This is a genomic window from Paenibacillus sp. JGP012 (assembly GCF_014203995.1).
GTDB classification, from domain to species: domain Bacteria; phylum Bacillota; class Bacilli; order Paenibacillales; family Paenibacillaceae; genus Paenibacillus; species Paenibacillus silvae.
The window spans coordinates 139809-197479 of sequence record NZ_JACHKG010000004.1; the positions used below are offsets into that span (position 1 = coordinate 139809).

The following is a 57671-nucleotide window of genomic DNA, read 5'->3' on the forward strand; positions in this document are numbered from 1 at the left end:
TCCCGACCAGGTTGCAGAGAGAATGAGAGAGTACGAGGCATTGGGCATTGAAACCTTCATTATGTCGGGGTACCCGCATCTGGAAGAAGCCTACCGCACTGCCGAGCTGTTGTTTCCGAAGCTGAATTATGCACAATACGGGAACAACGGCGAACGGTCATTTATCAGTCCTTTTGGTGAGATGATTGCCAATAATACTCTTCCTGATCATGTGGTAAAAGCGCCTGCGGCTTCCAAATGATGCCGTCTGCTTTTTACGATATCTCTATTGAAAACATCATATTCTGGCCGATTAGACGAACTAAAGGCACCTCACATGTATAGGTTGAAGGTGTCTTTTTTGTTGCATTCCGCTCCAGTAGAGAGGGCCTTGGCCCTTGACTATAATTCATTCCATTGAAGAGGTGATTGAACATGTCTATGCAATTTGCGTATTGGGTTCCTAATGTAAGTGGGGGTCTGGTTATCTCGAACATCCCGCAAAAAACAGGCTGGTCATTTGAGGATAACGCAAGGTATGCCAGAATCGCAGAAGAAGCAGGCTTTGATTATGCTTTATTGCAAACCAGATTTATGGCCAGCTATGGGGCTGAAAATCAACTGGAAGCCATTGCTCTTGCCTCCGCACTCGCGGTGGTTACAGATCGCTTGAAACTGATAGCGGCCATATTGCCAGGATTATGGCATCCCGGTCCAGTAGCGAAAGCGATCACGACGATTGATCATATCAGCCAAGGACGGGTTGCCGTAAATATTGTCAGCGGCTGGTTCAAGGGTGAATTTCATGGATTCGGGGAACCGTGGCTGGACCATAACGAGCGTTATCGGCGCTCCGAAGAGTTCATCCGTGTGCTGAAGGAGCTGTGGACGCAAGACCAAGCCAATCACCAGGGTGACTTTTACCGTATTCATGAAGCGCCACACAAACCCAAACCGGTTGTACTTCCCCCCGTATTTCAGGGAGGAAATTCGGCGGCTGCACGCGACATGGCTGCACGAGTCTCGGATTGGTATTTCATGAACGGGAATAACATCGATGGTTTCCGTACCCAGATCGAAGATGTGACCGAGCGGGCTGCGTCCTATAACCGCAAGCTGAGATTCGGAGTCAATGCATTTGCCATCGTGCGGGATACGGAAGAAGAAGCAGTGGAGGTACTGCGTCAGATTATTCGATATGCTGACCCCGAGGCCGTGGAGGGCTTTCGCAGTCAGGTCCAATTTGCAGGCAAAGCGTCCCCTGAACAGGAGGGAATGTGGGCGAATTCCAATTTTGATGATCTGGTGCAATATAATGACGGGTTCAAAACAGGCTTGATTGGTACCCCCGAACAGGTGGCAGACCGCATCATTGCGTTGAAAAAGATCGGAGTAGACCTCGTTCTTATCGGCTTTCTTCATTACGATGAGGATATTCAGGCTTTCGGTGAGAAGGTCATCCCGCTGGTTAAAGAGAAGGAGGCTGCGCTGAGCCGGGTTACGGCTACCTGAGCAGGCCAGCGATTTTAATAGACGGAATGGAATGGATTGGATTGGCACATCTGTATCCGTGTTATTGAGGGATGAATTTCTATTTTAATTAGAGGAGAGATGACGCAATGAGTATTGAATCAAACACGATTCACACCCTGCCTGACTATGAGCAATTGAGAGCTGAAATTCGGGGCATTGTCGAGGAAGTCATTAAACCACGTGCAGAGCTGATCGACCGTGAGGGGCGCTTCCCGCGTGAGAATCTGTCCGTGCTTGCCGAGACCGGGTGGAATGGCGTACTGATTCCCGAGCGCTTTGATGGACGCGGACTGGATCATGTCGCCTTTGCGATTGCAGCAGAAGAAATTGCCAAGGGATGCCCTTCGACTTCACTGGTGTATGTCATGCATGTCGGAGCTGTTCAGACGATAGCCCTCTACGGAAATGAAGATCAGAAGGAGCGCTGGCTAAAGCCGGTACGCAATGGGGCCATTGGTACGTATTCTACTAGCGAGCGCGCTTCGGGAGGTCACTGGTGGTTTAATTTCAGCGAGGCTTCCCGAGACGGGGAGGATTACATTTTGAATGCCGAAAAGTCGTTCACGACAAGCTCGGGACAAGCTGATTTTTATGTTACCCAGACCCGCACGCCAGGAGCACAGACGCCGACAGATGTGAGCTTTTTCCTTGTCGATGGACAACTGGAAGGCATTACTTCGGGGGTATGGGATGCACTCGGTGTTCGGGGGAACCATAGTGGCCCGATCACGTACAAAGGCGTCCGGATTGCAGCTCAGGATAAGCTCGGTACGGAGGGACAGGGGCGCGAAATTCTGGAAAGTGGTGTATCTCCCGTATACCTGATCGGCCTGGGGTCCACCTGGCTTGGAGTTGCCGAGGCAGCAATTGAGGCTGCATCCGAATATGTGAAGGGCATGGTTCATCGCGACTTTAACAAGCGTTTGGCTGACTACCAGATCATCCGCCAGCAGTTGGCTGAAGTGAAGGTGTTGATCTCCAGTCTGAAGCCGTGGCAGTTGTCTCTTGCGAAGCAGCTGGACGAACTTCAGGCACAGGGTAGACCGCAAGTCGAGCTGTTCCTGCCCCTGGTTGAATTCAAAATTCATGCTGCGGAAGTTGCTAACAAAGCGACCAAAGCAGCGCTGGATGTTACCGGAGGTTATGGTTATAAAAAAGGCGTGTTTGAACGCCTCTTCCGTGACGCGCGTGCAGGCATCGCCATGGGTCCCTCCAACAACATTGCCAGAGAGTGGATTGGCAAGTCGCTTGTCGGTCTGCCGCTGGAGCTGTGGTACGAGGGAGGGGATTGATTACCTCAAGAAACTGAAAAAAGGTTAGGTAACTGCAAGCTGCGGTCTGTATCAAACAGGCGGCAGCTTGTTTACATTCATTGATCTCGATAATAATTGTAGTCATACACGAATCGAAATCCGCTTCATGATAAAAATAATCAAAAAGAATGATAGGTATTCAGGGCTGATTATTATATATTAGATGGTATATTATTTTGCATCACAGAGAGCATGCGCAGAAAGAGAGTGGTGGTGTACCATGCAGCAAGAAACGTTAACAAGGGGTCTGAAAAACAGACATGTACAGCTGATGGCAATTGGAGGGGCGATCGGAACGGGTTTGTTTCTCGGTGCGGGCAAAACAATCCAGCTAACCGGTCCATCCATTCTTCTGGCGTACATCATTACAGGCATTGTATTATTCCTGATCATGAGGGCGCTTGGAGAGCTGCTGCTGAGCAATTTGCAGTATCATTCCTTTGTCGATTTTGTTCGTGATTACCTGGGAAATATGGCGGCGTTTATCACAGGCTGGACCTACTGGTTCTGCTGGATTTCCATTGCGATGGCAGATATTACGGCAGTGGGCTTATATACACAGTTCTGGTTTCCCGATATCCCTCAATGGATGCCGGGATTAATTGCACTGGTCATTTTACTTGTAATGAATCTGGCGACGGTCAAGCTGTTCGGGGAGATGGAATTCTGGTTTGCTCTCATTAAAGTGCTCGCTATTCTGGCATTGATCGTAGTGGGGCTGTATATGATTTTCACCGGATTTACAACCAATCAGGGCTCGGCAAGCGTTACTAACCTGTGGAGTCACGGGGGCTGGTTTCCGAATGGAATTCACGGCTTCATCATCTCGTTCCAAATGGTTGTTTTTGCTTTTGTGGGGATGGAGCTTGTAGGGCTTACCGCGGGAGAAACGGAAAATCCGGACAAGGTCATTCCTAAAGCCATTAATCAGATACCGATTCGTGTGCTGCTTTTCTATGTAGGAGCTTTGCTCATTATCATGAGTATCTACCCCTGGAATGCAATCGTGCCAACGGAAAGCCCGTTTGTACAGGTATTTGCAGCGGTAGGTATTGCGGCAGCAGCCGGAGTGGTTAATTTTGTCGTGCTGACATCGGCGGCATCGGCCTGTAACAGTGCGATTTTTAGTACAAGCCGGATGATCTATTCCATGGCCAAGGATCAAAATGCACCTGAATCCTTTGCACGTGTTAATCAGAGAAAGGTTCCAGCCAATGCACTTTTTTTCTCCACGATTGTCATTTTTATCGCGATTGTGCTGAATTATGTGATGCCGGAAGGTGTATTTACACTGATCACAAGTGTGTCTACCGTATGTTTCATTTTTGTCTGGGGCATCATGGTCATCTGCCATATGCGTTACAAACGCACTCGCCCTGATTTGGCGCGACAAAGTCGTTTCAGACTGCCGTTATATCCGTTTTCCAATTTGTTGATTCTGGCCTTTCTGGTCTTTGTCATTATTGTTTTGGCGCTTGCAGAGGATACGCGTGTGGCATTGTTTGTTACACCTGTGTGGTTCCTGATCGTTTCGGTCATTTATATGTTGAAAAAAAGAGTGAAGCAGTAACAGAAATCCTGTGTACGTGATATAAAGCAAAAAGCGAAAGAGCAATCTCGAATGAGGCTGCTCTTTCGCTTATTTTTGAGCCGGGCTCACGGTATAAACGCAGTTTCTTCCCCCGGCAAGAATGTATTCTCCCCGCTCAATCTGAACGTCCTCTCCCAGAACCGTTTTGAATAAATGCAGCTCGTTTTTGCATAACCCTGTGCATACAGCGGCCGCGGCACAGATGGGACAATGCTTTTCAATGAACAGGAGACTTCCGTCATCCTGCTCCTTTACTTCCGCCATGTAACCCTCCATCGTGCGAATTTCGGCAAGCTTCTCCAATTTAGATTTGATATCCGATGCGCCTTCAAGATGCCGGGCATACTGCACCTGCATTTTCTGATTGCGAACAGCGAGCAGCTGATCCAGCCCGGTCTCTCCAAAAGCTTCTTTCATGGATTGGATCAGGCTGACGGACAATTCGGAATAACCGCTGGGGAAAAAGCGATCGGCCGCAGGGGTCAATATCCATAATTTCGTTGGACGTCCCATCGGGCGGGCTTCTTCTATATGAGTAACAAAGCCTTCTTCCTTCAAGCCATTGAGGTGCTGACGAATCGCCATTCCCGACAGTGAAAATTGAGAGGAAAGGGACACCACATCCATTCCGCCTTGCTGCTTCAGTGCATCAATAATGGCTCTTCGGGTGCGAGTTGAGACATCCTTTTTAGCCTGGTTTCCGCTCATGATGTTGCCTCCTTTGAAGCAAGAAACGATGATTCATTCCCTACATTTTAAATAAAAATGTTGACAAAGTCAAAGAGGGACGTTAGTTTATACATTGTAAACAAAAATGTTTAATAAGTATCCGATCCATACGATAAACGATACGTGTATACATACTCTTTGCTGTACCAACGTAAACGTATTTAGTTTTAATAACAGGGAGGGAACGGCACGCCAGAGGGGGTCCGATGATTGCCTAACGAGAACAGAGAAAAACTTTTTACAGCTTACCACCTGATTGGAACGAAGTGGACGATCCATATTTTATTTGTGCTTTCTCAGGGACCGAGGAAATTTAGTGAGCTTGCCAGAGGCATACCCTTGATTTCGGAGATGGCTCTCACCAGGCGATTACAGGATCTTCAACAGAATGGTTTGGTTCAGAAGACATGTTTTGCAGATCGCAAACCAATTCTCTATGAACTTACACCCAGAGGAGCTGCACTTGCGAACTTTATCCCTTGTCTGGTGGAATGGGCATTGCTCCATTAAAGGTGCGTATTTATAGCGAATTCAAGATCTGGACAGTATCTTTAATATAGGGGGAGTTAAAAATGAACATTGAGGTTAGCACCAGAGCATCTCATCAAATTAAACAAATTTTATCGGGCGCCAATAATCAGTCTTCTTTTCTGCGAATAGGTGTAAGTGAAGGCGGTTGCAGCGGTTTATCCTATACGCTTGTTGTGGAAGATCAGCAGACAGAAGAAGATATCGTACTGCATAAAGATAATTTCAACATATTGGTTTACCCAGCCAGTGTCCCGTACGTTGATGGTTTGAAGATCGACTATGAAGAAAGCGGCATGACAGGAGGGTTCACGATGGACAATCCCAATGCCAAAGCGTCGTGTGGATGCGGAGCCAGCTTCAGAATAGCTCGAGATCGCGGCAAGGTTCAGCCGTGTGATTAAACAGAGAAAAGAGAGCTGTCCCATAGTAAAGTTTGTCGAGTAGGGACAGCTCTTTGCCTGATGATATGTTAATCTAATCAAGCCATTCCAGCATGATATCAACGACTTCTTTATAACGCTGGCCCACAAGCAGGCCTGTATGCGTTGTATCCCGGAGTCCGGCATACTTTGCTCCAAGCTGATCTGCAGTTAACTGGCCTCTTCGATCCTCGTCCTCGGACGACACAGCTTTGATTACGAGAGAGGCACAGGTGATTCGTTTCCCGTCAATGGATATGCCTTGTGCCCCGCAGAGGGCAGAGAAGGTACAGAAAGCTTTTGCAGATTCCATCTGCAGGTACCGACGTTGAAAAGCGATATCTTCCGTGGATTCGTCAATCGTTGCAAGCTCCTCACGTAAAGGTGCTGGCATAATCATTCCCGGTTGAATTCGGTCCGCTGCAGGATAGGGCAGGGCGTCATGGACTTCTTTGCTTATACTGGTGTCAATGATAATTAATCCTGCCAATTCAGCAGTTTCTGCGATCTTTTGGCTGAGTATGCCACCCATGCTAAAACCGATAAGGACAGGAGGTTCATGCATCAGGGACAACACCTCACGAATATCCTCCAGGTAATCCTCTACCGTAATACGACTCAAATCCAGCACCCTGCTTTTGTAATGACTTCTTAGATTCATCGCGTAACAATCCCATCCCTGCTCCACAAAATGAGGGATATATTTGCTCCACATCCAGCTGCCCGTGTATGCCCCGTGAACAAATAACAGAGGCGCACGCGTAGTTCCTGTGGTAGAGTCAGATGCCGTACTTCCTTTATATACTTCCATGTAAAGGTCATGGTTTCCAATCCGGTGCACCTCATGTTCAGGCAAGTATTGTGTGTAATCAGTCATCTAAAATGCTCCTTTTCAATTTAGTTTGATATCAAACTATTGTTGTAAAAAAACTTAAAGTCAAACAAATTAAGCAGTATCCGTATCGGCTGTATGACCTTACTTTTTTAAAAGTTGTCGTGAATTTTGATTAAAATGGAAAGCAGCTTCTGTTTTTCCTCGTCTGTAATTCCTGCATAGAAGGTATCCAGCATTCGCTGTGATATATCCTCAAAGACTGGTTTTAACGCTTCTCCCTTGGCAGTTAATGTTACATACACGATACGAGAGTCTGCTGCATCTCGATCTTTAGCAACATATCCGGTTCGCACCAGTTTATCTACAAGCGCAGTTATCGTGGATTTGTCCTTGCGAATTTTTTGGGCAATCTCGGCCATGGTCAACCGCTGATGGTTGTAAAGGGCATAGATGATATCCCCATGGGATGTAGCCAGATCGTGGATGCCCTGTGCCGCCATTTCGGTCAAAATAAAACGACTGGTTTTCTCTTTAATTTTGGAAATAAGTGAAACAGCATCTCTTGTTTTCATACACCTAATATAGTTTGATATCAAACTAATGTCAAGCATAGACCCGGGAACAGGGGAAGAAGTCTTCCTTGTTCCCGGGTCCGTCCATGCATGGATGTAATTCACTTGTGCAGTAAAGTTAAGTTACCAGACTATTGGATCGGATTAGCCTTCATTTCTTTTTCCATTTTTTCAATACCGTCGATAATTTGATATCCGTATCCCCAGAACTGACTGAAATCGGTCACGTAGATTTGTTTGTTCTGAATAGCCTTCATGCTTTGCAGCGCAGGGTTGGCATACAGATTCTGAATCAGCTTGTTGATATCGGGTGATCCGCTGTAAGCCGAGAGCAGCAGGTAATCCGGATTGGCTGTAATCAACTGTTCTACGCTAACCTCGCCTTGTACGCCATCAAATGCATTTTTCAGCTTCAACAGGCTGAGTGCATCAAGCTGATACGTATCGTTCTGCATGCTGCTTACGGTAATGCTGTCCTCTGTAGCGGGTACAATATACGCAAAGCTATGCTCCGGCTGATCAGCGACACTGGCTTTGATTGCCTCTGCCCGTGCTTTCAGGCTGTCGATAAATTGTGTGGCTTTATCTTGCACGTCAAAAATCTTACCTAGCTGTGTAATGTCACTGTAAAGACTCTCCAGCGTTCCCTTGTGATTGGTCGTTTGCATGAAGGTACGGATGTTCATCTCATTTAGTCCGTCTACGCTTCCCACGCCCCAGTCGGCGTCAGCAAACAGATCACCTCGTCCAAAGACCAGATCCGGGCTGGCCCCAACAACAAGCTCTTTACCCACATAATTCTCGGACAACACTGGAATTTTGGCGAATTCGTCAGCTACATCGGGTGTTACCGCGCCATAAAGTGCAGCAACACCGACAATTCTATCAGTCAAGCCCAGCTTGATCAGCATTTCGGCAGCTGATTGAGTATTGGCAACAACACGCTCAGGTGCCTTATCAAATACCTGTGCTTTGGGTTTCCATTCTCCGCCTTCACCAGACATAGCGAAGTTTTCTATGGTAAGCGGATAGGTCGTTTGATTGACCGTTCCCGCAGGTGCAGCGGCTTCGGTTGTCCCCGTTTGGGAAGCCGGATCTTCGGCTGTGGCTGGTGTAGACGTCTTGGATGAACACGCCGACAACAGCACTAATAACAGAGTTAACGCAGCAAAGAAAGTGGATCTGGACGAGCATTTCAACATGGTAATAACCCCTTTTTGTTTGTGTTATAATTGACAAAGATAATCATTCTCAATTATAATCCGAGAAAATACTTTGTAAATAGCTAATTTAAGTTTCGCACAATTTTACTAGAATTTATGGGGGAAGAAATGGCACAGACGATTCAGGCTGGGACACAGCAATTGGGGAAAAAAGAATCCCTGATTCACAGCAAAACAGGCTTTACACTACTTATTGCAGCATTAATCGTGATTGTACTGATTTCGGCAGGCATTGCGGTCTCTATTGGACAAGTTCGTATTCCGCTCGGAGAGTCCTACCGTATTCTTTTAGCCAAAATAACGGGAATGGAGTGGGGGGGGAAGCCGCTGGCAGCAGGCTCCTTCACGGATATTATCTGGCAGATTCGTTTCCCGCGTGTATTGATGGCGATGTTTATCGGTGCGGGTCTCGCCTTATGTGGTACGGTTATGCAGGCAGCTGTCCAGAATCCACTGGCGGACCCTTACATCCTTGGTATTTCTTCAGGAGCCTCGCTCGGAGCAACCTTTGCCATTCTCATCGGGTTTGGTGCGATTAGCTGGCTAGGACAGACGGGAGTTGCCTTTTGGGCGTTTGCCGGAGCAATGGGTGCTTCTTTGCTTGTTCTGACACTGGCCGGTATTCGGGGAAAAATGACGTCAGTCAAGCTGGTGCTTGCCGGTATGGTTATTAATGCACTGTGCAGTGCATTTTCCAACTTCATTATCTATTTTGCGAATAATGCCGAGGGCATCAAAACAGTCACCTTCTGGACGATGGGCAGTCTTGCCGCTTCCGGGTGGAACAAGCTGCCGCTAATAGGCATCGTCGTGCTCACGGCCATATTGTTTTTCCTGCTGCAATCCCGTGTGTTAAACACGATGCTGCTCGGCGATGAAGCCGCCGTCACCTTGGGCATTAACCTGAGTGTCTATCGCAGACTGTATATGATCTTAACGGCACTCGTGACTGGTGTGATGGTTGCTAGCTGCGGCATGATCGGTTTTGTGGGGTTAATTATCCCGCATATCGTGAGGGGGCTCGTCGGCTCGGATCATCGTAAAGTGATGCCTGTTTCGGTATTGTTTGGTGCGATATTTCTGATCTGGACAGACGTCATTGCGAGATCGCTAATCTCCAGCGTTGAACTACCTATCGGCATTATTACGGCGATGATTGGTGCACCGATGTTTATGTATATGCTTGTCAAAAAAGGCTATGGCTTTGGAGGAAAATAACATGCAATTAACGGTCGATAATATATGCTTTTCCGTGCAGGATACGGATATCGTGCGTGATATTTCACTTCAGGTGAGAGAGAAACAATTCGTCGGCTTAATTGGACCGAACGGCTGCGGCAAATCGACGTTGCTCAAAAGCATTTATAAAGTTATTAAACCGAAGCACGGCAGCGTTATGCTGGGAGACACCGATATTCTGAAATCGAGTCCCAAAGTCACGGCCAGGCAACTGGGAGTTGTAGGTCAGTTTAACGAGTTAAGCTTTGATTTTACCGTGCGTGAGATGGTTATGATGGGGCGTACGCCGCACAAAAAACTGCTGGAGGCTGATAATGCAAAGGACGAACAGATTGTGGAGACGGCGCTGGAAAAAGTGCAGCTGACCGGTCATGCTGGCCGTAATTATACGTCTCTGTCCGGCGGGGAGAAGCAGCGTGTCATTCTGGCTCGTGTACTTGCTCAGCAACCGGAATTTCTGATTCTGGACGAGCCGACCAATCATCTGGATATCAAGTACCAGCTGCAAATATTGAATATTGTTCGCGGACTGGATATCGGCATTCTGGCTGCGCTGCATGATCTTGAACTTGCGGCAGCCTACTGTGATTATCTCTATGTGGTGAAGCGTGGGCAAGTTGTTGTTCATGGTACTCCCGCCGATATTTTGACTCGTGAGATCATTGGAGAGGTATTTGAGGTGGAATGTGAGATTTACCAAAATCCGGTCACCGGAGGCTTGGGAATTGCCTATTTGAGCACACGATAACCCGGAAGCTGGAGGTTTATAACATCTATTCCAGCCTGGAATCCACTTGATGTGAATGCTTCCCGCTGCTGACCTCTTCAAAAATATTAGCCGAATCTTTAATCTGCTTTTCTTCGGGCCGTTGTTGTTCAGGAAGAGGCATCCCGCTACTGGATTGCGCCAAGCCATAGCTTTGCAATAATTGCTCCAGATCTTTTACAGTGACTGGGCGCGCTTCCGGTTTCAGAACATAGCCAAGCTGACCATTCGGTTCAATGGTTGCCGTTTCCAGGTCGTTTACATTTCTGATTCCAGCCTGTCTTAGATGCATCTCGAGCTGATCTATCGTATACCGCATTCGTTTCAGATTCGGAATAATAACTTCCCCGTTCTCTACAACGACTTTGGAGCTGCCGCTCATCAAACGTTCGAACAGGTTGGATTTCATCTGTAACTGCTCCACAACGAGCAAAGTTACAATAAATACGGCTGCGGAGCCAATCGCTTTGCCCAGTTCATGATTGGCAATCGGCTGTACCATGGTTGTACCGATCGAGATCATAATAACGGTTGTTGCCACACTCATCTGTGAGATGGATTTACGCCCTGCAATGCGCAGCAGAATCATGCCAACGAGAACAAGCAAGACAGATTTCCAGACCCAATCCATGCAAAGACATCCTTTCTTTTCTTAGGGCGTGTCTTGAAACCTACTGAAGTGCATCTTTTACCGCCTTTTCGCCCCCTGCTGCGTCACTTTCCCTTGACGTGCCCCGGCACGCCTGCGGAAAACTTCCTGGCTTGGAACGAAAATTCAGTAAAATCTGCTTCCTTCAGAGTTTTCAGACACGCCCTAAATGAACGCTGATTATTAGACTGTTCCGGGAGGGATTGGATTATACGATGTGGGGCCATCCTGATCCGTAAACGTTCTAACACTTAACCCGTAACAAACTTTCATTTTATCTGCTCCATCGTTTACAATAGGGTATTGATGCAGTAAACAAAGGAGCGGTTACGCATGGCAAAACAGAAATATTACGTGGTATGGGAAGGCAAGAAACCGGGCGTATACAGCACTTGGGCGGAATGTAAGGCTCAGACGGATCAATATGCCGGAGCCAAATATAAATCATATGAATCCAGGGAAGCCGCTGAAGCGGCGTATCGCGCCGGATGGAAGGGCAACTGGGGATCGAGCGCAGGCGGAGCTGGCAGTGCCTCCAAGCTCAAGTCCAAGTCGGGCAGCAGCAGAAGTGCAGGGATGGAGACATCGGAGGAAGTGGATTATGACAGCATTTCGGTCGATGTAGGAACCCGGGGCAACCCGGGGCCGGTCGAGTACAAAGGGGTCGATACACGCACAGGCGAAGTGCTTTTTTCCGTTGGGCCGATCTCGAAAGGCACGAATAATCTGGGTGAATTTCTGGCTATTGTGCATGCACTCGCTTATCTTCAGAAACAAGGTAGCAGCAAAACGGTGTATACAGACTCGGTGAATGCGATGAAATGGTTAAAACAGAAGAAGGTTGCTACCACGCTGCCACGGGACAACTCAACAGAAGAGATCTGGCTAATGATTGATCGGGCGGAGCAATGGCTTCGCACGCATACGTATTCGAACAAAGTGTTAAAGTGGCAGACGAAACAGTGGGGCGAGATCAAGGCGGATTACGGCCGGAAATGATGCTTTTCAAACGGAATCCCAAAAAGCTGGTGCTTGTCTATTAGAATCGATATTTACAATTTCCAATTTCCATTCTATAATCATCAGCATATGATAAGTCACACATATGGAGGAGCCTGTCATTCATTTACGGGCCCTCCTTATCTTTTTGGATCGGGGATGTCCCGGTTTGGTCACTTGAAACAGGTGAGCCGAGTATACATTGCAGGAGGCAGACATGAGTTCCATTTATAGAAGTGAAGAAGGAAAGAGCAGTATTCTGGAGGAGTACGAGGTTTATTTGAGTGAGCTGGGTGAAGGGATTACAAGGGAGTATGTGGAGACACGTTTTGGCAGAACGCATGTATTGCTGACCGGGCCAGAAGATGGCAAGCCATTATTTATTCTTCAGGGCGGCAATTGTGTGAATCCGATGACCCTGTCCTGGTTCTCCTCCTTATTTCAATCCTACCGGATTATTGCGCCTGATACGATTGGTCATCCGGGCTATAGCGAGGAAACGAGCATTTCGGCACGTTTTGACAGCCTGGCTTTATGGGTTTCCGATCTGCTCGACCACTACGAGATTGAAAAAAGTGCGTTTATCGGTCCTTCTTTTGGCGGCGGCATTATTCTCAGACTGGCTACGTATATTCCGGAGCGTATTGCATGCTCGGTGCTGGTGGCTCCGGCGGGTCTTGCGGTGAATTCCAGAATGAAAACCGTTCATGACATTACACTTCCACTCGTGAAATATCGGATAACTTCTTCGCCGGCTTCTTTGCAAAAAATAACGGATAACCTGTCATGCCATTGTATGAAGGAAGCAGACAAAAATCTGATCGGCAAAATATTCAAGCATGTCAGTCTGGAGCAGGATTTGCCTAAACTGGCGGAGCGGGAAGAGCTTGAAAATTATAATTCGCCTACATTGCTTCTGGTTGGAGAGAAGGATGTCTTTTTCCCAGGTGATAAGTGTATTGACCGTGCCCGGCAGATTATTCCGAATGTGCAGGCGGTCAAATATGATACGGGACATTTCCCTTCTCAGGACGTGCTGCAGGAGATGAACGCGGAGATTCAGCAGTTTTTGAACAAACATTATTAAGTAACAACAGCAGAAGCATTGGGACAGCAGAATAAGACAGTTAGAGGGAACGTAAGCAACTGAAACGTGGGGCAATTCGTCTTTTAACAAATTAAATTAACGAAATTGCCCCTTCTGTCGATACTATTTATAGAAGAGAGCGTATATATCTTCGAATAGCCAATGGAAGCTTGGACAAAACCGCACGTTTTGTAAAAAATGTTTCAAACGACGTGATTGGGTTTATATAGATGGTTGGCGATGAATTGCCATCCGTCGGACTCATCCATACTGAGTTACGAACAATTTGCAGTTATGCGGCAAGTCTTCCAATCGACAAGGTTGAAAAGAGGTTTGTTATGAAAAAGGATAAGTGGAATATGGCCTTGCAGCGCAATGTCATTTTAAACGATACATATCAGGTTAGACAGGTTCTGACCAGCAGTGAGCTGGCGATTGTGTATGCAGGGCGGAATCGGCATACAGGCGCCAAAGTGGCAATCAAGGAGTTTTTCCCCCATCGATTGGCTGCACGTCAGACGGATAAACGTACGGTTTTTTGTGCAACGCGTGGATATGGAGGGCAATTTCAGGAGCTGCTGTCAGCATTTCTGCAGGAAGGAGAGCTGCTGTCTTCGCTTAAACACCCACACATCATTGCTTACGTGGATCACTTTGAGGCCAATGATACCGGATATCTGGTTACCGAATATTGTACGGGCACGACCCTGACCGATTATTTGAATGAGCGCGACCATGCACTGGAGCCGGATTTTATTACCGATACGCTGCTGCCGCTCGTGGATACACTCGATTATATACATAAACAAGGCATTCTTCATCGGGATGTCAAACCTTCCAACATCATGGTAATGGAGGATGGCACGCCAAAATTGCTTGATTTTGGTTCAGCTGTGCGCTGGCCGATGCCGTCCGGGGCAAAGCCGGCTATATTTACCTCAAAGGGATATTCACCACTTGAATTCTATTCGGAGAAATCCGAGCAGGGACCGATGTCTGACATCTACAGCTTGTCCGCGCTGCTTCATTACTGGACATGCGGGCAGCCGCCAATGGATGTAAAGCAGCGTTTATTCAGTGATGAGCTGCCCTCGGTACGCAAGCATAATGAATATGTGAATCCATGGCTGGCAAGGGTTATTAACTGGGGGCTAATGGTTCGTTCAGAGAAACGCTGTACCTCCCTGACCTGGGTGAGAACATCCCTGCGAGTTCAGGCTTTGGTGTGGAAGGTTCGCAAGCCAGGCAAGATGGAATGGAAGTTTGAGGATAACGAGCATACTCAGATATTCGAGCCAGAGCCGAAGAAGCAGCACGAAACGGCCTGAGCCTCTAAGAAAAGCATTACGAACCAGATCGACTCTATATCGAGAAGATTTGGTTTTTTACTATATTCATTTTATTATAATTTTTGGTATGGGCTGCTGACCCAAACGTTGGCGATGAAATCAAACAGGAGATGAGACTATGAAAGAACTTGGGAAAAAGGGAGATAAGAAAGAACTTGGGAAAGAGGAAGATAAGAAAGAGTTCAGGACTGATGAGCTTGAAAATGACGCTATTTTGGCTGCGGCGGCGAGTGAACTGGAGCAGATGGTGAATCAGGTCTGCGAACGGATTGGCACACCGCTTCATGAGACGACCGAACTGCAGCGTCAGGTGCTTGCTGCTTTTGGTTTTGGCGCAGTATACAGCATCACTCATCGGGATCGGTTGACTGAACCGCAGGCACATGCGCTGAGCATTCGAATGCTGATCAAACCGTTTAACTACAGTGAACAGCAGGCCGTTGATTTTGTGGATGATCTGATCCGTGTCGCATCGAATGAAGAGACTCATCCGGTGATGAACACCATTATCCATCGCGGGATTAACGGGCATGTTCAATTTGTACAGGAGGATCACGAAGCACTGGGTCGCAATATCCAGGAGATACTGGACGCAGTTCAGCAATAAAGTGGGGAGGTGAAGCAGGTCATGGACTATATGAAATTAAGCAAAGAGCTTTCTTACGCTTTGCGACATGCCCCATGGGAATACGAGCTTGAGCTGCACGAAGAAGGATGGGTTGATATTTCACAATTGCTCATCGCTCTGCACGAAAGTCCGCAGTGGCATGACGTTACGGAGAAAGACCTGGAACAAATGATTGCAGATTCGGAGAAAAAGCGGCATGAGATCCATGCAGGCCGAATTCGTGCGCTTTATGGTCACTCCACTCCGCAGAAAATAATCAAATCGGCTGCTCATCCTCCGGAGTTGTTGTACCACGGTACACCTGTACGTGCCGTGTCCTCTATTATGGAGCATGGTTTACAGCCACGGCAGCGACAATATGTACATCTGTCTGCAGATATTGAAACGGCACATAAGGTCGGACAGAGGCGTGACGGTCAGCCAGCTATTCTGCGAGTGAAGGCCGGGCTGGCCGCACGTGAGGGTATCCTCTTTTACCATGGCAATGAGAATATTTGGCTGGCTGATGTTATTCCCGCACATTATATTGAGCAGGAACAAGCTGATAGCTAGATGAAATCATAGTGCAGATGTTGTTCAAAGTGAAAGTTTCACTCAACATAAGCAAGCAAAAAGGGTTGTTCCCCGTCAACTTATGACGTATGGAACAACCCTTTTTTGAATGCCGATGCCTTGGGATCGGGGCTGCAAGCAGCACGAAGCATGTCTGATTTATTTGCCCAGAACCGCTTTAAACCCTTCGCTTAACGGTTGAGCCGGACGGCCAAGCAAAGTTTCCAGTGCATCACTTTCAACAGCGAGCGCACCTTGGCGGATGGCAGCTTGCATTTCAACCAGCATGGATACAACAAAGTCTGGCAGTCCCGCACCTTTCATAATGTCTGCATAAGCAGCATCGTCTACATTTTGTACATGAACTTCCTGTCCCAGCACTTCACCTGCAATCGCAGCAAGCTCAGCTTGTGTACGCAGCTTGCCAGATAATTCATAGACCTTGTTCTCATGTCCTTCACCTGCAAGTACAGCAGCAGCGGCTTCCGCATAATCACGGCGGGTAGCCCAGCCAACCTGACTGTCATTGGTTGCATGTACCCAAGGCGCACCATGTATTACGGCCTGCGCACTGCCAGCCTCGTTTTCAAGGTACCAGTTGTTGCGCAGGAATGTATAAGGGATGCCAGATTCGCGAATAGCCTGTTCTGTCTTGCGGTGTACCTCGGCCAGGGAGAGCGGGTTATGTTCTGCATTGACGACACTGGTATAAGCAATGAAACCAACGCCTGCTTGTTTTGCAGCATGAACGGCATTCTGGTGCTGACGAATCCGTGTCTCGTTATCTCCATCTGTGGAGATGAGCAGCAGACGGTCTACGCCAGCGAAGGCTTTTGCTAACGTTTCAGGCTGATCGAAATCACCATGACGAACGTCTACACCCTGGGAGCGCAGGGCTTCTGCTTTTTCGGGTGAACGTACACTTACCGCCAGATCTGCGGTGGCATTCGTTCTCAGCAGCGCTTCAACAACGAGTGAACCAAGATGACCTGTTGCACCTGTAACTAACATTTTCATTTTATTTTCCTCCTATAATGTCGTTTGAACATCTACTTCGTGAGCCGTCTAACTATCCTGAAAAATGATATGTACAGCTCTAAGAAAGCAGCTGTGGATGTGTGAATGTTTATCTATGTAACTATAATAGTTACAAAATAATGTGTTGTCAATTTTTATTATAGCTAAAGACGACTAAAGGAGTCCGAATATAGGGAGAAACGAATCAACCAGTGGTTATTAAATTTTTTTAAGTATGCAATAAATGAGTTGTGGTCCTTTAGGAGTGTTAAAAAAGAAACATTTTTTGAGTTATTGTTTGTAAAAATGGTAAATTCGAACCAAAAATTTCAAGTTATAAGGACCTAAATGCAATTATTAGATTGCGTATAAGGGAAGATAATTGTAAAAAACTTCGACAAATTAGAAAAATATGTACGAATTGACAAATGTAAAAGCGATTATATAATGTGGATATCTACAAATTAGTGTATTTAGTTACAAATGATTCCAAAAAAACTAAGTGGCAGGAGTGAAACAGCAATGTGGTTTTTGGTTCTATGGTTGTTTGGGCTTATTTCAGGGGCAGTTCATCTCTGGATGCTAGGGTTTCCTGGTGAAATGAGCGAGATTAGCAGGGTGTTGTTGCTTCATCAGTTTGTCGTTACCTTTGGACTTGTAGGTATCATTGGTTATGTGGTTAACATTGCAAGGGCAGATCAAACAGCCAAAATGTTAGGTTGGCCAGGCGGACCATTCCAGGTCAAATACGGATTTTCACAAGTTGGTCTTGGTGTTATGGGTATAATGGCCATCTGGTTTCAAGGAAATTTCTGGGTTGGTGTTTTGGTTACGATGTACATATACGGTTTAAGTGGTCTTTGGTCACATACTTATGTCATGATTAAAAATCGCAAGGCAGATGGAGACAGTATTGGTAATCTGATTATGGACGTTGTCTACCAGGCTTTTATTACGGTTCTCTCTATATTGGCCGGCGGCATTTGGGTCATGAGCTAGACCGTAACTGGATTTATGTCAGCACAGCTTGAATCTCAATTAATGAATGAGGTGTGGTCGTGATGGTACGTAAAACCGTGGAACTCTCCGAAACGCAGAAAGGGATCTATTTCGATTGTCAAGTGAATGATCCTTCTTCGTATAACATCTCAGCATCGATACAGATAGAAGGGCTTCAGCTTGAAACCTTTCGTCGCTCCATTACAATGCTGATGTATGAACAAGTCGTGCTGCGTACGCATATTCAGATACATCAGGATCGACCTGTTCTATCCATTCAGGATGATATGGAATACGCACTGATCTTGCGGGATCTGCGCGATGTGCATCAGGCTGAGAAGCACCAACAGATGAAGACCTCCATAGAGGCGTTTATTCAATCTCCATTTGTACTGGAGCAGGGCCCGCTATTTCGAATGATGCTGATACATATGGATGAGGACGAGCATATTCTCACCATGTGTATACACCATTTAATCTGTGATGGATTGTCACTTGAACTTTTGAAAAATAAACTTTTCTATTGGTACAATTGCATGCTTCAGGACCTGCCGGTTGATGTAAAACAGGATGAGGGCTTCATCTCCTACATCGCTGCGGAGAATACAAAGCTGCAAGAGAACAAGTATAACCGGGAACGTGATTTCTGGTTAGCCAAAATGCAAGGAGCTGAGCCGCTGGCTTTGCCGCATGATTACCCCGCTGGCAGTTCACAAGCCGGAGTAGGGCATGAGCTTCGTTTTGACATACCTGAAGCGTTAATGTCGGATATCACCCGGATGTCCAGAGATCATGAGGTCACTGTATTTATGTATTTCATGGGGGCCTTCAGTGTTCTCCTTAACAAATATGCAGGTAAACCGGATATCACCTTTGCGTCCCCGTATTCACATCGTCCCGGCTTCGATCTGGAGGAGACGATTGGATGTTTTGTACATATGCTGCCGATGCGGTTCCATATTGATGCTGAATCATCGTTTCTATCTCTGCTTGAGCAAGTAACAGCGACCTGGATGGACACCTACAAACATATTGGATATCCCAATAACCTGATTGTGAGAGACAGCATGATGCAGGTACAGCCGGGTTCTCCATCGGTGTTTGATGTTTCGTTTGTCTACGATTCGTATGAGGAGGATCTGCCGGGAACCAGTCTCGTGGAGCAAGATATCGTGACATTTCCGGGTGATCTGATGGTTGTCCTGAATAGTACATCCAAGGGCACACAATTGAAATTGCAATATAAACCGAGCTTGTTCCGTGCTGAGTCCGTGGAGCGCATGGGACAGCGTTTCCTGCACCTGATGCAGCAGCTCGTAACCAAAACGGAGCAGCGCATTGGCGAGTACAGTCTTCTGATGCAGGACGAGCAGGAGCAATTGCTGCAGCAGTTCAACCAAACTTCGTATTTCCCTTATACCCCGCAGCACATCATAGATATTTTTCACACCAAAGTGGCACACTGCCCTGAGCGAATTGCATTGCTCGAACAACAGAATAAACAGACCTATGCAGAGGTGAATGCAAAGGCCAATCAACTGGCAAGACAGATTGTTGCAAGAAAAAGAAGCAAAAATGAGGCGATCGGCGTACAAATGCTGCGTTCTTCCGAGATGGTCATCGCTTTGCTTGCCGTGTTGAAAGCGGGCTGTGCGTTTGTACCTCTGGACCCGGCCTATCCGGTATCCAGAAAAGCCTATATTCTATCGGATGCGGATATCTCCATCGTTATTGCCCGGCGGCATGAGGTAGAGGATGAGTCGCTTGAGGCTCACTATATCTACACAGATGATGCAGCCGTGTTTACCGGAGACAGTGCCAATCTCGAAGAAACGCTAGACCCTCACAGCCTTGCGTACATTATGTACACATCAGGATCAACTGGCAAGCCCAAGGGCGTCATGATCGAAAATCATAGCGTTGTAAATACGCTGCTGGATCTGGAACGTCGTTTCCCGGTACAAGCCAATGACGTGTATATGCTCAAAACAGCCTATACCTTCGATGTGTCCTGTACGGAGTTGTTTGGCTGGTTTATGGGTGAGGGCACTTTAAGCATTCTGCCGCCAGAAGCGGAGAAGGACCCTTCCCGCATATTATCTGTTATAGCCGAGCATCAGGTAACCCACATCAATTTTGTACCGACCTTATTCCGTCTTTTTCTCGAAACAATGGAGCTTCGCCACGATCTTTCGGAATTGGATACACTGAAGTGGATTTTCGTGGGCGGAGAGGCAGTTACACCAGACATTCTTAACAAATTTGATCGTTTAAATATCCGTGCAAGCCTGGAAAATGTGTATGGCCCTACGGAATGTACGATCTGGGTCTCCCATTATCCGCTGAGCTCTTACAACGGCATTGGGAATATCCCGATTGGTGTGCCGCTTAATGAGTCAAGGTGGTATGTCGTCGGAGAACAGGACAAGCTGCAGCCTCTGGGCATTCCGGGTGAATTGTGTCTGAGCGGTGTGGGTCTTGCGCGAGGATATTTAAATCTGGAACAGATGACTCGGGAGAAATTTGTGCGTAACCCTTTTTATGATGAGCAGAAGGACCCTGACTATTTCAAAATGATGTATCGCACAGGGGATATGGTTCGCTCCCTGCCAAGCGGGACACTCGAATATTTGGGGCGCATTGATTTTCAGGTGAAAATTCAGGGGGCCAGACTGGAGACCGGGGAGATTGAAAATACCCTTTCATCCTACCCCGGGATCATTCAGACAGTCGTTGTCATGAAATCATCAGAGGGCCGGTCCGGCTCGCTATACGCCTATTATCTGTCGGAACAGGAATGGCCTGTGAATGAATTGAGAGAGCATCTGTCGCAATCACTTCCTGCGTATATGATTCCATCTGTTTTTGTACATAAAACCGAATTTCCGTTGAACAGCAGCGGAAAAACGGATCGGAATGCCCTGATCGCTGACACAACACACACACATACCTCAAGTACAGCTTACGTTGCGCCTGCTACAGAGCTGGAGCGGGAAATAGCTGCCGTATGGGCTGAGGTGCTGGGTGTAGAGAAAGTCGGCAGAGACGACCATTTCTTTGAACTCGGTGGCAATTCATTTTCCGTTATTCAGGCACATAATCGCTTGAAACATCGCACTGATATGGACTTTCCTGTTCCCCGCTTCTTCGAGTGTCCTACATTGCGGCAGTTTGCAGCTATAGGACAGCCCCGGGAAGCCGCGCCGACACCTGACCTGCGTGAGGAACGTTTTCAACGAAAAGCAGGTATTCTGCGCGAGGATATTGCCATTGTAGGTATGGCAGTGAATGTGCCAGGAGCCGAGGATATTCGTGAATTCTGGCGTAATCTGGTGGCAGGTCAGGAGAGTATTCATTTTTACAGTGATGAAGAACTGAGGGCACTTGGTGTAGACGAAGCGCTGCTGCGTTCGCCACGGTATGTGAAGGCCAAGGGCCGGGTGAATGGCATTGAGCAGTTTGATGCAGGTTTCTTTGACTATACTCCTGGTGAAGCCGGCATGATGTCTCCCCAGTTCCGATTGATGTATCAGGGAATCTGGGAAGCGCTTGAGGACGCAGGCTGCAAACCCGATGAAGCAGGAAAAGTGGGAGTGTTTCTTGGTGGATCGGATGATTTTGAATGGTATCGTCAAGTGCTGTTTAATGATGCAGGATACAGCAGCAAATACGAGGCGTTCACACTGAGCACCAATCATTTCCTGGCTACACGCATGGCCTATAAGCTGAACCTCAAGGGACCTGCTTACACTGCTCTTACGGGATGTTCAACCTCGCTCGTGACCCCGCATCTGGCCTGTCAATCCTTGATGGTTGGCGAATGTGATGTCGCTGTAGCAGGGGGGATTACCGTCGAGCTGCCGAATGAAGGCGGGTATGTATACGAGGACGGCATGATGTTTGCCTCGGATGGTCATTGTCGACCATTTGATGCTGCAGCAAGCGGCACGGTGTTTTCCAACGGAATGGGCATTGTGGTGCTGAAGCGCTTGACGGATGCTTTGCGAGATACAGACCATATTTATGGTGTGATTAAAGGTTCTGCCATTAACAATGATGGGCAGGACAAGCTCAGCTTCCTGGCTCCAAGCGTCAGCGGACAGGCTGAGGTCATTCAGGATGCGTATCAGGCTGCTGGCGTTGATCCTGAAACGGTCAGTTACATTGAGGCCCATGGCACAGGAACGCTGCTTGGTGACCCTATTGAGGTTGAATCTCTGACACGTGCGTTTGCTTCCGATCAGAAGCAGTTTTGTTATCTCGGCTCGGTGAAGGGCAATGTGGGACATATGGATACGGCTGCGGGTGTAGTCGGTCTGATTAAAGTGGCGCTTAGTCTTGATCACAATTATATTCCGGGTACGGCTAATTACGAGCAGCCGAATCCCAAGATTGATTTTGCGAACACGCCCTTCAAAGTCAACCCGGAAGGGGTGGACTGGAATCGGGATCAAGCAGGTGTTCGCCGTGCAGGTATCAATTCATTTGGTGTGGGAGGTACGAATGCCCACATGGTGTTGGAGGAGGCTCCAGAGATGGAAAAGTGTAGTCCCGATGATGATGTGAATGTATTGCTTTTTTCAGCCAAAACAGAGTCTTCGCTGAACCGCACTGCTGAACGAATCATGGAGCATCTGGTGCAGCATCCGCAGCAATCCGTTTCGGACGCAGCATGGACATTGCAGACAGGGCGCACTCATTTTTCGTATCGCAAGGCACTCATTCTGGATAAGAGCTGGAAGGATGATCCCGAGCAATACATGCAGCAGCTGGAAAAGGCTAAAATCGTTCATTCACCGCGTGTTCGGCGCCCTGTATATTTTATGTTCCCCGGGCAGGGCAGCCAGTATCAAGGCATGGGATCCGGATTATATCAATCGGCGGAGCAAGCAGGTATAGCCCCTCTGTTCCGCAGATATGTTCAGGAGATTCTGGATTTGCTTCCTGAGGACGAGCGCGAAGATATGATGTCCGTTGTGTATGGTGATCAGCAGCCTGAACGAATGAATCAGACGGAATACAGTCAATTTGCATTGTTTATGACCGGTTACGCTATGGCTAAATCTCTGCAGCAACTCGGTATTCAACCGGACGGCATGATTGGACACAGCATTGGTGAACTGACGGCGGCTGTGGTGGCAGGGGTATTTAACCTGAGAGACGCAGTACAGATTGTAAGGCTGCGCGGACGGTTGATGCAGCAGCAGCAGCCAGGTGTCATGCTTGCCATTATGGAGGATTCACAGCTGGTGAAATCTCAGCTGGATGGGGATTTGTGGTTGGCCCTGGTCAATACGTCGGGCTCCAGTGTTGTTGGCGGGACGGCAGAGGCTATTGGGCGAATGGAAGAAAAGGCTGCAGCACTGGGCTGGAAATGCATTCGTGTGAAAACCTCGCATGCGTTCCATACGCCGATGATGAATGATGCTGCGATTGAGTTTGAGCAGCGCTTGGCCGCTTATTCGCTTCATAGCCCGGACATTCCCCTGCTTTCGAATTCGAGCGGAACATGGGCGAATTCAAATGAAATGACAAGTCCGAATTATTGGGCAAAGCATATTTTACAACCTGTACTCTTTGAAGCGAATCTGAACGAGTTGTTAAAGGACGAGCAGGCCGTGTTCATCGAGGTTGGTGCAGGACGCACCTTGAGCTCTTTTGTGAGACAACATATTCAGTCCAGGGATACACATATCGTATTGAATATGCTGCGTCATGTCAGAGAGAACGAACAGGACAGTCTGTATACCAGCCGCAGAATCGCCGAGTTATGGTGTGAGGGCATTGAACTGGATTGGAAGGTACTCAGAGGACAGACAGTACGTCGCAAATGCTCTTTGCCAGCGTATCAATTCGATAAGCAGCATTATCCGATTAATCAATCATTAATTGGCGGTCCGCCCGTAGAAGCAAGCCATACCGGGCAGCGTACACAGCAAGCCAGTGAGCAGTATAGCAGCACTTCTTATTCCGCTGTGCAAGGTTATACAGGCAGCCTGGAAGCGATGAAGCAGGTGGTGCTTGAGGCGTATAAATCCATTTTTGGCATACCTGATCTGGAGGAGCAGGTTAATTTCTTTGCCGTTGGTGGTGATTCACTCAAAGCAGTCAGCTTGTCTGCGTCCATTCGGGCTGCCATCGGGATTCAGACAGAAGTAGCCGATGTGTTCAACCATGCAACACCATCTCAACTGGCGGAACATCTGTATGGCATGCTGGAGTCGCAAGCCCAGGAGCATATGATTCAGCCCGCAGCGGTTATGGATGCTTACCCGATCTCGTCTGCTCAGATGCGTATGTTCACCCAATCCATGCTGGAGCCGGACAGCACAGCTTACAATTTGCCGTCAGCCACGCTCATTGAGGGAGATCTCGATGTGACCAAAGTACAAGCCGTAATGGAGAAGCTGGTGCAATGTCACGAGGCGCTTAGAACAACATTCGAGATACGAGGCGACCAGGTTGTTCAGCTTGTTCATCCATCGGTTCCTATAGATTTTGCTTATGCCGAGCAGCATCTATCCGATGAACAGGCGATGTCTTCATATATTCAGGCCTTGATCTGTCCTTTTGCACTACACCAAGCTCCACTTATGCGGGTGAAGCTGATTAAAACAGGAGAGCGCAAGCATCTGTTGTTCTTTGATATTCATCATATTATCGCGGATGGCACTTCGGTTGAGCTGATAACGCGTGACTTCAACGCTTTGTATTTTGGTGAGGAACGTACAGTACGTTTACATTACAAAGATTATGCAGTATGGCAACAGCAGCGATTGGCCTCAGAGGTTTATCAGCCTCATCAGGCTTACTGGCTGGAACGTTTCGACACGGCACCGCCTGTACTTGAACTTCCGCTTGACTATGATCGTCCAATGCAGCGATCGATGAAGGGGGAACGTGTTCATTTCACATTGAGCCGCTCACTTACAGCGCGTCTGCATAAGCTGGCTTCCTCCAATGAAGTTTCAATGTATATGGTTATGCTGAGTGTATGGAATATGCTGCTTGCGAGCCGAACAGGTCAGCATGACATTGTTGTAGGAACACCCGTAGCCGGAAGGCTGCAAGAGGAATGGAAGGAAACGGTAGGCATGTTTGTCAATATGATCCCGATGCGTAATTTTCCTGCCTCGGACCGGGTGTATAGCGCATTTTTACGCGAGCTTAAACAGCACACACTTGATGCGTTTGCCTATCAGGATTATCCCTTCAATGAACTGGTGACACAGCTTGGATTCAAACGCGAAATGAACCGGAACGCTATTTTCGATGTATGTTTTGATTATCAAAATATGGAGCTGCATGATCTTGAGCTTCATGGTTTACAGTTCAGCTCCGTTCCAGTGGAGACGGGCACCTCAACCTATGACCTGCTATTGACATGTCAGGAGCTTAGGGAACAGCAGGTGATCGAAGGATATATCGAATATTCAACGGACTTGTTCCGAACGCAAACGATAGAAGATATGATCCAGCAATTTATCGGATTCTGTGAACAGATTGTGCAGCAACCGGAATTGCCGTTGAGCAGGTTTTATGATAAAGCGGCGAGTCCTTCTGAAGCCGGTCTTCACCGGCTGACGGGTCCCCTTCTGGAGTACGATCGTGCAATGAGCCTGCATCGGTTGTTTGAGCAGCAGGCAGAACGTACACCGGACCAAATAGCTCTGTTGGTATCCTCAGGGAAGGCGCTAACCTATGCAGAGCTTAACGAGCGAGCTAATGCTTTAGCCCGAAAGCTGGTGGATCGCGGGGTACGCAGGGACGAGCCTGTCGGTATCTTATGCAAACGGAATGAATCTCTGATTATTATGTTGATTGCAGTGCTCAAAGCAGGTGCGGCTTATGTGCCGCTTGATCCGTCATTTCCGTCACAGCGTATCCTGAACATGATGGAAGATAGTCGCATGAAGCTGCTTTTGTGCACTTCTGATGAAGCGGACATATTGGGATATGAAGGAGCTCGCCTCGTTTATGAGCCTGCTGCTGCTGCTGAACGTTCAACACTCAACCCGAATGTGGACGTACTGTCCTCAGACTTGTCTTGTGTCATCTTTACATCCGGCTCGACAGGTCGGCCTAAAGGGGCCATGATCCCTCATGAGGCGATCGTTAACTTTATAGAGGACATCAGACACCGCAAGATTTTTGCACATGAAACAGATCGTATGATCAGTGTCACAACGATTTCATTTGATATTTTTGGTTTTGAAGTGTGGGCTCCGCTATGTACAGGCTACTCGCTTTATCTGGCAGACGAGCAGGAGCAGCTTGATCCGGTACTTGCGGCACAGCGAATACGGGAACACGGCATTACACACATTCTCAGCACGGTATCACGTATCAAGGCATTTGTGGAGAATCCGGAGTTTGCCAAGATCCTTCCGCAGCTTCGCTGTGTACTCACCGGGGGAGAAAGCGTTCCTGCAGCGCTATTGACGGATGTGAAAAAGAATTCCTCTGCCCGTCTCTTTAATATGTATGGACCTACGGAAACAACAATTTGGTCGACGACCAAAGAATTAATAGAACCTGATCTGATTACGATTGGCAAGCCGATTGCCAACACTGAGCTGTACATTTTAGATGATCAAGGTGAACTGCTGCCTCCGGGGAATTTCGGCGAGCTCTGCATTGCGGGTCTGGGGTTATCGCGGGGATATCTGAACAATATGGCCGAGACAAACGCCAAATTTATGGATTATGCACCTGCTTTGGGAGGGCGAGTATATCGAACAGGTGATCTGGCCAGCATCCTGCCGAGCGGAGAGGTCGAACTGGCCGGGCGCCTGGATCAGCAGGTGAAGATCAGAGGGTATCGGATTGAACTGAATGAGATTGAACAGATGGCCCTGCGTTATGCAGGGGTGCGGGAAGCCGTTGTAAAGGCAGAAGGAGAGCAGCCTGAGCAGCTGCAAATCATTCTTTACTACAGTATGAAGCCGGACGTTAATGCGTCTGCCATGGGAGAGGAAGAGGCGCAGCTGCGGGCGTGGCTAAAGCAAAGTTTGCCTCATTATATGATGCCATCCCGCCTGATTCGTCTGGAGAAACTGCCGGTTCTGCCGAATGGCAAATTGAATCGCAATGCCCTGCAAAGCTCTGATTTTGTTGAAGCGGTTTCCATATCTGATTCATCTGTCACCGCCTCCCCAACAAGCAAAAAGCAGACTCGTGAAGAGCTGCAGCACATGCTGATTGACGCGTGGAAGGATATGTTGAAGCGGGATCATATTGACGTGCATGAGCATTTTTTTGATATCGGCGGCAACTCGCTGGGCCTTATTTTAATCAATAATCGGTTAAATGCTTATCTGGGGAAAAATATCCCGCTCGTGCAGCTGTTTGAGCACTCTTCTATTGCATCTTTGGTGGATCACCTCATGCCTGAACAGAAGGTGACTTCCAAAAATATGGACAAGGCCGAAGATGGTTTGGTGCAGGAGCAGAGCAGAATGGAAGAGCACCGGTTTGAGATGCAAGCAGCCCTGGATGTAAAAAATAGAAACATTGCGGTTTCCTCAACGGATATTGCTGTGATCGGCATGGCCGGGCGTTTTCCGGGTTCGAGCAATATAGATGAGTTCTGGGATCATCTGATGGCAGGCGAGGAAGGCATTGTTCGCTTGACTGAAGAGGAACTGAGCGCAGCAGGTGTGAGGCCGGAAGAGTATACGCATTCTGATTATGTGCGGGCCAAAGGTGTGCTGCAGAATACGGAGTTTTTTGATTCCGAGTTTTTTGAATATCCGTATCAGGAATCCGATATGATGGACCCGCAGATTCGACTGCTGCACCAATGCTCCTGGGAGGCGCTTGAGCATGCAGGCTGTGATCCGTATCGGTACTCAGGCTCCATCGGTTTATTTGCAGGAAGCGGATCAAGTTTGCCTTGGATGGTTCAATTTCTGGGGCGTTCAGGCGACCTTCTGCAAGCCTTTGAAGCGATGACTCTGAATGAGAAGGATTATATTACGACTCGTATATCCCATAAGCTGAATCTTAGAGGTCCGAGTATGGCTGTACAGACCGCATGCTCAACATCTCTGGTAGCGATTCATCAGGCGGCGGAGTCTCTGATTCGTGGGGAGTGTGATGTGGCGCTTGCAGGAGGTGTGTCCATCTCGTATCCGCTGCGAGAAGGTTATCACTGGCACGAGGGCATGATCTATTCCAAAGACGGATATTGCAGACCGTTCGATGAACAGGCATCAGGTACCGTTTCCGGGAACGGGTGCGGCATGGTTGTTCTGAAACCGCTTCGTGAAGCGCAGCGGGATGGAGATCAGATATTTGCAGTGATCAAAGGCTCGGCGATCAATAATGATGGTTTGCACAAAATCGGGTATACCGCGCCAAGTGTTTCCGGTCAGGTGAAAGTGATCCAGACAGCGCTCGAACGCTCAGGCATATCTCCTGATGAGATCAGCTATGTGGAGGCACATGGGACCGGCACCAAGCTGGGAGATCCGATCGAGATTGAAGCACTTCGACAGTCCTGGGAGACGGAAAAGCAAAATTATTGCGCACTTGGCTCGGTCAAGGCGAATATCGGCCATCTTGATGCTGCGGCAGGTGTTGCCGGGTTTATCAAAACGGTTCTAACGCTGCATCATCGTACCGTTCCGCCGCAGATTCATATGGACAGAGCCAACCCGATGCTGGAACTGGAGCGCAGTCCTTTTTATATCAACCGGGAACCGCAGCATTTCAAAAATAAGGAACAGGTGCTGCGTGCAGCCGTCAGCTCCTTTGGTATCGGTGGCACGAATGCTCATGTTGTATTAGAGCAGGCACCTCCATTGGAAGGTCAGGCTGTGTATCAGCCTTTGCTGCTGCTTCCTTTCTCAGCGAAGAGCGAAACTGCTTTGGAACGGACCTGCCATTCCGTTATACAGGCACTGGAGAAAATGCCAGAGCAGTTGTCCGATGCGGCCTGGACGCTGCAGACGGGCAGAAGCAGGTTCAATCATCGCAAAACGCTTGTGGTGGCTGAGGGGGTTATCCCTTCTGGCGATGATCTGTATGAGGTTGAGACACAGGGGAGCGTGGAGCAATCCAGAAGACAAGTGGTGTTTTACATCGGTGGGGATGCTGCCTGGGAGCCTCGCATGATTCGCGAAATGTATGCTTCAAGCTATCGCAGCCACATATCTGAACGATTCAACCAGCACGTTGATCGTATGCTGAGCCTGTTTGAAGCGAAGGAGCAATATGCACTTCGTCAGAGTATAGGTCGGCCGATTCGTGATGCACGCCTTGAACGAATGTATTGCTTTGTAGTTCAGCACGCTTTGTTCGCCACGCTCCTTCAGTCAGGAATACACCCAGATGTGATATACGGGCAAGGCATCGGTGAATTGGTCGGATTGGTTCTCGGTGATGCGCTTGAGCCAGTTCATGCTGTGCGTCTGCTGTATAACTGGCATGAATGGTCATCCCAAGACGGAGCTTTGAGTGATGCATTACATGCGTCAAGAGGCAGCTTGACAGAACATGGTCTAGAGAAGTCTGCTGCTGAGCTGGCATCTCATATTATGCCGTTCATCAGGGCAGCGTCTAAGTTCCCGTTATTAACCCAAGAGGGTCTTCTATCTCTTCCCGAAAGCACACTCTGGATGATCACGTATCCGGCGCAGGGGACAAAGCTTGAACAAGTGTGGAGGCCTGACTTGAAGGAAACACAGGTTGTTTCGCTTACCGGAGATCGGTCCAGTTCACTCGAGGCGGATATTTATTTTATGAAAACATTGGGACAATGCTGGTGCCTGGGCATGGAACTGGACTGGGAGCAAGTGAACGGACAAGGGTCTGGACAAAAAGTGTCTCTACCGACCTATTCGTTTGATCCGATTGTCCATAAGCATGATGTTCCGCTGTATCTGCTTACAGGCATGCCCCGAACAGTGGATGCAACGGCATCATCAGCAGATCAGTCGCAGAATCACAAGAATCACAAGACCGGGGTTCGGCGGAGCAGCGATGAGATATACGAAGCAACAGCCAAGCTGTGGCAGGAACTGCTTGGATGCGAGGCTGTAGACTCTGAGGATGATTTCTTCCAGCTTGGAGGGCATTCCCTGAAGGCGATCTCTCTGGCATCCCGCATCAAGGATATGTTCGGTGTGTCGATGGGTCTGGACGATGTTTTTGAATACTCGGTGCTGGCTCGCATGGTGGAAAGGATTCATGAACAGCAAGCTGCAGGTGAAGAGCCGGCAGGACGACCTATTATCCCAGCAGCCTTCAAAGACAGATACCAGACTACCTCGGCACAGAGACGAATGTTTGTTGTTCATGAGTGGTTGAAGGGGGAAAGCACTGCCTATAATCTCGCAAGCTCGTACAGGCTGCGAGGGGAGCTGGATACTGCTCGATTTATCGCGGTTATGGATGCTCTCGTACAGCGGCATGAGGCGTTCCGAACCCGATTCGAGATGGTGGAGGGTGAACTGGTTCAGATCATCGAGGAACAGGTTGGCAGTGTTGTGGAATTGCTGGAGCTGGAAAAAGCAGAGCCAGAACAGCTGAGCGAGTGGGTACAGCCTTTTGATCTGACCCGTGCACCACTTGTTCGCGTAAAGCTTGCGCGTCTTGCAGAAGAGGAACATATTCTGTTCATCGACATGCACCATATCATCTCCGATCAGAGCTCGATTGCAATTCTGCTGCAGGAATTTGCCCGCTTGTACAGCGGGGAATCCCTCGAGCCGTTAACACTTCAGTACAAGGATTATGCCGAATGGCTTGATTCATCGACATCTGAGCGGCATGCTGCTGAAGATGCAGCGTTCTGGCTGCAGGAGTTTGAGGACGTACCTGCACCTGTCGAATTGCTTACCGATCACCCGAGACGTGCAGTGTTATCCCATCAGGGAGAACGGATCAGCACTGAGCTTGGGGAATCGTTAAGTGCTCAGATCAACGAATTATGTGCAGGACAGGGATTCACTCCATACATGCTTTTCATGGCCACGTTGAATGTTCTGATCTGGAAATACACCGGACAAGAAGATCTGGTCATTGGTACAGCTGTGGCGGGAAGGGAGAAGCCAGAGCTTGAGAACGTCATGGGCATGTTTGTGAATATGCTGGCTATACGGTCTACAGTGGACAAGGATCAGCCTGTGGATCTGTATTTGAACGAGGTTCGAAGCAAGCTGTTATCCTGCTATCAACATCAGCAATATCCGTATGAAGCACTTGTAGAGCAGCTTGGGTTGTTCGGTGACTTGAGCCGTAATCCGCTGTTTGACATTGTGCTGAACTACATCAACATGGGCACAGATCATCCTGAAGCTGGAAGTCTGCATGTTGAACCCTGGATCGACGGCAAGGTAGATGCCAAGTTTGATCAGACATGGACAGTAGTTGAACATCAGCAGCAGTATTCGATTGAACTGGAATATCGTTCTGAATTGTTCGATCTGTCTTCCATGGAACTCATGATGAAAAAATTTCAATATATTCTGACCCAGATCATCGCGGGAGATGCTGAACGGATTCGTGAGATCAAACTTACTGTGCCTGAAGAGCATGAATGGCTTCTGTTCGGAGTAAATGCAAACCAGATGCCATATCGACGGGAGGCAACAATTCCTGAACTGTTCGAGGAACAGGTTCGTTTACATGGTCACAAGACAGCACTGGTATGGGGAGATGAGGAATGGAGCTATGCCGATGTTCATGCTAATGTTCAAAGGCTCGTATCCAGAATACTTGAACGTAAGGTGCAATCAGGCTCAAGCATCGCTTTGCTCCTGGACCGTGGACCGATCCAGATGATCAGCATCCTTGCTGCACTAACAGCAGGTTGTCACTACGTACCGATTGATCCGGCTTCACCGTCATCACGAGTGGAGTATATTTTACAGGATTGCAATGCGCCTTTACTTTTGACTGAAGCAGCGTATGCTCCGGCATGGAGATCTGTTGTTCCGAATGTGGTGGTGCCCGCTGAAGAATTGGCAGCTGTCGTTACTGGAGAGCCTGAGGAGCAGTTCATACAGGTTCGCACGAAGGCGGTTGACCCGGCTTATATCATCTACACATCGGGATCGACAGGTATGCCCAAAGGCACAGTGATGAGTCATCGCAATGTTATCAAGGTCATGAAAAAAAGTAATTTTGTGACGGTAGTGCCTGAGGATCGGGTGTTACAGGTTTCCAATTATGCATTTGACGGGTCGATATTCGATATTTTTGCTTCATTAATGAATGGGGCTACTCTGGTACTCATTCCGAAAGACATCATTCTTGATATGGCTCGTCTGGCAGGAGTGATTCGTGAGCAGCAGATTTCTGTATTTTTTATCACCACCTCGTTGTTTAACATGCTGGTGGATTGGGATGTGGAGTGCCTGAAGAACGTTCGCCTGGTGATGTTTGGAGGGGAAGCCGCATCTGTAAGCCACGCGAACAAAGCTCTTGCATGTGTAGGGCCAGGCAAGCTGCTAAATGGATATGGTCCAACGGAAGCGACCTTCTTTGCTTCCTATCATTTGCTGGAGCAAACGGAGCCGTATACCGACTCGCTTCCTATAGGTTATCCGTTGTCGAATACAGCTCTGTATGTGCTGGATGAGGATTTGAATCCTGTACCTGTCAATGTGCCTGGCGAGTTATACATTAGCGGGGATGCGGTAGGCATCGGTTATCTGAACCGTGAAGAGCTTACACGTAAACATTTTGTAGAAGATCCTTTCCGTAAGGGAGAACGGATGTACCGTACAGGAGACATGGTCAAACGTCGAATGGACGGCAGCCTGATGTTTATTGAACGCTCCGATTTTCAAGTCAAGATCAGAGGTTTCCGAATTGAACTGCCAGAGATAAGCAATTGTCTTGAGCAGCTGCCAGGCGTCAAGGATGCCTTTGTGATGACCGCAACAGATGCTTCAGGCAGCTTATACGTTTCAGCGTTTTACACAACGAAAGCGAATGCTGAACGATCAGTTGACGAAGTTTGCACAGAGCTGCACAAACGGTTGCCTGAATACATGGTCCCTGCACAGATTGTGCGAATGGATCATCTGCCTATCAACGCTAATGGCAAGGTGGATCGGAAGGCTCTATCTGACATGACGAAAGTGCATTCTACCCATGTTACAGCAGATTCTGCACGCACGGATACAGAACGAATTATTCTTAATGCGATGAGACAAATTCTGAATAATCCTCACTTGGGCGTAACAGATCATTTCTTCCAGCATGGGGGACATTCGCTTAAAGCGATTGCTTTAACTCAAATTTTGTCAAAAGAAGGAATTGCCATCAGTGTGAGCGAATTATTCCAATATCATACAGCCAGGGCGTTGGCACAATCATTATCAGCTATGGACGAATCATCCATGTTGGCTGAAGAAAGCCTGCACATTCAGTCTCCGATTACAATACCTCAAGAGCTTACACTCCACGAGAAGCAACTGGACAGCCTGGTTTTACATGTCTTGAACAATTGTAGTCAGGTTTCAAGTTTTATGTCGGGTACGGCGGCCATAAGCCAATTCCCGCTCTCTCCAATTCAGCAGGCACATGCCTGCACCACTTCACGAGCAAGCGGTTTTATCACTACATTGGAGGCGCCTTTACATGAATACGCTGTGAAAAGGCTGATTCTCGGGGTTATTGCCCGCCATCAGTTACTGCACAGTGTTCTATATAAGGAAGACGAAATGCTCTGCTGGCATCAGTGCGATCTGTCTCTTGCAGCAGATATGTTGTTACAGCTGATTTCATATCTTGATGTTTGTCATTATGCTCCTGCTTCACTGGAGCAACTGGAGCACAAGCTGGTCCAGGCTATATTGCACAAGCCTTATACACTGGAAGGGTTACCATGGCGATTATGCATTCTGCGTACGTCATCCACAGAACACAAGCTGATCTGGGGCTTTGATCATCTTGCTTTTGACGGGATGAGTGCCGAGATCATCAAGCAGCAGCTTCAGTCAGACATAATCCGCAATCAACAAAATACAGCAAGCGATATAGATCACACCGTCGAGCTGCGAAAGTATGAAGATTATGTGCTTGAGTTGTCTCAGGGGCCTGTTGGCATAAGCGAAGCCGGTCTGGAAGAGCAGTTTGCCATTCAGACATGGAGCCATCATAACAGCAATGTAATGCATCAATTGAAGAGCAGGTCAGGACATGGCTCGCCTTCGGCGTTGACTGTCGAAATACCACTTACAGCTTTCACAGGCGAGCAATCGGAAGAGGTCTGGTGGACTCATTTTACAACTTTTGCAGGCATTCTTACTTCGTACCTGAATATAAGTCATCTACCGGTTGCTTTGGTGCATTATGGACGCGAGTATGGGCAGAACTCCTATTACGATTACGTCGGAGAATTTCTGGATCTCATTCCACTCCTTGTGCATGATGATTTTTCCCAGGAGCATCTGATGCAGCATCTGGACTGGATTAAACAGCATCGCCTTAATTTTATGGCACTCACACATGATCCGGTCGTTGCATCTCAATATACTGGCATCCATAGACAGCTGCATGCAGCATACAGACAAACTCCGGAGGAGCCCCGACAGATGATTCTGTTCAACTTCCAGGGCTTCATCTCCGGTGAGGAGGCCGTACCAGAATTCGAGCTGACGGATGGGGAACATGCTGTGCAAGGACTTGCCTGCATGGAATGGGTCATGCATTACGATGAAAAGGCTGTTTATGTACACTTGAGTTGTCATACAGGACTGGATATCGAACGGTTGAAACAACAGATTGAGGAGCATATTGGCAGTGGCGTGATAGTGAAAGTTCATAATGAGGCAATGGAGGTGCAGCATGTCCAGTAGATCCATACAACGAGGGCCAGAGTTGATTGTGCCGGAGCATTATGCAACAGTTGCTGAACTTCTCATGTATATCGCTGATACACATCCGGAGAAGGGCATCACGTATATCAGTTCATCAGGTGAAGAGCAGTTTGAATCGTATCCTGAGCTATTGAGACAAGGGCGTTTGTATTTGCAGGGCCTGCTTGAGAGCGGGATATGCAAAGGGCAAGTTGTTATTTTGGAAATTGATCATTCACAGCAGTTTTATCGCACATTTTGGGCGTGCATGCTGGGCGGCATTATTGTCGCCCCTGTCAGTCCTCCTGCCTCCTGGGAACCCGGCTCGGCGGGTCTGGAGAAATTCACGAAAATATGGGAAGTGCTCGATCGGCCGGTCGTCATCGTAGAAGATGCCTTTTCACCTAAATATACACAGTTGACACAGAGCGCCATATTCCAGGGATTGAGATGTATTCGTGTCGGCGAGCTGCAAAAGAGTAAAACCCTTGCTGAAATCAACCTGACATCTCCTGAAGACATTGTATTTTTGCAGTTCTCATCAGGCAGTACAGGAATTCCCAAAGGGGTGCAGTTAACCAACTACAACATTATCGCCAACAGTATCGCTTGCAAGACTTTCCTTGGTGCTGAAGAAGGAGACAATGTGTTCACCTGGCTGCCGCATACTCACGATATGGGAATGTTCGGGCAACATCTAACAACGGTGATAAGTGGTGCAAACCTGATGGTGATGTCCCCATATACATTCGTACGATCACCGTATTTGTTCTTGCGCAAAATTACGGAGCATCAAGGGAAATGGTTTTGCTGCACCAACTTTGGCTTTGAATGGATGGTTCAGAAGATTCCGGATTCCAAACTGGCCAGCCTTGACTTATCCTCACTGCGCATGACCTTGAACGGGGCTGAGCCGATCTCGACCAAAGTTATTGAACGCTTCGCCCAAAAATTCAGCTCCTGCGGTTATCGCGCTGAGATGATGTTTCCCGCATACGGCATGGCCGAGGCCACTGTAGGTGTATGTACCTCGCGACTGGGAGAAGAGCCGCGAATAGAGCGGCTGTCTCGCCAAGAGCTTGTGCAGCACGGGAAAGCTGTTGCAGTTGATGCTGCTGACCATGACCCGGCAGATACGATTGAATTTGTGCATGAAGGTTATCCCATGACTGGAATCCAGATTCGGATTGCGAGCGAGCAGGGCGAGGTTGTAGATGAACGGGTTGTAGGTGAGATCCAGATTTGCGGGGAATCGGTAACCTCCGGGTATTACAATCTGCCTGAGGTCAACCGGGAGCTGTTCGTGGACGGATGGCTCAGGACAGGAGATCTTGGTTTTATGGCGGATGGCTCCCTTGTGGTGAGCGGACGAATTAAGGATATCGTTTTTATCCGTGGACAGAATCATTATGCACATGATCTGGAAGAGATTTTATATGGCAACGGCAGCATTCCAAGAGGAAATCTGACGGTGGTAGGACATTTTAACAGTGTGACACAGACCGAGGAACTGCTTGTATTTGTGAAGCACAAATCGACCAATCCGCAGTTTTTGGACATACGCCAGGACTTGATGAATCGAATGAGAGCTGGTCTTGGAATTGAGATCACACATGTGCTTCCCATTAAGGTTATCCCTAAAACGACAAGTGGCAAGGTGCAGCGATTTATGCTGAGAAACGAGTATGAGAACGGTGTATTTAATCCGGATATTGAAGCGATTGAAGCGATGATTCAGCAAAACAAACCGCAGGCCACTTCCGAGATTCTTCACTCTGTATCTTTGGAGCAAACGGTACGAAGCGCTTGGGCAGAAGTTCTGCAATTGCCAATCCAGAAGGTTGCAATGGATGCCCCGTTTCTTGCTCTGGGAGGAAACTCGATTGTTGCCTATCAATTACTAGACAAATTGTCTGCGCATATGGGCCGTGAATTGGGACAAGAAGTCCTCGTTTTTGACAGAACGGTTCAGGAAATGGTGGAGTATCTTCAGGAGCTTCCTGAAGATAACAGGCCGCTCGAAATGTCACTGCATACAGATAATCAGCTGAATGTGCACCGCGCTATTGCAATAACGGGATTGTCATTACGGTTGCCTGATGCAGATACACAAGAGCAATTCTGGAGCAATCTCGTTGAAGGCCTGGACAGCGTGGATCGGGTCAGTCTGGAACGCGCCGCACGCTCCAGGCGTCCGGATTGGGATGACTGGATCGGCGAATTAAAACATCCGGACACCTTTGATCACGAGTTCTTTGAGATTCCAGCAGAGCAAGCAGCATTTATGGACCCGCAGCACCGCAAGCTGCTTGAGGTTGCATATGAAGCGCTTGAGGATGCAGGCATGATTCTGGATCAGGAGCATAAGCGTGATGTTGGCGTTTATGTGGGCATGAACCCGAGCTCGTACTTTGATCTGGTTGTAGATTATATGAATCGCAGTGAAGGGTCCGAGGTTCACTCTCATGCGATGGTTGGCAACATGTCTAATATCGCTGCTGCTTCTATTTCACATTTATATAACTTCACCGGTCCTGCACTTGCGATTGATACGGCCTGTTCTTCATTTCTGGTGGCGTTGACGCAGGCAATTGCAGCCATTCAGGACAAGCGCATCTCTGGTGCAGTAGTAGGCGGTGCAAGCATTCTGGCCACACCTTATGTACATCAGCTGTCGCGTAATGCAGGAATCTGTTCTTCTACACAGCATACGAAGGTGTTTGACCAGGAGGCCGACGGTTCGGTCATCGGTGAAGGTGCAGTCGTTGTATACCTGGAGCCGCTGACAGAGGCAGTCCGAGCTAATAAACACATCTATGGTGTGATTCGAGGGGCAGCCGTGAATAACGACGGATATTCATTGGGAATTATGGCTCCGAATCCACAGGGGCAATATGAAGTGCTGCGTGCAGCATACAGCGATGCCAACCTGAATCCGCAGGAGATTTCTTATATAGAAGCACACGGATCAGGAACAAGAATCGGAGATCCCATCGAGGTGAATGCGCTACTCCGCTTGTTTCAGGAGAAGGGATACGGTAATGATACCTCCATTGGTCTTGGCTCAGTCAAAACCAATATCGGACATCTATTTGCAGCCTCCAGTGGAGCGAGCCTGGCGAAAGTATTGCTTAGTATGCAGCACAAGGAACTTGTTCCGAGTCTACATATGGATCATCCTAATCCAGCGCTTCGTCTGGAGCGGTCTCCATTCTATATCGTTAATGAGCACAGGAAGTGGGAGGTGCCGGAAGGGAAAACACGTAAAGCGGGGATCAGTTCGTTCGGCCTTGGCGGAACCAATGCCCATATTGTAGTGGAGGAATGGAATACGCCAGCGCTTCGGGAGAATGTTCCGGCACGGGAGCATCTGCTAACCTTCTCTGCAAAGACAGAACAGGCATTGCATAAGCTCATTCATAACACCAGACAGCATATGCAGCAGCATACGGACCTGCGTACGGCAGACCTTTGTTTTACAAGGAACCGGTATAGAAAACATTACCGTTACCGGGCCGCCATAACGGTAAGCAGCAACGGAGAATGGAACATGAGCGGCATGCAGTCGGGCTTTAAAGCCAAGACTCGTGCTGCACGTATCAATATCGTTGTAGGCGGGAATCAGCTTCAGCACGCGGAGCAAGGGGAATGGATGAGTTTGCTGGAAACACTCGTACGTCTTGTGCCTTCCATTCAGGACATTCGAGGCGTAGAGGGTGAAGAACAGTGGCTGACACAGTTCAAACGGCAACAAGCTGCTAACTCCACGACGTTGATCCGCAAAATGGTTTCAGGGGGCAATCAAGACATGTCCAGCCCGATGCCGAGTGCAGACCTCATTATAATGCTGGCTACCGATGAAGGCTTCATACCAGCGGGAAGCACGGGTAAGGAAAAGATGATTCATCTGTCTTCGGTTACACCGTTTGTTAGGGAACAACAACTTGCATTGCTGCTGGCACAGCTCTACGTACACGGGGCTTCTCTGGATTGGGAACAGCTGCACCCGGATGGATCTGGTCAGATGATTCATCTGCCAGCGCATCCTTTCGAGCCGCACATACACTGGGTTGATGTGAATCAGGGAACGGAGGTCTTGATATGACAAGAGAAGAGATTGAAGGGTTTATGAAAAGCCAAATTGCAGCGGCGTTAAACCAGGATCCGGAGGATATTGATGAAGAAACGAATTTTCTGAAAATCGGGATTTCTTCGGTTCAGGCACTCAAAATCATCAATCGTACACGCAAACATCTGCAGGTGGATATCAGTCCTGTTGCTTTGTTCGAATACAAAACGATTACCGAGTTTGCCTCTTATCTCCATGAATCACTGCTTCAAGGGGAGGCCGTTGAATGATCGAGCTGGATGTGATGCAGGAGCAAGAGATTATTCATGAAGCTGAGCTGTTCGCTGCACGAGAGATCAGGCCATATGCCCGGCAGATTCAGGAGCAGCAATCCATTCCCCGTTCACTAATCACGGCTATGGCTGAAAAGGGCTACTTGGCTGCTCCCATCCCGCGTGAATATGGCGGCTTGGGGCTTGGTGCCAAAGCCTACGGAATGTTGACGGAAGTGTTCGGTAAGGCACTTCCTGCTGTTCGCAGTTTGCTGACGGTTCATACTTCGCTGGTAAGTGAAACGCTCGTGCGGTTTGGGTCGCCTGAACAAAAGTCTGTCTGGCTGCCCAAGCTGGTCAGCGGAGAATGGATTGCAGCCTTTGGCTTGACAGAGCCAGAAGTCGGGTCAGATGCCAAAAGTGTGAAGACTACATGGCGAGAAGAAGCAGATAGTTACGTGCTGAATGGAAAAAAAAAGTGGATCACATTCGGTCATGTGGCAGATGTCTTCATCATTATTGCTTCTCAGGAAGGACGGAGTACTGCCTTCTGGGTTGAGCGCCAGTTTGAGGGGGTTCAGACTGAGGCCATTGAAGGTGTCATGGTTGGCGGCGAGACAGGACTCGCTGAAATAGACCTTCACGAGGTTCGTGTACCGAAAAGCCATCTGATCGGGCGCGTTCATGAAGGCTTCGAATACATTGTAAGCGGTGCGCTGGATCAGGGCAGATACAGCATTGCCTGGGCAGGATTGGCTATAGCGCAGGAGGCTCTTGACGCGATGGTGACCTATTCACGGAAGCGGAAGCAGTTTGATCAGAAGCTGAGTCATTTCCAGCTGATTCGCGGCATGATCGGTGACGCGGTCACGAAAGTGCATGCTGCCAGAGCACTATGTCTGCGGGCTGCGGAGCTCAGGGAAGCCAAGGACCCGCAAGCCATTATGGAAACAACGATCGCCAAATATTTCACCTCTAAAGTAGCCGTTGAAGTGGCAAATGATGCGCTTCAGGTTCATGGAGCGAATGGAATTAGCAGTAATTATGCGGTGTCCAGATTGTACAAGGAAGCCAAAATACTGGAGATTATTGAAGGCTCCTCTCAGATGCAGCAGGAGATGATCTCACACTACGGACTGAAGGCCTATTACAAACGTGGTGGTGCAGTATGAGCATCTGTGCGTTGTTTCCCGGTCAGGGAAGTCAGTATATTGAGATGTGCAGTGATCTCTTGAATACAGAACCGGAGTCCAGGCGGATTTTCGCTGAGGCGAGTGAGGCGCTGGGGTTTGATCTGAGAGCGTTGGTGCTGGCCGGCTCTCTTGAGCAGTTAACACAATCAGAATATGCTCAGCCTGCTGTGCTTGCAGCAAGTTATACGCTGTTTGAATCCTTCACCCGTCGGTCAGGAATTTTGCCTGATTACGCGATCGGTCACAGTCTGGGCGAGATTGCTGCTTTGGTCGCCGCAGGCGCATTGAAGTTTGCCGATGGTATTCGTTTTACAGCTGCCCGCGGGGCATTAATGCATCGTGCGGTACGAGAGCAGAGGGGCAGAGCAGGCATTGTAGTGGATATGGAGCAGGAAGCTCTCGAACATATCGTTGCAAGTATTCGTGATCTCCATTATGTGTCCATCTCCGGATATAACTCACCAAACCAGTTTGTCGTAGCGGGTGAGGCACAGGGCCTGCGTTTGCTGGACGACAAGGTGGATCAGGCTGGAGGGGAATTTATTCCCTTCCGCATGATGCCTATGAAGGCAGATGCACCCTACCATAGCGAACTGATGCAATTTATTCAGCCTGAGATAGAAGAGATTGTATCGGGGCTTTCCTTCGCTGCACCTGAATTCGCCATATGCTCTACAGTGCATGGAGAACTCATTCACCAAGCAGAGGATATTCCAAAGCTGCTGACAGCCCAGCTGCTGCAGCCAATCCGTTGGATTCAGGCATTGGCTCAAGTTCAACTGAGAGGCGCCACCGTATGGATAGATGTCGGACCAGGCCAGAGTGTTAAAAATATGCTTGGCGAGTACGATAACTCGATGCATGTTTACTCACTGGATGATCCGCAGGAGCAATCAGGGCTGCTGGAACGTTGCAAGACAGAGTTTCAACCATTTGGAGGAGGTGGAGCCCGATGATTACAGGGATGATGGAGTATAACCAGCGGGTAAAGCAGCGGCTTCCCGGAGGCGTGCATTACAATTTTCATCTTCCGTGGGAAGAGACGCCGCTGCACTTCACCCGCGCTGCCGGAAGCAGAGTGACGGATATGAACGGCCGCGAGTATCTGGACCTGTATGCCCGTTTCGGTGCGCTTATTGTAGGTCACGGTAACGAGGAATATAACGACAGTCTCAAGGAGACGATTGATCGTGTTCTTTCGGTCAGCCATTGTGATCTGGATGCTGAGGCGCTGGAATTGATCCACCAATATGTGCCTTCAGCAGAGATGATTCGATTCGGGCTGTCGGGTACGGAGATTGTACAGAATGCATTACGTCTTGCTCGAGCCTGGACAGGCAAAAATCGTTTTGTCCGTTTTGAAGGCCACTATCATGGCAACTCGGACAACATTATGGGGGGCAAGACACCTCGCACAGGTTTGCCTGTACCTTCCGACTATCCAGGCGACATGAAAGGGACGAAAGGAAGGGCCAGAGATGTGATGGAATCCCAATCTTATCTCCTTCCCTGGAATGATGCCGCCCGTCTGGAGCAGTTGTTTGTTGAGCACGGGCATGACATTGCGGCTGTAATTATGGAGCCGGTCTGTGTGAATGGCGGAGGGGTCATGCCAGCTCCCGGTTATCTGCAGCTTGTCCGAAAATTGTGTGATGATCATCAGGTTGTCCTCATTTTTGATGAAATTATTACAGGTTTTCGTATGGGACTTGGCGGGGCCCAGCAGCTCTTCGGCGTCACACCTGACTTGACCACACTCGGAAAAGCTATTGCTGGCGGTGGCGTTCCGGTCTCTGCGCTGGTTGGACGAGCGGATATCATGAAGCTTCTAGTGGACAAAAAAGTCATTCATGCGGGAACGTTCAACGGTTATCCGTTAGGCACAGCCGCGGTAAAGGCAACGCTGGAAATGCTGGGCCGCAATGGAGGAGAAGCGATGAATCGTATGAATCGTCATGCCGAGATGATTCATGACATCTTCAAGCAAGAGGCGGCAAAGGCAGGTTTGCCACTTGTTGTGCAAGGTCCGCCGGGCTGTGCTTCGTACCATTGCTGTACAGAGCCGCTGTTGGATACGGCTGATTACACGTTTGAATTGATGTCCTTTGACATTTTGTTAAATAACAAGCTTGCCGAGCACGGAATTCTGGTATCTACGCTATCTCGCATGTATCCCAATATTATGCTGGACATGGAGGATGTGGCCTGGTTCAGCGAGCGTGTACCTGTGGCGATTGCCGAGATGAAAGAGATCTATGACGAGCTTGTCTAATGACAGATCAACAGGGGAGAGATCAAGTATGCATAATCAACTCATCGCGATTGTTGGCGCGGGAGTTATGGGATGTGCCACCGCTCTGGATGTCGCGCGAGCAGGGTATCGTGTGATTTTGCAGGATCATTCAGAGTCAGTCATAGCCCTTGCTCCGGATCGGATACGGCGTGAGTACCGTTCGGCCTGTTTCTTAAAGCGAGGATACGGCGAAGTTTCGCTTGAGGCAATTATGGAGCGAATCTCGTTCCAGTTGCATGACGACGGGATAGAAGAGGCAGGCATCATTGTTGAAAATGTGACAGAGCAGCTGGATTCCAAAAAGGAAGTCTACGCACGGCTCAGTCAGAAGGTGCGTGCGGATGCACTCTTTGCACTGAATACAAGCTGTATATCGGTCACCAGACTGGCCTCCTTTTTGCCTGACCCGGGGCGCGCGATTGGTGTGCATCTGATGAATCCGGTTCCGGTCAAGTCAATGGTGGAGGTAATCAAAGGGCATCATACAACGCTGGAAACGGAGCAGCAAATGGTGACGTTTCTCGAGTCACTTGGCAAAAATCCGGTTGTCATTGAGGACTTGCCAGGGTTTGTATCCAACCGGCTCTCTCATTTGTTAATGAATGAAGCAGCTTTTATCGTTCAGGACGGGATTGCTACAGCCGAGCAGGTCGATGCCATTATGAAAAAAGGCTTCAATTATCAGATGGGGCCTCTGGAAACAGCGGATCTGATTGGTCTGGATACCGTTGTACACTCACTTAAAGTGTTGTACGACAGCTATCAGGACCCGAAATTCCGCTGTTGTCCAATGCTGCAAAAAATGGTGGATGCAGGACAATGGGGGCGTAAGACGGGTCAGGGGTTCTATGCCTATTAACATAAAGGGAGGCATGTGCATGGAGCGGATGAAGGATATCAAATGTGTCATATGGGATCTGGACCATACGATCTGGAACGGGGTTTTGCTAGAGTCCGGTGATGTGCAGTTAAGGCCGCATGTAAAGGAGGTGATTGAACAATTAGACCGACGCGGGATATTACATTCCGTTGCCAGCAAAAATGATGCCGAGCTGGCTTGGGCCAAACTTGAGGAACTTGGCTTGGCACCCTATTTTTTGTACCCCGAAATCCATTGGGACGCGAAGTCCATTTCCATTCAACGGATTCAGCAAAACCTGAACATTGGCATGCATGCACTCTTGTTTGTAGATGATCAGCCCTTTGAGCTGGAGGAAGTAAAAAGTGTACACGACGATATTCAGGTGCTTCATGCAGACGACTACGAGACGATGCTGGAAGATCCGAGACTGATGCCTCGATTTATTACGGCTGATTCCTCCCGCAGAAGGCAGATGTATCAGGCGGATACACTGCGAAAGCAGGCTGAAGAACAGTATGAAGGGCCCTCCGAGCAATTTCTGGCTTCGCTTGGTATGAAGTTTACGATCTATGAAGCGACAGAGGATGATCTTCAACGGGCCGAAGAACTCACGGTTCGTACCAATCAGCTCAATGCTACGGGTATTACTTACAGCTATGAAGAACTGCATCAATTGATGAATTCGCAGGATCACTTGTTATTGGTGTGTGAACTTGAAGACAAGTACGGAACTTATGGAAAGATTGGGCTTGCGCTTATTCACAAGCAGCCGGATCTCTGGAGACTGAACATGCTGCTGATGTCTTGCAGAGTGATGTCGAGGGGAGCAGGAAGTGTGCTGCTCACGTACATCATGCGCGAAGCACAGCAGCAGGGCAAGCAGATGCTAGCTGATTTCAGAGATACCGGGAGAAATCGAATGATGAATATCAGCTATCGCTTTGCCGGATTTACACAGCAGTCTTCAGATGCGGATGGAAAGATCGTCTTTTCGCATGATTTGAAGCAGGTTGTGGAGTTTCCAGACTATATTGAAGTTTGTGTGCCTGAAAAACTACATCAATAACAAGGGGGAAGAGAAGTGGATTATCGTCAGGACATTCGGGAGTTTATCGGAAATAACCTCACTATGGAGCATGAGGATGCTCAGATTGGCGACAATGACAATTATTTCGAGATGAGATTTGTGAACTCACTCTTTGCTATGCGTCTGGTGGATTTTGTTGAGCGCAAATTCCAGATTGAGATCGGAAATGAGGATCTGGACCTGGCCAATTTCAGTACTATTAATCGTTTGCATGATCTGATTGAGAGAAAGCTTGCTGCGAAGGAGGTGGCCCAATGATAACCGCCAATCAGCCATCACTCCGTCCAGTAGCGAGCCCCGCTGCCAATCCATCCAATAAGTATATGTTTCTGTTTCTGGCGATCTCTTTCGGGACTTGCTACGGTATTGCGAGCTTGTTCATGTTCTTCCCTGATTTTATTGTGCCAATCACAGGTGAGCTGCACCTTATGCACCCGCTGGCTATCGTTGCACTGTATTCTCCTTCGATTGCCGGATTGATTACATGTTATCTGATGGGGGGCAAGGATGCACTGAAAGGCATGTTTTTGAAGCTGGTTCCACGAAAAAAGGATCTGTTCTGGATTCCAATCATTATTGGAATTTCAATTGTATTTGCCTCCTCCATGCATTTCGGCTCCCTGTTGTTCGGCATACCGGTTCCTGAACTGACATATAGTGTACCGGAAATGATCTGGCTCGGTATTTTGAACCTGTTCAAGGAAACAGGACTCATCGGCGGACTGTTTGGCTGGATTGGATTTTTACTTCCGTTCCTGCAGGGCAAGTTGAAAAATAATGTAGCAAGTGGTCTGATTGCAGGTTTCCTGTTTGGACTGTGGGTGCTTCCGGGGTATCTGATCTCTTCCTTCGGCACTTCAACGACCTACATATATTACGTGGTTCAGCTTATGGCATTTATCGTATTTCAAAGCTACATCTTTAATGCTACAAAAGGAACGCTGTTATTTTACCTTTTGGCCTTCTGGCTTGTGGCTACCGGAAGTCAGATTGATCTGTATTACTTTAATCCGCAAGTACAGATCATGCAATTTTTCTTTTTTGTAACATCAGCCATCATCATTCACATTGTTTTCAAGCTCAAAAAGGTGGACACTACGCTTCAAACCTTTCCCGCATATGTTCTGGAATGGAAGGAAGCGAAATAAGCGGATGAACGAATGGGGGGTGACGGAGTAATGGGACAGACTTATCTTGAACAGCTGCAAAAGGGTAAGGGGAACAGACAGGTGATCTGTTTCCCTTACCTCGGTGGACACTCCCAGAGCTTTCAGCCTCTGGTGCCCTGCCTTCCGGATGTGGAGATCTGGGCATTTACGCCTCCCGGCCATGGGCTAAACACGGAAGCACCTTTGTCACATATGCAGCAGCTTGTCGAGCTTTACACCGGCGAGCTGTTGCATGTGATCCAGCCTGGAGCCGTACTTCTGGGACATAGTCTTGGCGGACTTGCAGCTTACTTTGTCGCCCAGCGGCTGCAGGAGAAGCTTCCGGATACAGCAAGGACTCTACGGCTTGTCTTGTCTGCGTGCAGTACGCCTGCCGAATGCGGGATAACCCGTTATGATCACATGTCAGATGACGATCTGCTAAAGCACCTCTTTTCCTATGATGGTCTCCCAAAGGAGCTTATTCACGAAAAAGAGCTTTTGCACTATTTCATGCCTGTCATTCGGGCAGATTTTCGAGTGCTGACATCTGCAGCAACGCTTGAGCATCATCCTGTGTCTATACCGGTGCTATATCTGTGGGGAGAACGGGATCATGCCGTTTCCCTTCGATCGGCACTGAAGTGGGGACAGTATTTGGATACACCGATGAAGCTTCAGACCATTAGAGAGGGTACTCACATGTTCATCATGCACCAACCTTCGACGGTGGCGTATCATCTGACAAGTTTTATGACTCCAGAGTTAGAGGGAATGAATCTAGTAGAGTAGATGAGAGGAGCCATGTTAGTTTATGCTGCTACGAATGCTGAGAAACGATTTAATGAGGAAAAAAGGAATTACAGCCGCGCTGTTTATTTTTGTACTGCTTGCTGCCCTGCTGGTGTCTTCCGGTTCGCGGATGATTATGGAGCTCACAAGCTCCATTCAATATTTGTTCTCTGAATCCAAAACACCGCATTTTGTGCAAATGCACTCTGGCGAGCTGGATCAGGCCAAAGTGAACCAATGGGCCGAGGGTAATGCGCTGGTTGAGCAGCATCAGATTGTCGAGATGGTGAATATTGATGGAGCCAATCTCTACCTTGGTGCGGAGTCGGAGAAAAATACGGTCATGGACATTGACCTGGTTACACAAAATCAGCAATTCGACTATTTGCTGAATCTGAACAGTGAGATCATTCAGGTTCTGGATGGCGAGATTGCTGTGCCTGTGTATTATTTGCAGCAAAACCAATTAAAGATCGGTGACAAAGTTCGAATCAATAATGGGGCATTTGAGCGTGCCTACACCATTGTTGATTTTGTGCGTGATGCACAGATGAATCCGTCTGTCGTGCACTCGAAGCGTTTTATCGTCAGCCCGAATGATTGGCAGGAATTGAAGCAGGGTGTTGGAGAGATGGAATATTTAATTGAATTCCGTCTGAATGATGCTGCCAAGACCAGTGAGTTCACACAAGCCTATCAAAATGCCGGGCTGCCTAACGCGGGTCCGGTGGTGACTTATGGTTTATTCCAGGTACTCAATGCCATGACAGACGGAATTATCGCAGCCGTGATTATACTCGTGAGTCTCGTACTTATTCTGATTGCCATGTTATGTATCCGGTTCACGATGCTGGCGACCATTGAAGAGGATTACCGCGAGATTAGTGTGATGAAAGCGATCGGTATCGCGGAAAAAGATATTAAACGGCTCTATCTGGTCAAGTATGTGTTTATGGCCGGGGTAGCCTCGGTGCTGGGATATGTGGCTTCACTCGGAGTAAACAAACTATTCGTTTCCAATATCATGTTATACATGGGGAAAGCACCGGCAACGCTGCTGCATTTTGCAGTGCCTCTGCTTGCGGCGGCGGTAATTTTCACGATGGTGGTTCTGTTTTGCCGAGCGGTGCTGCGACGTTTTCGTTCCATATCGGCTGTGGAAGCACTTCGTACCGGAAGCTTGGGGGATACACAGATCATTCGGAACCGGTTAAGTTTATCCCGTAATCGCTGGTCCTCCGTACCTGTATTTCTTGGACTCAAGGAAGTGATGCAGCGTGTCAAAATGTTCCGCTTGTTATTGTTTGTGTTCATCGTCAGCTCTTTTATTATGATTGTGCCAATTAACTTTTTGAATACACTTCAGGCGCCCAGCTTTATTTCCTATATGGGTGTCGGACAAAGTGATATTCGAATTGATCTCAGGCATACCGATGATATTGAGCAGCGTTACGCCAATCTGATTAACCAGATTAAAAACGACGGCGATGTCAAAGCATATTCGCCTCTCGTGACAAGTCAGTTCAAGATCCGTAATGCTGAAGGCAGCTATGATAATTTGAGTGTGGAGAGCGGAGATTTCAGTATCTTTCCTTTGTCTTATCTCAGCGGGAATGCACCGGCAACAGATCGGGAAATTGCCCTTTCCGATGCTAACAGCAGTGAGCTCAAACTCAAAACAGGGGATCAACTGACCCTGCAGGTGAATGGCAAAGATCAGGTGATGACGGTCAGCGGTATCTACCAGGATGTAACGAATGGCGGTAAAACAGCGAAGGCTCTCTTGCCTTATAACAAAGGCAGTGTACTGTGGTATGTCGTCAGTCTGGATCTGAAGGACCGTAGTCTCATGGCTGCCAAGGTTGCAGCATATGAGAAGGATTTTTCACCTGCGAGAGTTACGGATCTTCAAGGATATTTACATCAGACGCTTGGCGGTACAATTCAGCAATTGAAGCTGGTAACCACACTGGCTCTTGCGATAGGTGTATTTATATCCATCCTCATTACCTCTCTGTTTCTGCAGATGCTGGTTGCCAAGGATAACAATGATATTGCCGTCTTGCGAAGTCTTGGATTTGCCTTATCAAAGATCAAGCTGAAGTATGTTGTGATGTCACTTGCCATTCTGATCGTAGGTGTGGCTGCAGGCACGATCCTTTCCAATACGCTTGGGCCCAAGCTCGTTAGTGGCATTATGTCATCATTTGGAGCTTCCAACATTGTGTTTGTTGTTGATCCGATGCAGGCGTATGTGTTATGTCCATTACTCCTGGCAGGAACAATTATCGTTACAGCCTGGATCAGCATTCAGTCGATTCGGGAAACGAGCATTTCAAAAATGATTGTGGAATAGGGAGGCATAACCATGACAACGATACTTGAAGCCAGAGAAGTGAATAAATCTGTAGCTATGGGCGAGAATGAAGAACAGCGTATTCTCAAGGATATCAATCTGCAGCTGCAAAAGGGAGAGTTTGTGTCCATTATGGGCCCGTCCGGCTCGGGCAAATCCACTCTGCTCTATAACATCAGCGGAATGGATCAGATCAGCACAGGCAGTGTTTATTTTAACGGCAAACAAATCTCGGCATTTCCCGAGAAGGAGCTGGCAAGTCTGCGGCTGACCAAAATGGGCTTTATTTTTCAAAATATCCATCTGCTAAAAAATCTAAATCTGTTAGACAACATCATACTCTCCGCTTATCTGGCCAAAAACAGTAATAGAGACACCATTAACACTCGTGCGATGTCATTGATGAAAAAAATGGGCATTGACGGGCTGGCTGAGCATAATATTACCCAGGCTTCAGGGGGACAGCTGCAACGGATTGCCATCTGCCGGGCACTTATCAACAACCCGGATATTCTGTTCGGTGATGAGCCAACCGGAGCACTGAATTCCAAATCAACACATGAAATCATGGATATTCTGGGGGATATTAATGCGGCAGGCACAACCATTCTGCTTGTTACTCATGATGTCAAGGTTGCGGCCCGCTCGGAACGAGTTCTGTTTATGATGGATGGCCATCTGGTTGCAGACAAAAAGATCGGGAAATATGACAAGGACAAACAGGATTTGAAGGCGAGAGAAAGTCGATTGGCACAATGGTTAACCGAAATGGGGTTCTAAATTTAGAGCTTCATGACTAGAATAGACCGACAGTCGGTCGAGAAGTATTGGAGGACAGCATATGAGATTGATGAAAAATCCGGAGGAACGCAGGAACGAAATTTTGGATGCGGCCGAAATTCTGTTTGTGACCAAAGGGTATAACAAAGCAACAATCATGGATATCCTCCAGGCTTGTGAGATTGCGAAGGGCACATTTTATTATTACTTCCAGTCCAAGGAGGAGGTCATGCATGCCATTGTCATGCGTTTTATTATGAACGGTGAAGCTGCGGCAAGACGTGTAGTTGCTGATCCCGGGCTTAGCGCGCATGAGAAAATTTTCCGTATCATTATGACTCAAAATCAGCCTGATGATCGAAAGCTTGGCGTTATTGAGCAGCTGCACAGTGTGCAGAACGTTGAAATGCATCAAAAAAGTCTGGTTGAAACGGTTATTCGTCTCAGTCCTATTCTGGCGAAAGTGGTGGAACAGGGTATTCAGGAGGGGGTGTTTCATACCCCGGCTCCGCAAGAGAGCATTGAGTTTTTACTGGTGTCTTCACAGTTTCTGCTGGATCAGGGTATCTTTCAATGGGAAGAAGAAGAGTTTCAGAAGAAGGTTAGAGCATTCAGCCACATTATGGAACGGGTTCTGGGTGCTGAACAGGGTAGTTTTGCGTATGTAACAGAACTGTATTTCCCACATCAGGCTTAATCGCGAAAGGAGTATTAAATATGGAACAAACTGTTCATAAATCATTTGGAAAATTTCTGATTGTCTGGTTCGGTCAACTGATCTCGATGATTGGTATCGGACTTACCGCGTTCTCACTGGGGGTATACGCCTTCGAAAAAACAAATACGGCAACCAGCGTGGCCCTGATTACCTTATTTACATTTCTGCCAAACATTCTGCTTCGTCCGATTGGCGGGGTGCTCGCAGACCGGTTTGACCGGCGTACTATGATGATTATCGGGGATCTTGGCTCCGCTGCGGGGCTGGTTTTTATCCTGTCGATCATGCTTACGGGGGATATTCAGCTATGGCATATTTATGTGGGTGTCGCCTTCAGCTCTGTATTCTCGGCACTGCAAAGTCCGGCATACAAGGCGTCAGCGACAGATTTGCTGGATAAGGATCAGTTCTCCAAAGGCAGCGGACTGGTACAGCTCGCGGAATCCTCCAAGTTTTTATTTTCACCGATTATTGCAGGTATTCTGCTTAGTGTGACAACGATTGAAGTGATTATGATGATTAATATCGCGACTTTTCTAATTGCGATTCTGGCCGTGCTGGTCATTCGCAAGAGCATGAAAGTAGAGCGTGAAGACAAAGAGAAGCATAACTGGATGACCGATATTAAGGAAGGCTGGACAGAGGTGGTTACCAACAAGGGCGTGCTGCTGCTCGTCATTATTATCTCCCTGGTGACCTTCTATCTCGGTTTTCTGGAGACACTTATTGGTCCGATGCTGCTGTCGTTTACAGATGCGAAGACACTTGGAACGTTTCAATCTGTTAGTGCTATCGGTATGCTGATCAGCAGCTTGTGCATCGGTATATTTACAATGACCAAGAAATATGCAAGTGTGCTGGTGGCAGGGCTGATCATGTGTGGTCTGGCGTTCTCGCTGCTGGGCGTTTCGACGAATATTTACTTTATCATCTTTGCAGGCTTTCTGTTCCTTTCCTCACTGCCATTTGTTAATATGAGCGCTGACGTGCTGGTACGTAACAATATTGCGAATGAAAAGCAGGGCAGGGTGTGGGGCATCATCGGTATTTTGTCACAGCTCGGTTTTATTATCGCCTATAGTCTGGCTGGATTTTTAGCAGACCACGTATTTAATCCACTTCTGGTGGAGGGGGGCGCGCTGGCATCCTCCGTGGGTCAGATTATCGGAATCGGCCCGGGCAGAGGCATCGCTTTCCTGTTTATCATTGCAGGTCTGTTCGTCATTCTGATTGCACTTGTCACATCACGTCTGAAAATGATCAAGTCACTGGAGCAGAGCAACGATATCGCCTCACCTCCCGATGTAGGCGGACTGGCGCATGATTAATATGATTTTATCGTTATCGTAATCAAGACAGCCCTCGTCTGATGCATGTACCCGTTGAAATCAAAACGGTGTACATGTCGTTCAGACGAGGGATTTTTTGTAAAAAGCAGCTGATAGTTCTTGTCCTGTGTTAAACGCTGGAATCGATCTAACCCTTCACTGCACCAGAGGTCAGACCTCCTACAATGTACTTCTGTCCAATGAGGAATACGATCAGCACGGGCAGCGAGGTGAGCACGATATCGGCACTGACCAGATTCCATTTGGCACTGAATTGTCCGAAGAAGTTATAAACAGCCAGAGTCATGGGCCACATCTCCACCGTATTCAGCATATAGAGCGGCGCAGTGAACTCATTCCAGACACTCAGAAAATTAAGAACAAATACAGTCACCAGCACCGATGTTAATAAAGGCACGATAATTCGAAGGAATAGCTTGATTCCGCTGCATCCATCCATGATTGCCGCTTCGTCCAGCTCTTTCGGAATGTTACCGACAAATGCATAGGTGATGAACAGAGAGATCGGAATTCCCATGGCGGTATAGAGCAGAATCATGCCCAGGTGGGAGTTGATCATACCTAATGATTTCATCACTTCCATGAGTGGAATGTAATTCAGCGGCAGCGTAATGCCCAGGATCAGAAAGAAGTACAGGAACTTGCTTAGCCTGGAATGATTACGGGATAACGTGAACGCCGAGAACGCCACGACAAATACCAGCAGCAGTGATGAGGCACCGGAATGCAGCAGACTGTTAAAAAAGGAACCTCCTAAGTGCCCTTGCTCATAGACGATTTTATAATTTTCAAACACAAATTTTTCGGGAAGGGTAAGCTTGAGCACCTTGGCTTCCGCGTCTGACTTGAATGAATTCAACAGGATGACGGCAAATGGAATCAGTACGACCAGACTTAATAGCCAGGCCAGTACATTCAACGACAGAGAAGCCAGCTTTTTCCGAAATTGCATATCAGTATTCCACCTTTCGGTTCATCAGACGAATGATAAAAAACGAGATCATCGCCATGATGACAAAGAGAATGGTGGACAGGGCGCTCCCGAGTCCCCAGTACCCTTTGGCAAAAGAGGAATAGACGGCTGTGTTTATTACATCTGTAGCGTTGCCGGGTCCGCCATTGGTCAGCACATATACCGCATCAAAGACACGCAAACCGTACGTAATATTAAGCACTGTGGCAATGGTGATGGTGGGCATCAGCATCGGGATGGTAATACGAAACAGCTTTTGCATAAAGCCCGCACCGTCTATTGATGCAGCTTCATAGTAATCCCGTGGAATAGCGAGCAGTCCCGCGATAAACAGCACCATAATATACCCCATGCCTTTCCAGGTATCCACAGCCATGATGGATGGCATGGCCCAAGTGAGCGAGCCCAGCCAGTTCTGGGCAAGTACATCGAGGCCGATGGAGCGCAGGGTCACATTAACGAAGCCGTTGTTTGGATCAAGCAGACTTTTGAACACCAGCCCTACAATCAGAAAAGATAATACCTGAGGTGAAAAGATGATCATCCGATGCCAATTGGCGGCTTTGACACCGCTAACCAGCAGCAGGGCAAGAAACAAACCCAGAACGGTTTTGGCGATGGAGGTAACCAGCGTAAACAGCACTGTATTTTTAATAAATAGCAGATAGGTTGGATCACCTGTGAGGATGGTGCGGAAATGCTCCAGACCGATAAAATTTTTCTCTGAACTATAGCTGTTCCAATCGGTAAAGGAATAATAAATGCCGAGCAGAGCAGGAGCGACGATGAACAGCAGATATAATAGAATCGCGCCGGATGAGAAATACCAGGGATAGATTTTGTTTGCATTCATAACCCGTAACACCAGTCCTTCCTGTGCAAATGAACAAGCGGGCAGCGCCCGCCCGAAATCAAGTGTTTGTAGCCTGTTTCTACTGTTACTGCCACTTCTCGTCCTTCAGCACCTTGGCTTGCTCGGCGCGTCGTTTATCAATATTTTGCAGGATTTGCTCCGGGGTCATCGCTCCGGCAAACATGCCTGACAAGTCTTTGCCGATGTCCATCCATTGTGGATCAATATATTTCACAGCTGCCTGCATGACCGTACCTTTCTCATGTTGCTTCTCATAATCAATGTAGTCCTGAGTCAGCTTAGGTTCGATCTCTGGCCAGCAAATCGTCAGATTTCCCTCGCCCCCATCAAACACCTGCTGCAGGTGATCATGCTCGGTAATCCAGCGGAAAAATTTCAAAACTTCTTCAGGATGTTTACTGTTTTTATTGCCAAACATGGCAGCTGAACCGCCAGGATTGACGCCAATCGTCTGATTGTCTCCCCATGGCATGACGAAAAATCCCATATTGTCCTTCATCGCCGGATAAGCTTCCGCTACTTCCTTTTCCGTGCCTGGCACCCGCAGCAGCATCGCTGCTTTCTCCTGACCAAAAGCTTCAATGCCTGCTTCTACCGTATTGGATAAAAAGTCTTTGCCGAAATACCCGAGATCTGCAAATTCCTTTAATTGTTCAATCACCGTTTTCAGCTGGGTCAGATCAGCGACCTTCATCTCATTATTATTGAGCTTCTCATAGGTGCCTGCGGCCTTTTGCTCATAATTCGGCCCGGTCTCGAACAATGGCAGCACCTGGTACCAGCCGCTCGCCGGAGCTTGATAGAATGGAATAATGTCTTTATCCTTGATTTTCTGGCTGATCGCTTTGAATTCCGCATAGGTGGTAGGCGGCTCAATACCCAGATCAGCAAAGATGCGTTTGTTATAGTACACATACCAGATTTTCGTAGGGGCAAAAGAAACCCCGTATACTTTGTCGTTATGACTTACAGTAGGCAGAATCTCTTCCGACATCCGGCCTGTAAACTCCTCATTGGTCAGATCAATGGCATTTTCCTCTGGTCTGACATTGGCTGGCATGCTCAGCGGATCAACATCCACATTGAAAATATCCGGAGCTTCACCAGAGGATAGCTTCACCTTGATCAGATCACGCCACTGCGCGTCAGGCACCACCTGAAAATCAATCTTGACGCCGGTCTCCTGCTCGTATTGCTTTGCCATCGTCTGCATAATACCCGTGCGTGGAATGCCGGATTGGCTCGTGCCAAAGGTCAGCGTGACCTTGCCATTTCCTTCTGCACTTTTCTCCGAGCTGCAGCCGGCAATGAGCAGGGTGGAGAGAAGTAGCACACTTGTCAGCGAAAAAAGAAATCGTTTTCTCATTTTGAAACCTCCCTAAAATTCGATCATATTATGACTTGCGTAAACGCTATATGTAAGCGTATTCTTATGTGGATAACTTTACTTGGAATACCAAATAGGCTCAATAGACAAAAGCGTTCTTATGGGTGGACATTTTCGAAGCCATCGTAGAAACGCAAAAGAAGATTGAAGTATTGAAGGATGAACAAAGACGGGGGTATGGAATGCGCTATCGGTTCAGAACATTGCAGCAGAGCTTGTTTGCTTATTATTCAGCTGTATTCGTTATTTTTTCTCTTATTGTGGCAGGGCTGTTATATGTCTTTCTCGCGAGTGATACTCGCCAGCGGAGTGAAGAGCAGCAGAAACAACTGGGTTTATCTATCGTTGGACATCTGGATCAGGAAGTTGTGAAAATGAATAATTTCTCCATGAACATCGTATATTCCAATCTGGTCAAGGAGCATTTCAGCCATTATCTCGCACCTGCGGAGGGGGCTGAACAGACGATGTTAAGTGATCCAGCTTTGTATAAGGATACAACAACACTGATTGACGTCATTTTGGCAATCATTAGCAGCTCGAATACAGCCAAGCAGGCTAACATCTACGATGTGAATGGCAAAATGCTGGGGGCCGGGTTGTTTAACGGACAACTGCCGGTAGATTTGAAGCAGCGTCCCTGGTATAAGGAAACGTGGGAGCGGAGCGGCTGGCGTGTTATTCGTCTGCTGCAGGGCGAAGCGTTGCCTGTGCCTACGGGAGAGGGCAAAAGGGATGAGCCGTATATCTCGCTTACTCGAGTATATAAGGATGGTAATTATGTCAGCCAGGGTGTGGTCGAGATTTTGCAGCGTGCTGATGATTTATTCCAGCATTTGAATGAGCTGCAAGCGAGTAATCAGGAGCTTCGAATCTATGTGCTGGATGAGCGGGATGCATTGTTATATCCGCTTCCCGCAGCTTCACCTGCTGCTAATGCTCCAGCTGGTTCTGCAGAAGAGATGAAGCTGATTCAGCATCGTACCTCCCCGCCTGAAACGATGCAGGAGGTTGACTATGCTCTGACGGATTCCAAGCAGATGATGACCTATATGACGTCGCAGGAAACCGGCTGGACTGTTGTTGTCATGCAGTCCAAACATTCTCTTTTTGCGAATCTGAACCGGATGGCTTTGATCTTTGCAGGTGCTACACTGGCTACCCTGATCATTATTTTGATGCTTTCGTATCTGATTTCGAAAAGGGTCACCCTGCCGCTTCATCGCTTGCAGCGAATTATTCAGAAAACCGGCGAAAATGACCTGATGTCAGGTCAGGATTCGGGTCAGCTGCTGTTCAAGCTGGAGCATCCCGGCTCGATTCGCGAGATGGCTGAGCTGAATGATACGTTCATCCGGCTGAATCAGCAGCTGGTGCAGTCTTTTCACGACCAGATGGCGATCAAATCGCGAGAAACCGAGGCGAGACTGCTGGCACTCCAGTCGCAGATGAATCCGCATTTTCTATACAACAACATTACAAATATAAGCATTATGGCAGAGGAGGGCATGAACCGGCAGATTGTTGCATTCTGTGGTCACATTGCATCCATGCTTCGTTATATCTCTGCTCCGGGCCAGAGCGGTGTCTCGTTATCTCAGGAGCTTGAATATTGTGAACGCTATCTCGAATGTATGAAAATTCGCTTTGAGGACGATCTGAACTATGAATTCTCCATCCCTGATGAGATGAAGGATATTCAGATTCCGATGCTGATCATTCAGCCATTACTTGAAAACGCAATGAAATACGGCCTCGGTGATACCTTGCCTTGGAAGCTGCATATCACGGGTGAGCTGGATATCACACAAGAGACGTGGCAGATTCATGTCGAAGATAACGGCCCGGGGATGGAGCCCGAAGCGCTGGAACACATTGAACTCTATATCAACAAACTTCAGAACGTGGATCGCATGCCTGAGCTGAAGATTAACGGGATGGGACTCAAAAATATATGGGCCCGCTTGAAGTTATGGTACGGTCCGGCAGCCAGGATGTGTATCGAAAACAAAGCAACCGGTGGTGTAAGCATTTGTATCGGGGGTTCCATTCGAAAGGAGCAGGGGGGGACATATGAATATGCAGAGAAAATACAGAACAATTATCGTTGAAGATGAGGCGTTAATTCGTCGTAACGTCGCCCGCAAGTTCAGCGAGCTGAATACGCGGTTTGAAGTCATCGGGGAGGCGAGAAACGGTCAGGAAGCGCTGCAGCTCATCGAGCAAAAGGTGCCTGATCTGGTGATTACGGATATTCAGATGCCTGTAATGAACGGGCTTGAACTGGCTAAGTACTTATATTTTGCCTATCCTCACGTTAAAATTGTCATTCTTAGCGGGTATCATGAGTTCGAATATGCACGGCAGGCCATTCACTATAAAGTGGAGGACTACCTGCTCAAACCGCTGGCGGAGGATCAGCTTCGCACACTGCTGGATACGATGGAATTGAAGCTGGGGAGTGCGGCGGATTCCCTGTCTCATGTGAGTGCCGTGCTGGATGATCAGGTGAAAACGGAAGATATCGCGGAAGCCGTCAAGCTGTATCTCAAACAAAATTATATGCATGAAATTACGCTGCAGGACATGGCGGCCCAGATGCATTTCAGTGTAGATTATCTGGGCAAATGTTTTAAAAAGGTAACAGGGGAGACACCCTTGAAATACTTGACGGGTCTTCGCATCAATGAGGCC

40 protein-coding genes (2 of these 40 cut by a window edge) are annotated in these 57671 nt (G+C 48.1%); 31 read left to right on the forward strand and 9 right to left on the reverse strand.

The window, feature by feature from the left end; all coding sequences use genetic code 11:
• The 4 genes from ssuD to HNR77_RS07210 all read left to right on the forward strand — a co-directional run.
• Positions 1-241 carry the final stretch of an FMNH2-dependent alkanesulfonate monooxygenase gene (gene ssuD / locus HNR77_RS07195; protein WP_184182125.1) on the forward strand. The gene continues 917 nt to the left of window position 1, outside the view, so the window shows 241 of its 1158 coding nt (coding positions 918-1158); the start codon falls outside the window, past its left edge; it ends in the stop codon at positions 239-241.
• Between the two features lie 173 nt (positions 242-414).
• Positions 415-1491, forward strand: coding sequence for a dimethylsulfone monooxygenase SfnG (sfnG, locus tag HNR77_RS07200; protein ID WP_184182127.1), 1077 nt, complete (start codon positions 415-417; stop codon positions 1489-1491).
• 107 nt (positions 1492-1598) lie between these two features.
• Positions 1599-2804, forward strand: a complete 1206-nt coding sequence (locus HNR77_RS07205) for an acyl-CoA dehydrogenase family protein (RefSeq protein WP_184182129.1) — start codon at positions 1599-1601, stop codon at positions 2802-2804.
• 241 nt (positions 2805-3045) lie between these two features.
• Positions 3046-4395, forward strand: coding sequence for an amino acid permease (locus HNR77_RS07210; RefSeq protein ID WP_184182131.1), 1350 nt, complete (start codon positions 3046-3048; stop codon positions 4393-4395).
• A gap of 69 nt (positions 4396-4464) precedes the next feature.
• Here HNR77_RS07210 and HNR77_RS07215 read toward each other — a convergent pair whose 3' ends face one another.
• Positions 4465-5124: a helix-turn-helix transcriptional regulator gene (locus tag HNR77_RS07215; RefSeq protein ID WP_184182133.1), complete on the reverse strand. Its 660-nt coding sequence runs from the start codon at positions 5122-5124 to the stop codon at positions 4465-4467.
• Between the two features lie 231 nt (positions 5125-5355).
• Here HNR77_RS07215 and HNR77_RS07220 point away from each other — a divergent pair, with 231 nt between their 5' ends.
• Positions 5356-5655, forward strand: coding sequence for a winged helix-turn-helix transcriptional regulator (locus HNR77_RS07220; RefSeq protein ID WP_145404213.1), 300 nt, complete (start codon positions 5356-5358; stop codon positions 5653-5655).
• Positions 5656-5717: 62 nt separating this feature from the next.
• Positions 5718-6077 (forward strand): HesB/IscA family protein, encoded by a 360-nt coding sequence (locus HNR77_RS07225; RefSeq protein ID WP_184182136.1) that lies wholly within the window; start codon positions 5718-5720, stop codon positions 6075-6077.
• Positions 6078-6150: 73 nt separating this feature from the next.
• Here the strand turns inward: HNR77_RS07225 and HNR77_RS07230 are convergent, their stop codons facing one another.
• The 3 genes from HNR77_RS07230 to HNR77_RS07240 form a co-directional block, all read right to left on the reverse strand.
• The gene (locus tag HNR77_RS07230) at positions 6151-6972 is read right to left on the reverse strand and encodes an alpha/beta hydrolase (RefSeq protein WP_184182137.1); all 822 of its coding nucleotides are present in this window, start codon (positions 6970-6972) and stop codon (positions 6151-6153) included.
• 107 nt (positions 6973-7079) lie between these two features.
• The gene (locus HNR77_RS07235; RefSeq protein ID WP_184182139.1) at positions 7080-7502 is read right to left on the reverse strand and encodes a MarR family winged helix-turn-helix transcriptional regulator; all 423 of its coding nucleotides are present in this window, start codon (positions 7500-7502) and stop codon (positions 7080-7082) included.
• Positions 7503-7633: 131 nt separating this feature from the next.
• Positions 7634-8704 (reverse strand): ABC transporter substrate-binding protein, encoded by a 1071-nt coding sequence (locus HNR77_RS07240; RefSeq protein WP_260410378.1) that lies wholly within the window; start codon positions 8702-8704, stop codon positions 7634-7636.
• Between the two features lie 117 nt (positions 8705-8821).
• Between HNR77_RS07240 and HNR77_RS07245 the strand changes: the two genes are divergently transcribed.
• Positions 8822-9943 carry a FecCD family ABC transporter permease gene (locus tag HNR77_RS07245; protein ID WP_260410379.1) on the forward strand — a complete coding sequence of 374 codons (1122 nt, stop codon included), beginning with the start codon at positions 8822-8824 and terminating at the stop codon, positions 9941-9943.
• 1 nt (position 9944) lies between these two features.
• Positions 9945-10712, forward strand: a complete 768-nt coding sequence (locus HNR77_RS07250) for an ABC transporter ATP-binding protein (protein ID WP_184182143.1) — start codon at positions 9945-9947, stop codon at positions 10710-10712.
• A gap of 25 nt (positions 10713-10737) precedes the next feature.
• On the opposite strand, the gene HNR77_RS07255 is transcribed toward HNR77_RS07250, so the two are convergent.
• Positions 10738-11361, reverse strand: coding sequence for a DUF421 domain-containing protein (locus HNR77_RS07255; protein ID WP_184182145.1), 624 nt, complete (start codon positions 11359-11361; stop codon positions 10738-10740).
• A gap of 351 nt (positions 11362-11712) precedes the next feature.
• Here HNR77_RS07255 and rnhA point away from each other — a divergent pair, with 351 nt between their 5' ends.
• From rnhA to HNR77_RS07280, 5 genes are all read left to right on the forward strand, one after another.
• Positions 11713-12378 carry a ribonuclease H gene (gene rnhA / locus HNR77_RS07260; RefSeq protein ID WP_184182147.1) on the forward strand — a complete coding sequence of 222 codons (666 nt, stop codon included), beginning with the start codon at positions 11713-11715 and terminating at the stop codon, positions 12376-12378.
• Positions 12379-12595: 217 nt separating this feature from the next.
• On the forward strand, positions 12596-13465 hold the full coding sequence (locus HNR77_RS07265; RefSeq protein ID WP_184182149.1) for an alpha/beta fold hydrolase: 870 nt from the start codon (positions 12596-12598) through the stop codon (positions 13463-13465).
• A 338-nt stretch (positions 13466-13803) separates the two neighbouring features.
• Entirely contained in the window at positions 13804-14793 is a 990-nt protein-coding gene (locus tag HNR77_RS07270; RefSeq protein ID WP_184182151.1) for a serine/threonine protein kinase, read from the forward strand.
• Positions 14794-14932: 139 nt separating this feature from the next.
• Entirely contained in the window at positions 14933-15421 is a 489-nt protein-coding gene (imm48, locus tag HNR77_RS07275) for an Imm48 family immunity protein (RefSeq protein ID WP_184182153.1), read from the forward strand.
• Between the two features lie 21 nt (positions 15422-15442).
• Positions 15443-15994 carry an RNA 2'-phosphotransferase gene (locus HNR77_RS07280; RefSeq protein ID WP_184182155.1) on the forward strand — a complete coding sequence of 184 codons (552 nt, stop codon included), beginning with the start codon at positions 15443-15445 and terminating at the stop codon, positions 15992-15994.
• Between the two features lie 159 nt (positions 15995-16153).
• Here HNR77_RS07280 and HNR77_RS07285 read toward each other — a convergent pair whose 3' ends face one another.
• Positions 16154-17011: an SDR family oxidoreductase gene (locus HNR77_RS07285; RefSeq protein ID WP_184182157.1), complete on the reverse strand. Its 858-nt coding sequence runs from the start codon at positions 17009-17011 to the stop codon at positions 16154-16156.
• Positions 17012-17533: 522 nt separating this feature from the next.
• Here HNR77_RS07285 and HNR77_RS07290 point away from each other — a divergent pair.
• From HNR77_RS07290 to HNR77_RS07365, 16 genes are all read left to right on the forward strand, one after another.
• Positions 17534-18010: a DUF6790 family protein gene (locus tag HNR77_RS07290; protein ID WP_167433881.1), complete on the forward strand. Its 477-nt coding sequence runs from the start codon at positions 17534-17536 to the stop codon at positions 18008-18010.
• Between the two features lie 62 nt (positions 18011-18072).
• Positions 18073-34824 carry a non-ribosomal peptide synthetase/type I polyketide synthase gene (locus HNR77_RS07295; RefSeq protein ID WP_260410405.1) on the forward strand — a complete coding sequence of 5584 codons (16752 nt, stop codon included), beginning with the start codon at positions 18073-18075 and terminating at the stop codon, positions 34822-34824.
• Positions 34814-38929 (forward strand): beta-ketoacyl synthase N-terminal-like domain-containing protein, encoded by a 4116-nt coding sequence (locus HNR77_RS07300; RefSeq protein WP_184182161.1) that lies wholly within the window; start codon positions 34814-34816, stop codon positions 38927-38929. The genes HNR77_RS07295 and HNR77_RS07300 overlap by 11 nt, the downstream gene beginning before the upstream one ends.
• Positions 38926-39183 carry an acyl carrier protein gene (locus HNR77_RS07305; RefSeq protein ID WP_184182163.1) on the forward strand — a complete coding sequence of 86 codons (258 nt, stop codon included), beginning with the start codon at positions 38926-38928 and terminating at the stop codon, positions 39181-39183. Before HNR77_RS07300 ends, HNR77_RS07305 begins: the two co-directional genes overlap by 4 nt.
• Complete coding sequence (locus HNR77_RS07310) at positions 39180-40337, forward strand: acyl-CoA dehydrogenase family protein (protein ID WP_184182165.1); 1158 nt, start codon at positions 39180-39182, stop codon at positions 40335-40337. The genes HNR77_RS07305 and HNR77_RS07310 overlap by 4 nt, the downstream gene beginning before the upstream one ends.
• Entirely contained in the window at positions 40334-41314 is a 981-nt protein-coding gene (locus HNR77_RS07315; RefSeq protein WP_184182167.1) for an ACP S-malonyltransferase, read from the forward strand. Before HNR77_RS07310 ends, HNR77_RS07315 begins: the two co-directional genes overlap by 4 nt.
• A complete protein-coding gene (locus HNR77_RS07320; protein ID WP_184182169.1) occupies positions 41311-42630 on the forward strand; it encodes an aspartate aminotransferase family protein in 1320 nt (439 codons plus the stop codon). Before HNR77_RS07315 ends, HNR77_RS07320 begins: the two co-directional genes overlap by 4 nt.
• Before the next feature lie 28 nt (positions 42631-42658).
• Positions 42659-43510: a 3-hydroxyacyl-CoA dehydrogenase family protein gene (locus tag HNR77_RS07325; protein ID WP_184182171.1), complete on the forward strand. Its 852-nt coding sequence runs from the start codon at positions 42659-42661 to the stop codon at positions 43508-43510.
• 19 nt (positions 43511-43529) lie between these two features.
• Positions 43530-44579, forward strand: a complete 1050-nt coding sequence (locus HNR77_RS07330) for an HAD-IIIC family phosphatase (RefSeq protein WP_184182173.1) — start codon at positions 43530-43532, stop codon at positions 44577-44579.
• 15 nt (positions 44580-44594) lie between these two features.
• Positions 44595-44858, forward strand: a complete 264-nt coding sequence (locus HNR77_RS07335; protein WP_111268279.1) for an acyl carrier protein — start codon at positions 44595-44597, stop codon at positions 44856-44858.
• Positions 44855-45748 carry a hypothetical protein gene (locus HNR77_RS07340; protein WP_184182175.1) on the forward strand — a complete coding sequence of 298 codons (894 nt, stop codon included), beginning with the start codon at positions 44855-44857 and terminating at the stop codon, positions 45746-45748. Before HNR77_RS07335 ends, HNR77_RS07340 begins: the two co-directional genes overlap by 4 nt.
• 30 nt (positions 45749-45778) lie before the next feature.
• Entirely contained in the window at positions 45779-46540 is a 762-nt protein-coding gene (locus HNR77_RS07345; protein ID WP_184182177.1) for a thioesterase II family protein, read from the forward strand.
• A gap of 34 nt (positions 46541-46574) precedes the next feature.
• The gene (locus HNR77_RS07350; RefSeq protein ID WP_260410380.1) at positions 46575-48896 is read left to right on the forward strand and encodes an ABC transporter permease; all 2322 of its coding nucleotides are present in this window, start codon (positions 46575-46577) and stop codon (positions 48894-48896) included.
• Between the two features lie 12 nt (positions 48897-48908).
• Positions 48909-49676 carry an ABC transporter ATP-binding protein gene (locus tag HNR77_RS07355; protein WP_184182181.1) on the forward strand — a complete coding sequence of 256 codons (768 nt, stop codon included), beginning with the start codon at positions 48909-48911 and terminating at the stop codon, positions 49674-49676.
• 61 nt (positions 49677-49737) lie between these two features.
• Positions 49738-50373, forward strand: a complete 636-nt coding sequence (locus tag HNR77_RS07360) for a TetR/AcrR family transcriptional regulator (protein ID WP_184182183.1) — start codon at positions 49738-49740, stop codon at positions 50371-50373.
• Between the two features lie 20 nt (positions 50374-50393).
• Positions 50394-51722, forward strand: a complete 1329-nt coding sequence (locus HNR77_RS07365; protein WP_184182185.1) for an MFS transporter — start codon at positions 50394-50396, stop codon at positions 51720-51722.
• 148 nt (positions 51723-51870) lie between these two features.
• Here HNR77_RS07365 and HNR77_RS07370 read toward each other — a convergent pair whose 3' ends face one another.
• From HNR77_RS07370 to HNR77_RS07380, 3 genes are all read right to left on the reverse strand, one after another.
• Complete coding sequence (locus HNR77_RS07370; RefSeq protein WP_184182187.1) at positions 51871-52695, reverse strand: carbohydrate ABC transporter permease; 825 nt, start codon at positions 52693-52695, stop codon at positions 51871-51873.
• 1 nt (position 52696) lies between these two features.
• On the reverse strand, positions 52697-53569 hold the full coding sequence (locus tag HNR77_RS07375; protein ID WP_184182189.1) for a carbohydrate ABC transporter permease: 873 nt from the start codon (positions 53567-53569) through the stop codon (positions 52697-52699).
• 85 nt (positions 53570-53654) lie between these two features.
• Positions 53655-54956, reverse strand: a complete 1302-nt coding sequence (locus tag HNR77_RS07380; protein WP_184182191.1) for an ABC transporter substrate-binding protein — start codon at positions 54954-54956, stop codon at positions 53655-53657.
• Positions 54957-55081: 125 nt separating this feature from the next.
• On the opposite strand from HNR77_RS07380, the gene HNR77_RS07385 reads away from it, so the two are divergent.
• Positions 55082-57088, forward strand: coding sequence for a cache domain-containing sensor histidine kinase (locus HNR77_RS07385; RefSeq protein WP_311768591.1), 2007 nt, complete (start codon positions 55082-55084; stop codon positions 57086-57088).
• On the forward strand, positions 57051-57671 hold the 5' portion of the coding sequence (locus HNR77_RS07390; RefSeq protein ID WP_260410381.1) for a response regulator transcription factor. The gene runs 144 nt beyond the window's last position; the window shows 621 of its 765 coding nt (coding positions 1-621); its start codon is at positions 57051-57053; the stop codon falls past the right edge of the window. The genes HNR77_RS07385 and HNR77_RS07390 overlap by 38 nt, the downstream gene beginning before the upstream one ends.

Excerpts from the sequence above, each read along its gene's own strand:
- sfnG (WP_184182127.1), top strand. The coding sequence starts at position 415 with ATGTCTATGCAATTTGCGTATTGGGTTCCTAATGTAAGTGGGGGTCTG.
- HNR77_RS07205 (WP_184182129.1), top strand. The coding sequence starts at position 1,599 with ATGAGTATTGAATCAAACACGATTCACACCCTGCCTGACTATGAGCAA.
- HNR77_RS07210 (WP_184182131.1), top strand. The coding sequence starts at position 3,046 with ATGCAGCAAGAAACGTTAACAAGGGGTCTGAAAAACAGACATGTACAG.
- HNR77_RS07215 (WP_184182133.1), bottom strand. The coding sequence starts at position 5,124 with ATGAGCGGAAACCAGGCTAAAAAGGATGTCTCAACTCGCACCCGAAGA.
- HNR77_RS07225 (WP_184182136.1), top strand. The coding sequence starts at position 5,718 with ATGAACATTGAGGTTAGCACCAGAGCATCTCATCAAATTAAACAAATT.
- HNR77_RS07230 (WP_184182137.1), bottom strand. The coding sequence starts at position 6,972 with ATGACTGATTACACACAATACTTGCCTGAACATGAGGTGCACCGGATT.
- HNR77_RS07235 (WP_184182139.1), bottom strand. The coding sequence starts at position 7,502 with ATGAAAACAAGAGATGCTGTTTCACTTATTTCCAAAATTAAAGAGAAA.
- HNR77_RS07240 (WP_260410378.1), bottom strand. The coding sequence starts at position 8,704 with ATGTTGAAATGCTCGTCCAGATCCACTTTCTTTGCTGCGTTAACTCTG.
- HNR77_RS07245 (WP_260410379.1), top strand. The coding sequence starts at position 8,822 with ATGGGGGAAGAAATGGCACAGACGATTCAGGCTGGGACACAGCAATTG.
- HNR77_RS07250 (WP_184182143.1), top strand. The coding sequence starts at position 9,945 with ATGCAATTAACGGTCGATAATATATGCTTTTCCGTGCAGGATACGGAT.
- HNR77_RS07255 (WP_184182145.1), bottom strand. The coding sequence starts at position 11,361 with ATGGATTGGGTCTGGAAATCTGTCTTGCTTGTTCTCGTTGGCATGATT.
- rnhA (WP_184182147.1), top strand. The coding sequence starts at position 11,713 with ATGGCAAAACAGAAATATTACGTGGTATGGGAAGGCAAGAAACCGGGC.
- HNR77_RS07265 (WP_184182149.1), top strand. The coding sequence starts at position 12,596 with ATGAGTTCCATTTATAGAAGTGAAGAAGGAAAGAGCAGTATTCTGGAG.
- HNR77_RS07270 (WP_184182151.1), top strand. The coding sequence starts at position 13,804 with ATGAAAAAGGATAAGTGGAATATGGCCTTGCAGCGCAATGTCATTTTA.
- imm48 (WP_184182153.1), top strand. The coding sequence starts at position 14,933 with ATGAAAGAACTTGGGAAAAAGGGAGATAAGAAAGAACTTGGGAAAGAG.
- HNR77_RS07280 (WP_184182155.1), top strand. The coding sequence starts at position 15,443 with ATGGACTATATGAAATTAAGCAAAGAGCTTTCTTACGCTTTGCGACAT.
- HNR77_RS07285 (WP_184182157.1), bottom strand. The coding sequence starts at position 17,011 with ATGAAAATGTTAGTTACAGGTGCAACAGGTCATCTTGGTTCACTCGTT.
- HNR77_RS07290 (WP_167433881.1), top strand. The coding sequence starts at position 17,534 with ATGTGGTTTTTGGTTCTATGGTTGTTTGGGCTTATTTCAGGGGCAGTT.
- HNR77_RS07295 (WP_260410405.1), top strand. The coding sequence starts at position 18,073 with ATGGTACGTAAAACCGTGGAACTCTCCGAAACGCAGAAAGGGATCTAT.
- HNR77_RS07300 (WP_184182161.1), top strand. The coding sequence starts at position 34,814 with ATGTCCAGTAGATCCATACAACGAGGGCCAGAGTTGATTGTGCCGGAG.
- HNR77_RS07305 (WP_184182163.1), top strand. The coding sequence starts at position 38,926 with ATGACAAGAGAAGAGATTGAAGGGTTTATGAAAAGCCAAATTGCAGCG.
- HNR77_RS07310 (WP_184182165.1), top strand. The coding sequence starts at position 39,180 with ATGATCGAGCTGGATGTGATGCAGGAGCAAGAGATTATTCATGAAGCT.
- HNR77_RS07315 (WP_184182167.1), top strand. The coding sequence starts at position 40,334 with ATGAGCATCTGTGCGTTGTTTCCCGGTCAGGGAAGTCAGTATATTGAG.
- HNR77_RS07320 (WP_184182169.1), top strand. The coding sequence starts at position 41,311 with ATGATTACAGGGATGATGGAGTATAACCAGCGGGTAAAGCAGCGGCTT.
- HNR77_RS07325 (WP_184182171.1), top strand. The coding sequence starts at position 42,659 with ATGCATAATCAACTCATCGCGATTGTTGGCGCGGGAGTTATGGGATGT.
- HNR77_RS07330 (WP_184182173.1), top strand. The coding sequence starts at position 43,530 with ATGGAGCGGATGAAGGATATCAAATGTGTCATATGGGATCTGGACCAT.
- HNR77_RS07340 (WP_184182175.1), top strand. The coding sequence starts at position 44,855 with ATGATAACCGCCAATCAGCCATCACTCCGTCCAGTAGCGAGCCCCGCT.
- HNR77_RS07345 (WP_184182177.1), top strand. The coding sequence starts at position 45,779 with ATGGGACAGACTTATCTTGAACAGCTGCAAAAGGGTAAGGGGAACAGA.
- HNR77_RS07350 (WP_260410380.1), top strand. The coding sequence starts at position 46,575 with ATGCTGAGAAACGATTTAATGAGGAAAAAAGGAATTACAGCCGCGCTG.
- HNR77_RS07355 (WP_184182181.1), top strand. The coding sequence starts at position 48,909 with ATGACAACGATACTTGAAGCCAGAGAAGTGAATAAATCTGTAGCTATG.
- HNR77_RS07360 (WP_184182183.1), top strand. The coding sequence starts at position 49,738 with ATGAGATTGATGAAAAATCCGGAGGAACGCAGGAACGAAATTTTGGAT.
- HNR77_RS07365 (WP_184182185.1), top strand. The coding sequence starts at position 50,394 with ATGGAACAAACTGTTCATAAATCATTTGGAAAATTTCTGATTGTCTGG.
- HNR77_RS07370 (WP_184182187.1), bottom strand. The coding sequence starts at position 52,695 with ATGCAATTTCGGAAAAAGCTGGCTTCTCTGTCGTTGAATGTACTGGCC.
- HNR77_RS07375 (WP_184182189.1), bottom strand. The coding sequence starts at position 53,569 with ATGAATGCAAACAAAATCTATCCCTGGTATTTCTCATCCGGCGCGATT.
- HNR77_RS07380 (WP_184182191.1), bottom strand. The coding sequence starts at position 54,956 with ATGAGAAAACGATTTCTTTTTTCGCTGACAAGTGTGCTACTTCTCTCC.